We start from the raw sequence: 41,781 nt of genomic DNA, 5'->3' as shown, positions 1-41,781 counted from the left end.
AGGTGTGTGGTTGTACGCCGAAACGGTACGGAAGATCCACGAACTGAACCCCGGCACCGGGGTGGAGTTGCTGATCCCGGACTTCTCCGGCAAGCCCGAGCACATCGCGGCGATCTGCGATTCCAAGCCCGAGGTGTTCGCGCACAACGTCGAGACCGTGCCCAGGATCTTCAAGCGGATCCGGCCGGCGTTCCGGTACGAGCGGTCCCTGGATGTCATCACCCAGGGCCGGGACCTGGGCATGGTGACCAAGTCCAACCTGATCCTGGGCATGGGCGAGACCCGTGAGGAGATTTCCGAGGCCCTGCGTGACCTGCACGCGGCCGGGTGTGACCTGATCACGATCACCCAGTACCTGCGCCCTTCCGAACGGCACCTTCCGGTGGACCGGTGGGTCAAGCCGCAGGAGTTCGTGGACCTGCAGCACGAGGCCGAGGAGATCGGATTCCTCGGCGTCATGTCCGGCCCGCTGGTCCGCTCCTCCTACCGTGCCGGGCGTCTGTGGGCCACCGCGATGCGCAAGAAAGGCTGGGAAATCCCCGCCGCCCTGGCCCACATCGAGTCCTCCGGCACCACCCGCCAGGAAGCCTCCACCATCCTCGCAGCCCACAGCTAACCCCCTGCCGCACTGCACGGATAGTGCGGTGCGGCAGAATCGGGCTAACCGAGGTAGAAGCGGTTCTTGCCTTCCAACTGGTCCAGTTGGGTGCTTTCAGCGGCAACGGCTCGCGAAGTTCAAGTGCAGGACGCCGCAGAATCATGACGTGGAATTCGAAAATCGGTGGGCCCGAACGGCGTGGGTACACCCCCGCTCACCAGTACAGGGGTTGATTGATCACCTGAGCCTGGCTGCTAAGTTTCGGTGTAACGTCCTGGGCCTTACCGGATATCACGTAGAATTGAGGCACTATGGCGAACTCCCCTGATTCCAGCAAATCGACCCCATCGGCCGACGCACCCAAGCGTGGGCTGTTCCAGCGCAAGCCCAAGGAAACCAAGGCCAAGAAGCCGAGCCAGCTGAAGCAGATCGCTGAAGTCTTCAAAATGACCCGGCGGAATGATCCCCAGGTTGTTTGGATCATGCTGCTGGCTTTCCTTGCAGTCGTCGCGGTTGCCTTCCTCATCGGCTACCTGCTGGAAAACTGGGTTACCGGCCTTATCATCGGCATTCCTCTGGGGCTGCTCGCCGCCGTCTTCATCCTTTCGCGCCGAGCCGAGAAGGCAGCATTTGCGCAGATCGAGAACCAGCCTGGTGCCTCCGGCGCTGCTTTGGGGACGCTCCGGCGAGGCTGGATCACGCAGGATCAGCCGGTTGCAGTGAACCCGCGCACCCAGGATGCTGTCTTCATGGCCATCGGCCGGCCCGGTATCGTCCTGGTCAGTGAAGGACCGAGCCACCGTGTCAAGCCGCTGGTGGACGCCGAACGCAAGCGCCTTGCACGTATTCTCCCCAACGTCACCATCCGTGTCCTGGAGTCGGGTCGCGGCGAGGGCCAGGTGCCGCTGAACCAGCTGGCCAAGACCATGGGGAAGATGAAGAACGAGCTCACCAAGGTTGAAGTCAACGCCGTCAGCAAGCGGATCAACTCCCTTGGCAACCGTCTGCCCATCCCCAAGGGCATCGACCCCTACAAGGCCCGCCCGGATCGCAAAGCCGCCCGCGGCCGCTGACCCGGCAGGACCCAGCAGAACGAAAAAGCGCGCTTTCCCATTGCGGGGAAGCGCGCTTTTCTTTATGTGTTGTCAAGGTCGGCGGCCGACTCGTCTACCTTCTGATGAGGATAGTGTTCATGGCCTTATCGTGGAGTCCACGCTGGTCCGGGTCGAAGACGACAGCTGGGATAACCAGACAAAGCAGCAGGGTCCTCACCACAGCGGCCAGTGGACCTGCAGGCCCTCCCCCAAGGCGTACGACGTGGATACCCATGATCCTGTGACCGATGCTGTATCCCAGCGTGCCGATCAGAAGGATCTGTTCGATGGCGAAGATGGCGAGAGTCGCCCACTGGTTACCGCCGAACGCGAAATTGCTGATCACCAACGCTATGGTCCAGTCGATTACGATGCCGAAGATGCGGCGCCCGGCACGGGCAATGGAGCCAGGGCCGGACTCGGGCAGGCCGAGCCTTTCGCCTGGATATTTGGAGATGCCGGATGTGTCCGGGCCTGTCAACCACGAACCAATGTCTTTTCGATCTACCACCTATCAAGCCTAACGTCTGGTGTAGGTTGTGCCCGACCGGGACGGGCAGCAAGAACACCTTCCATGTTCGCCCAATGGACCCGCTTGGACCGAACACCCGCAAGCCGACTACCGTTTACACAACAGACGATTCTGTAACCTGCCGGAAACAATACTGACACCCCCGGGAAATCCCATCTCCCTAAGGTGGTATGAGTTGCCAGCCACCATGGCAAGGGGACACTTTTGTGCCGCCTGCCGTCGGTTTGGCTGCACCACGCGGCCTTCCGGGCCTGTTACTTGATATGCATAAGGAGCATAGATGTTCAAGACTGCGGACGAAGTCCTCAAGTTCATCAAAGAAGAAGATGTCAAGTTCGTCGATATCCGCTTCACAGACCTTCCTGGCGTCCAGCAGCACTTCAATGTGCCGGCCAAGAGCGTTGACCTCGACTTCTTCGTCAACGGTCAGCTCTTCGACGGATCTTCCATCCGCGGCTTCCAGGGCATCGCTGAGTCCGACATGCAGCTCATCCCGGATGTAACGTCTGCCTTCGTCGACACCTTCCGCATCGAGAAGACCCTCGCGTTGAACTTCTCCATCGTGAACCCCCGCACCGGCGACCCATACCACCGCGACCCTCGTGGCGTTGCTGAGAAGGCCGAAGCCTACTTGGCATCCACCGGCATCGCCGACACCGCATTCTTCGCTCCCGAAGCCGAGTTCTTCGTCTTCGACAACATCCAGTACGAGTCCTCCCCCCAGGGCAGCTTCTACAAGATCGACTCCGAGGAAGCACACTGGAACACCGGCCGTAAGGAAGAGGGCGGAAACCTCGGCTACAAGACCCCCGTCAAGGGCGGCTACTTCCCCGTTTCCCCCACTGACAAGCAGGCGGACCTCCGCGACGCCATGTGCGTTGAGCTGGACAAGGCCGGCCTTGAGGTTGAGCGCTCCCACCACGAAGTCGGTTCTGCCGGCCAGGCTGAGATCAACTACAAGTTCACCACGCTGACCGCCGCTGCCGATGACCTGCAGAAGTTCAAGTACGTCATCAAGAACACCGCTGACGCTTGGGGCAAGTCCGTCACGTTCATGCCGAAGCCTGTTTTCGGTGACAACGGCTCGGGCATGCACTGCCACCAGTCGCTGTGGAGCAACGGCGATCCGCTGTTCTACGACGAGAAGGGCTACGCAGGCCTCTCCGACACCGCGCGTTGGTACATCGGCGGCCTGCTGAAGCACTCTTCCGCCGTCCTCGCCTTCACCAACCCGACGGTTAACTCCTACCGCCGCCTGGTCAAGGGCTTCGAGGCTCCCGTGAACATGGTTTACTCGCAGGGCAACCGCTCCGCAGGTATCCGTATCCCGATCACGGGCACCAACCCCAAGGCCAAGCGCATCGAGTTCCGCGCTCCGGATCCCTCGTCCAATCCGTACCTGGCATTCGCTGCCCAGCTGATGGCCGGCATCGACGGCATCCGCAACCGCATTGAACCCCCGGCTCCCATCGACAAGGACCTCTACGAGCTCCCTGCCGAGGAAGCCAAGGACATCCCCAAGGCTCCGGGCTCCCTGGAAGAGGCTCTCGAGGCTCTTCGCGAGGACAACGAGTTCCTGCAGGCCGGCGGTGTCTTCACCCAGGACCTCATCGACACGTGGATCGACTACAAGTACGAAAATGAGATCCGCCCGCTGTCGCTGCGCCCGAACCCGTACGAGTTCGAGCTCTACTACGGCGTCTAACTGGATCGCGCGGCAGAAGCGACCCTAGTCCTCAGACCGCCCGCACGAATCAAGACACACGAAAGGCCGGCCCCAAGTTTCACTACTTGAGGCCGGCCTTTTTGGCGGGATCCTTCTACTGACGGGCGTTCCAGCTTTATTCTCGGATGGGCGGGTCCTTTCGAACCACGACGCCTTCGTCCCCGGGGAGTACCTTCCCCTGATCCCGCTCGGTTTGATCCTCAACGTTGAGCTCCCAAGCGTCTCCCGGCGAGCAGGGAGCAGTAGCACCAACGCCGTCCGACTTGTCAGATGCATCAGTATCGAACTCAGCCCGGAGGACCGACAAGAAGGACTGCGGAGCCTTCCCACCTTAGACAGCTACGCGCCGCCGCCAGCCGAGAAAATATCCTGCGAAATCTTCTGCAACTGACCCCGCAACTGCTCCAGCTCTTCCTTGGCCTTATCCAACGCAGCCTTCGTCTCCGGCCACGTCGAACCACGGAACTCAGCAGCCAACGGACCATCCCACACATTCGGATCCGACAACACACGACCCTGCGCATCCAACGCCGAAATCTGATCCGTAAAACCACCAGTAATAATCGACTGCACCTGACCAATAGCAGCCTTGGCCTGCTCAGTAGACAACACACGCGACATAGAAACCCCCAAAGTGAAAATATGAACCGGCGGCGCAACACCACCGGGCTGGACATGCCCGACACTATCAATACCGAACCATTAAATCCAACAACTGGGGAAATTGCTCGCCGCTGGTGTACGCATGCCACAGGAGAAGGCCAGGGCCAGTCTGAAAGGACTGGCCCTGGCCTTCTCCGTATATGCAAGTGCTACTCGGACTTCTCGTGCTCACGTTCGCGGATGTTCCGGGTGATTTCATCGAGTTTGTCCTTAACGAAACTGGCGGCGTCCGTCAAACCCTTTTCAGCGCTGCCGAGCGGGTCCAGCTGCAGGTAGACCTGCTTGTCGATGGGCAGGTCGTATTCGTCCTTCAGATGAGTCCCGCCACCAACCCCGTTGAGGGACAGGTAGACCAGCGCCTCGGTCCGGGCGATGCCTGCGATCGCCCCGAAGACAACAGTGAAGTCGTTGGGCTGAAAGCTCACGGACTGACCGACGTGGCGCCGGTCCAGCTCTCCGGCGGTGATCGCTTTTTCGGTAGGACTTCCGTTGTATTCCATGTACTTCCCCTATGCATCGAGATCAGTGACAGAAGAAGTCTATAAGGTTACTTAGCGTCAGGCATCCTACGTCAGTGCTTGGTGGTAGGGGCTTCTCCTGGTTGCTCTGGGGCTGCGCAGTCTGCACAGAACACCCGGTCTGTTTCTTCACCGCAGCACTGGCAGCGATGGAGCAGGGCCGCTGATTCAATCACATAGGCTGTCATAGGGACCATGCTGCCCGCCTGCGCCCCTTCGGGACACGAGTAGTGTGTACTCGTTTTTTCGTCACGGCTGGCCGCAACTACTTGGATTCGAACAACCGGAGCCCCTGGCCTCCCGGCACACCGCCGGCGTTCGGCCCCTCGCCACCAGTGCTTGCTTCGGCGTCAGCAAAGGTTGCAAAGCACCGCCGGCAGGCAAATGTCCCGCCCGGACCGTGGCGCGACGCCCAGTGCGGCCCCGCCTGCTTGCAGCGAAAGCAGCACGAGTCGGAGAAGGCAGCCCCCTCAGCATCCAGCATCACCGTCACGGGAGAAGTCTAGGTGACACGACGGGTCCAGGGACAGGCTACGGAAGCCCGCCTACTGCTTTCCGTACTTCTTGTGCACAGCCTGCTTGCTGACGCCCAGGCAAAGGGCTATCGCTTCCCATGACAACCCCGCTTGCCGGGCGGAACGAACCAACGAGGCTTCGGTACGGCCCACTTCCTTCTGCAACTCCGCCACGGCATAGAGTGCCTCCGCCGGCCCCATTCCGTCCATCGATCCCACAAGCGTTTTCATGCGGTCCACCTCCATGCCGTCAACCATAGTTGACGGTGGTGCGTTTCGTCAACCATTGTTGACGCGAAGTTAGCCCAGTTCCCTGTACATGGTCCGCTGCGGACCGGCGGAGCCCCCGAGGTATTGCCCGGTGTCCACGAAGCCCGCCTTGGCATACGCGGCCAGCCCCGCCGGGTTGCGTTCGTTGACGGAAAGTACGACGCCGGCCTGGCCGCCACCCAGCCTTGCCGTCAGCTTTCGCGCCTCCTCCACCGCAGCGCGGGCGGCCAGGGAGCCCAGGCCGCGCCCTTGGCTCCGCGAGTCGATAAGGAAGCCCCTCAATAACCACGCAGACTCATCGCGTGCCCAGCCAGCGAGGCTCGCCGCCCCGGATTGAAGCGTCAGCACGCCCACTGCCGCTCCCCCGGATTCGATCACGTATGGAAACCGGGAATCTTCTTCCAGGCCAATCAGCATCATGCGCAGCGGATCGCCCACGAAGCTGCGCTGGGAGTCGTCGACCGACATCCCAGCCACCGCGCCCAACTGAATGGCCCGGGAGTCGTCGTCGAGCATTTTGAGGGGAATCAACCACACATCACCCAGCCACTCCTGATCGCTGCCGATTGAAACCTGTTCCTTGGAGTCATCTTCGAGCATTTTGTCTTTTCTCCCCGTAGGGTTATCCCAACAGTGTCCAGCACCGGAGGCATCGCGTCGTGAACCAACCCAACGTCATCCTGATCTGCGTCGACGAGTGGCGGGGCGACTGCCTGTCCTCGGACGGGCACCCCTTCGTGGAAACTCCCCACCTGGACGAATTGGCCAGGCAGGGCGTTCGCTTCGCCAAAGGCTATTCTGCTACCCCGTCGTGCGTTCCCGCACGCGCAGCCCTCTTCACGGGGCAGTCACAGGAACGGCATGGCCGGGTTGGCTACAACGACGGCGTACCTTTCCATGCAGTCCACCCGGTGACGGTACAGGATGAGTTCCGGAAAGGCGGCTACCACACGCAGGCCATAGGCAAGATGCACGTGTGGCCCGAACGTTCCAGACTCGGTTTCGACGACGTCATCCTGCATGACGGATACCTTCACCACGCCCGTCAGGAACACCGACAACAGTTCGGCATGTTCGACGACTACGTCCCCTGGCTCCGAAGGCAACCCGGCATGGGCCCCGACGCCGAGTACTTCGACCACGGCGTCAACTGCAATTCGATTGTCGCCCGGCCGTGGGACAAGCCGGAGAATCTGCATCCCACCCACTGGATCGGCACGCAGGCCATCGAATGGATGCACAGGCGGGACCCCGTCAAGCCCTTCTTCCTCTACCTTTCGTTCCACCGCCCGCATCCCCCGTACGACCCGCCGTCGTGGGCCTTTGATCAGTACCTCAACCTTCCGGCCTATGAAGCGATCGAGGGCAACTGGGAACATCATTGGGACGAGCACCGCCAGGATGGCGACTATCAGGCCAGCTACGGCAAGGTCCCGAACCACGTCGTGCACCGTGCACGGGCAGGATATTACGGGCTGATGGCCCAGATCGACCTGCAAATCAATCGGATCAAGGAGTCGCTGGCTGACTTCGGGTTGCTGGAGAACACCGTCATTGCATTCACCAGCGATCACGGCGAAATGATGGGAGACCACCACATGTTCCGTAAGGCAGTTCCGTACGAGGGTTCCGCCCGGGTGCCTTTCATCATCGCCGAATCCCCTGCTGCGGAAACCGCTGCACGTGGGATAGTCGTGGAGCACGTGGTGGAACTCCGGGACATCATGCCCACCCTCCTGGACCTCGCCGGGCTGCCGATCCCGGACTCCGTCGATGGCAAGTCACTGGCGTCGATCGTCCGAGGCGAAAGCAGCCACGCTGTCCGTGACATCCTCCACGGCGAGCACGTGTATTGGGGACAGAACCTGCACTGGCTGACGGACGGGCACCATAAATACATTTGGGGTTCCGGCCAGGGAACGGAAGAACTTTTCAACCTCGACGCCGATCCCCAGGAGCGCACCAACCTCACCGAAGACACTGCCAGCCAAGGCGAACTGCAGCTGTGGCGTGAACGCATGGTGGAGACGCTGCGTGACCGCGAAGAGGGCTACGTCGTTAATGGCAAGCTGACGCCAGGAGCCCCGGTGGTGACCATGTTGCGGCATGCAAGGGAGAAGGCAGCAGCGTGCCGGTGAAAAAGCCGGCAGAGCTAGTTGCCGTAGAACCGTCTTTCGAACACTCCCCTGGCACGACGACTGAGCCGTAGGTAATCCTCCTCGAACTGCCCCGCGTTCCCGGGTGCATACCCACACCAGCGTGCTGCCGCTTCCAGATCCTTACGCGAGGACGGAAGGAGGTCCGAAGCCCGGCCTGTCACGATGACGTTCGCGGAACGGATTCGGCTGGCAAGCTGCCATGCCTCCCGCAAAAGCGCGGCGTCGTCCCCGTCGATGAGGTCAAGTTTTTCGGCGGCCGCAAGTGCCTCCACGGTTGAACTGGTCCGGAGCTCCGGGTGCTTTCCGGCATGCTGGAGCTGAATCAGCTGGACCAACCACTCAACGTCGCTCAGCCCACCGCGGCCCAGCTTCACATGCCGCGCCGGATCAGCACCGCGAGGCAACCGTTCGGACTCCACACGTGCCTTGACACGGCGAATCTCCCGAACATCTTGCTCGGCAAGTTCCTCCGGGTAACGGATGGGATCGATGAGCTTGACGAAATCTGCGGCGAGCTCATCCGAGCCTGCCATGGGGCGGGCCCGCAACAGCGCCTGGGCCTCCCAGATCAGCGACCACCGGCGATAGTACTCCGCATACGAGTCCAGCGAACGCACCATGGCACCGTTCTTGCCTTCGGGCCGGAGATCGGCGTCCACCATCAGGACCCGCTCCGCCATGATGGCCGGCTTGAGCGGCTGGGTGAGGAAACTGGAGATCTTGGCGACAATCGTCGTCGCCTGTTCCTGGGCTTCCGCATCACTGAACCCGGGGCGGGCACGGTGAACGTACATAACATCCGCGTCTGAGCCGTAACCGATCTCGCGTCCGCCTTGCCGACCCATCGCGACCACCAGGACATCAGTCTTCAACGGACCCTCCGCCGCCACCACCGATTCCGCAACATGCAAAGCACCAAGGACGGCTGCCCGGTCCGTCTCGGCCAGAGCGAGCCCGACGGCGTCCTGATCCAGCAACCCGGCACTGTCCGCAATGGCGGTCCGCAGGATTTCCCGACGCCGGATCAACCGGATGAGCCTCATGGCGCTTTCAGGGTCGGGGTGGCGGGACAGCTTGGACTGGATTTCCTGCCATTGCGCCTCAAACCGGATTGGCGCAAGTTCCTTGTCGCTGCCGAGCCACGCCACGGACTCCGGTGACACCTCCAACAGGTCCGAAATCAGCCGGGAGTTAGCCAGGACCTGGCACAGCCGCTCGGCGGCCGCCTGGGAATCGCGAAGCAACCCCAAATACCAGTGCGTGGTTCCAAGGGCCTCGCTGACACGACGAAAGGCGAGTAGTCCGGCGTCGGGATCCACTCCTTCGGCCAGCCATCCGAGAAGGATGGGAAGCAGCTGGCGCTGCAGCGCCGCGCGCCTGCTGACTCCTGCGGTAAGCGCCTCGATGTGCCGCATCGCCCCTTGGGGATCCAGGTAACCGAGTGCGGCGAGGCGGCCCTGGGCTGCCTCAGGACTGAGCCTGGCGTCCTCGCTGCTCAGCTTCGCCGCGGTATTGAGCAGCGGCCGGTAGAAGATCCTTTCGTGCAACTCGCGGACCGATTTCTTGGTCTTCTGCCACGTCCCCATCAACTGGTCGGGATGCGGGCGCTCAAGCGAGAATGGCCCCAAGACGGCCTTGGCAAGGAAACGCTGGGCGTCTTCAGTGGCCGGCATCAGGTGGGTCCTGCGCAACTGGAACAACTGGATGCGGTGTTCGAGCAGGCGGAGGTACCGGTAGGCGTTGTCGAAGGCAGCGGCGTCGGCCCGGCCGATGTAGCCTCCGGCGGACAGTGCGGCGATGGCGGAGGTGGTGTCCCTGCAGCGCAGGGATTCATCGGACTTTCCGTGGACCAGCTGCAACAATTGCACGGTGAATTCGACATCCCGGAGTCCGCCGCGTCCCAGTTTGATCTGGCGTTGTTCCTCTGCCGCTGGAATGTAGTCGGTCACTCGGCGGCGCATAGCCTGCACGGATTCAACAAAGCCGTCACGCCCCGCGGAGGACCACACCAGTGGCTCTACGGCTTTCTCGTAACGCTGGCCAAGTTCACGGTCCCCGGCGATGGTACGGGCCTTGAGGAGTGCTTGGAATTCCCAGCTTTCGGCCCACCGCGCGTAGTAGCTCAAGTGCGATGGCAGCGTGCGGACCAGGGGCCCTGACTTGCCTTCCGGCCGCAGGTTGGCATCGACTTCCCACAGCCCGGGCTCGGGAGCGGACGATGAGATGGCCCGGGAGATCCCTGACGCCAGGGCCGTACCGATGGTTGAGGCCCGCGCGTCGTCGAGCTCTCCTGATTCAACGACGTAAATGACGTCGACGTCGGAAATATAGTTCAGCTCGCGGGCACCGCATTTGCCCATCCCAATGACCGCAAGTCCGACGTCGGCAATCTCCGCCGGGTCATACTGGCCTGCCGCTTCGGCCCGGGATACAGCCAGCGCCGCCTCGATCGCGGCACCAGCGAGATCCGCCAGCTCGGCACCGGCCGATGGCATGAAATCCTGTGGCGAGGCAGCACAGAGGTCCTTGATGGCAAGCTCTGTCAGCCCCCGCCGATACGCTGTGCGCAAAGCTGCGTAAGCCGGCATCCCGGTGATTCCAGCAATCGGACGCTGGGCACCGGGTTCGGCTTTGACCGAGCGCAGAAGCATTGTCCGGAGATTTTCGCTGGAGGCCTGAAGGGGCTCCGGGCTGATGCGGACATCAAACACATCCAAGTGCTCAGGGTGCCGGATGAGGAACTCCCCCAGAGCTTCCGAGGCGCCCAGAAGCCGGTACATGGGCTCACTGGCATCCTGGTGTGCTGCGGCCAGCTTTTTCAGTCCGGGATTCTTCTCAATGAGCCTGACCAGCGATTGGAGTGCCGTGTCCGGGCTGGCCGCCATGGCAAGCCCGACAAACAGCGCGTCCTCGTCAATCCCTTCAAGTTCCGGGGCAGCGAGGAAGCGTTCGCCCTTTTCGAGATCACTGAATCCGGCTGAGATGAGCCGACGTGCGAGGCTCATTGGCCCCGCCTACAGAATGCCGAGGTTGCGCTGCAACTCGTACGGCGTGACCTGGAGGCGGTAGTCCTGCCATTCCGCACGCTTGTTGCGCAGGAAGTGCTCAAACACCTGCTCGCCAAGGATCTCGGCCACCAGCTCGGACTCTTCCATGGCGCGGATGGCATCGTGGAGGCTGGCCGGCAGCGGTGCGTGGCCCATGGCTTTGCGCTCGGCCGTGGTCAGCGACCAGATGTCATCTTCGGCCGCGGCGGGAAGCTCATAGCCTTCCTCGATCCCCTTCAGGCCGGCGCCCAACAGGACGGCGTAGGCCAGGTAAGGGTTGGTGGCTGAATCGATGCCGCGGTACTCGATGCGTGCAGACTGGCCCTTGCCGGGCTTGTAGAGCGGCACGCGTACCAGGGCAGAACGGTTGTTGTGGCCCCAGCTCAGGTAGCTTGGTGCCTCGCCGCCGCCCCAAAGGCGCTTGTAGGAGTTCACGAACTGGTTGGTCACAGCCGTGAATTCGGGGGCGTGCTTGAGGATGCCGGCAATGAACTGGCGCGCCGTCTTGGACAGCTGGAACTCCGCCCCGGCCTCGAAGAAGGCGTTGGTGTCGCCTTCGAACAAGGAGAAGTGCGTGTGCATGCCGGAGCCCGGGTGGTCGGTAAACGGCTTGGGCATGAAGGTGGCGTATGTCCCCTGCTGCAGGGCGACCTCTTTGATCACGGTGCGGAACGTCATGATGTTATCCGCGGTTTGAAGCGCATCCGCATAGCGGAGGTCGATTTCATTCTGTCCCGGTCCGCCTTCGTGGTGGCTGAACTCCACTGAGATGCCAACCGACTCGAGCATGGTGACCGCAGTGCGTCGGAAGTCCTGCGCTACGCCGCCGGGAACGTGGTCGAAGTACCCGCCTTCGTCCACGGGGACCGGCGATCCGTCAGGACCGAGGTCCTTGGACTTCAGCAGGTAAAACTCAATTTCCGGATGGGTGTAGCAGGTGAAACCCATGTCCGCGGCTTTGGCCAGGGTCCTCTTGAGGACGTTGCGGGGATCGGCAGCCGAGGGCTCGCCGTCCGGCGTCAGGATGTCGCAGAACATCCTGGACGTCTGCTCGGTTTCACCGCGCCATGGAAGAATCTGGAAAGTCGACGGGTCAGGCTGCGCGAGCATGTCGGACTCGAACACGCGGGCCAGGCCCTCGATGGCTGAACCATCAAAGCCAAGGCCCTCCTCGAAGGCACCTTCCACTTCAGCCGGCGCCAGCGCAACAGACTTAAGCGAACCTACGACGTCGGTGAACCACAAGCGTACGAAGCGCACGTCACGCTCTTCGATTGTCCGCAGAACGAACTCTTGCTGGCGGTCCATAGGGCCTCTTTTCCGATTCGGTGTCCATGCCGCTGGTTTCACTTGGAGTGAAGCCACGGCAGCTCAGCCTTCACTCTACTAAGAGTTCCGTGCTAATGCCGCAGCAGTAGCTGCGCGTAACACAGCGTTTACACAAGGTGACGCCGGGCACAGTGGTGGCAGGCGTCGTCGGCACGGCTTAGGCTCTATCCATGGCCCCGAGCAACCTTCCTGAGTCCAACACGCCCGCCGAAGTTCCCGCCCCCTACGGCAACGGCCCCTCGGCAGCGGCACAGCAGCCGTCGGCAGCCGGGAGGAAGCCCGCGGGCAGGGTCCGGATCCACCACCTTCAGCAGGCCAAGGGCAACGGCGAGCACTTCGCCATGCTCACCGCCTATGAGCAGTACACCGCCGAGATTTTTGACCAGGCCGGCATCGAGGTCCTCCTGGTGGGCGACTCTGCATCCAACAACGTCTTCGGCAACGAGACCAGCCTTCCTGTCACCGTCGATGAACTCCTGCCGTTGTGCCGTGCCGTTGCCAGGTCGGCCAAGCGCGCTCTGGTCGTCGCTGACCTTCCGTTCGGAAGCTACGAGGTTTCAGCTGAGCAGGCGGTCGCCACAGGTGTCAGGTTCCTCAAGGAAGGCCTCGCGCACGCCGTCAAGATCGAGGGCACTGCCTACTACGCGGACACCGTGAAGGCAATGGTCCAGGCGGGCATCCCCGTCATGGCCCACATCGGGTTCACACCCCAAAGCGAGCACTCCCTGGGTGGTTACCGGGTCCAGGGCCGCGGGGACGACGCCCAGCGCCTGGTCGATGACGCCGTGGCCCTCCAGGACGCGGGCGCCTTCAGCGTCCTCATGGAGATGGTCCCGGCGGACACCGCGGCAACCGTGGACGCTGCCCTTCGGGTTCCCACTGTCGGCATCGGAGCGGGCAAGAGCACAACAGGCCAAGTACTCGTCTGGCAGGACATGGCAGGCCTGCGGGGCGGAAAGATGGCCAAGTTCGTCAAGCAGTACGCGGACCTTCGCACCACATTGAGCGATGCCGCAGCAGCGTACGCGGAGGACGTCCGGTCCGGGCAGTTCCCCGGACCGGAACACTCCTTCTAGTCCTCGTCCTGGGCGTCCCAGGCGTCATTGCGCGCTTTGACCTTCTCCAGGGCGTGCTCGGCTTCTTCCCTGGTCTTATAGGGGCCAATCAGCTGGGTCCAGTCGGACATTGCGTCCTCTTCGATCTCGTGCGTCTTGACGTTGTACCAGTACTCCGTCACGTCTCCTCCTCGGTCCTCGGGCTATTGGACGCGTAACGTTGGCGGGGTCACAGGAACCCAATCACATTTTGTTACTTGCGTCTCTTGCGTGCCTTATATGATCAATCTATGCCTTCTCTAGCTTCGACTGCACCCATTGGCGCCCTCACCCCGGGAACCATCAGCCCTGAACGACCCGTCCCGGCGTCGATCCCCCGGCCCGAGTATGTCGGCAAGAAGGCACCTGCCAAGTTCACGGGCTCCGAAGTGAAGTCTGCCGAGACCATCGAGAAGATCCGGATTGCCGGCAAGATCGCGGCACAGGCGATTGTGGAAGTTGGCAAGCACATCCAACCCGGAGTGACCACCGACCACTTGGACAAGGTCGGGCATGAGTTCCTGCTGGACCACAATGCCTACCCCTCAACCCTCGGCTACCGGGGCTTCCCCAAGTCACTGTGTTCCTCACTCAATGAGGTCATCTGCCACGGCATCCCGGATTCCACGGTGGTGCAGGACGGCGACATCCTGAATATCGACATCACGGCCTTCATAGGCGGAGTCCATGGTGACACCAATTACACATTCCTGGTTGGCGACGTGGACGAAGAATCCCGCCTGCTGGTTGAGCGCACGCAGGAGTCGCTCAACCGTGCCATCAAAGCTGTGGCCCCGGGCCGCGAGATCAACGTCATCGGCAGGGCCATCCAGTCCTACGCAAAACGCTTCGGCTATGGCGTTGTACGCGACTTCACTGGCCACGGCGTGGGTGAGGCGTTCCATACCGGCCTCATCATCCCCCACTACGACGCAGCCCCGGCGTACAACACCGTGATCGAGGCAGGCATGGTCTTCACCATCGAACCCATGCTGACCCTTGGCACCATCGAATGGGATATGTGGGCCGACGACTGGACGGTCGTCACCAAGGACCACAAGCGCACGGCCCAATTCGAACACACCCTGCTGGTCACAGAGACCGGCGCGGAAATCCTGACCCTTCCCTGAGCCCTCCGGAAGGTCCCAGCAGCCCGGGAGGCTGCGCCATGCCCATCCCCTCCTGCCACGATCGGAAATGCATTGTCCAAGAAGGATGAGAAGACCCACAAGAACGCCCCGCTGATCGGAATCGACATCGGCGGCACCGGCATCAAGGGCGGCATCGTCGACCTGAAGAAAGGCAAGCTGATAGGTGACCGATTCCGGGTCCCCACTCCGCAGCCCGCAACGCCCGAGGCCGTCGCCGACGTCGTCGCCCAGATCGTTGAAGAACTGTCCAGCCGTCCCGACGCACCTGCAGCCGAATCCCCGGTGGGCGTGACATTCCCGGGCATCATCCAGCATGGCGTGGTCCACTCAGCGGCCAATGTCGACAAGACCTGGCTCAATACCGACATCGATGCCGCTTTCACCAAGCGCCTGGGACGCCCCGTCGAGGTGATCAACGACGCCGACGCCGCCGGCCTTGCCGAGGCCCGCTACGGCGCAGGTGAAGGCGTGGATGGAACAGTCCTGGTGATCACCCTGGGCACTGGGATCGGATCTGCTTTCATCTTCAACGGCCAGCTGGTCCCCAACGCCGAACTGGGTCACCTCGAGGTGGACGGGTTCGACGCCGAAACCAAGGCATCGGCTGTTGCACGCGAACGCGACGGCCTGAGCTGGGACGAATACGGTGTCCTGCTGAACCGCTACCTGCAGCACGTGGAGTTCCTGTTCTCCCCTGAGCTCTTCATCGTGGGTGGCGGCATCTCAAAGCGCTCCGACGAATACTTCCCGCACCTGCAGTTGCGCACCAAGATCGTGACTGCCAAATTGAAAAACGACGCCGGCATTGTTGGCGCTGCGCTTGAGGTGGCTTTGCACCACAAACTCGCCAAGTAGGGTCGAATGCCCGAAAAGTCAGGGAACGGCGTCGCGATTGTCAGCGGTGCCAGCCGTGGCATCGGCGCAGCAGTCGCCCATGCCGCGGCAACGGCCGGTTATGGCGTTGTGGTCAATTACTCAGCTGATGCCGACGGCGCCCACGCTGTTGTCCGTCGCATCATTTCCCAAGGCGGCCGCGCACTGGCCGTACAAGCCGACGTCAGCCAACCGGCCGACGTCGTTCGCTTGTTTGACCAAGCCGCGAGCTGGGGCACGGTGACCGCGGTAATCAACAACGCTGCCATCACCGGCGACCAGATCGGCACCCTGGTGGAGGTGCCTGCCGAGAAGGTACAGCGGGTTGTCGACGTCAACGTCACGGGAATGATTTTCATGTGCCAGGAGGCTGTGCGGAGGCTGTCCACGGATCATGGCGGCAGCGGTGGGAACATCGTCAACATCTCCTCAACAGCCACTAAAGCCGGCTCGCCCGGCACCTGGGTGCACTACGCCGCGACCAAAGGGGCGGTGGATGTCCTGACGGTGGGTTTGGCATCCGAAGTGGCCAAGGAGGGAATCCGGGTCAACGCAGTGGCTCCCGGCAGCACCAACACTGGGCTCCATGCGGCAGCAGGTATGCCGGACCGTGTGGAGAGGCTGAATCCAACCATTCCCATGGGTCGCGGTGCCGAACCCGAGGAAGTCGCTGCCGCAGTGATGTGGCTGATGTCCAGCGAAGCCGGCTACATCACGGGGGCCGTTCTTCCGGTTTCGGGCGGGCGATAGACCGGCCCTTTGCCCCGCGACGATCGCTGCTTGGTGCCGGTGGCGGCTGCGGCTTCCCCTCCGCTGCCGCCACCGGAGCTAGAGTTGGCTCTTCTCGGAGCCTTTGGCTTGCTTGGTGCCCGCCTTGGCGTGGGCCTCGGCCTCGTGGCGGAGCAAGGAAATGGCAGATTCGAAGTCCTCCAAGGACTCGAATGCCTGGTAAACGCTGGCAAAGCGCAGGTACGCTACTTCGTCCAGATTCCGCAGCGGTCCGAGAATCGCCAGGCCAACCTCGTGGGCATCGATCTCGGCTGCGCCCGACGAACGGATGTTCTCTTCGACTTCCTGTGCCAGCATGGCGAGATCATCCTCAGTGACCGGACGCCCTTGGCATGCCTTGCGGACGCCACTGATGACCTTGATGCGGCTGAAGGGCTCGCCCACGCCGGATCGCTTGATGACGGAGAGGCTGGTAGTTTCCACGGTCGTGAAACGGCGGCCGCATTCCGGGCACTGGCGTCGCCTGCGAATGGAAGATCCGTCGTCAGCCATTCGACTGTCAACAACACGGGAGTCAGGATTCCGGCAGAACGGACAATACACGCTGGGCCTCCCCTGACAGCTCCGGCACGGGACTTGCCGGCAGGCCGCCGGATACGCAAAGGTGCCGGAAGATAACTTCCGGCACCAGTTTACGGTCCATCACACGGTAATGACAAGCGTGTAACTACTACATGTAGTGGTAGGGACCCTTATATGTAGTGGTTTAGGGTCAGGCGAACCGGATTCGTACGGCCTCGCCGTGGCCCGGCAGGTCCTCCGCGCCCGACAAGCTGACGATGTGGGTGCTGACCTGCTGCAGGGCGTCGCGGTCATAGTTGATGACCTGGACTGCGCGCAGGAAGGTGGTGACGTTCAATCCGGACGAGAAAGCGGCGGTGCCGCTGGTGGGCAGAACATGGTTGGAGCCGGCACAGTAGTCACCCAGGCTGACTGGGCTGTACTCACCGACGAAAATGGCCCCGGCGTTCCGTATCCGGGACGCGACCGAAGCCGCGTCCGCAGTCATGATTTCCAGGTGCTCGGCCGCGTAGGCGTTGCATACGGCGATCCCCTGCTCCAGGTCATCGACCAAGACCACCCCGGACTGCGGTCCGGACAGCGCCTCAAGAACCCGGGCACTGTGCTTAGTGGCAGCAGCCTGCCGTGCAAGCTCACGCACGACGGCGTCGGCCAGGTCCGCGGAGTCCGTCACCAATACAGAAGCTGCTTTGGGATCGTGCTCGGCCTGGCTGATCAGATCGGCAGCTACAAGGGGTGCCTGTGCCGTGGCATCGGCAAGGACCGCAATCTCAGTGGTCCCGGCTTCAGAGTCGATGCCCACAACGCCCTTAACCAGCCGCTTGGCGGTGGCCACGAAAATATTGCCGGGGCCGGTCACAACATCGACAGGTTCGATCGGCTGTTCTTCACCGGTTCCCGGAATGCCATAGGCAAACGACACAATTGCCTGCGCGCCACCAATGGCATAGACCTCATCAATGCCCAGGAGCTTGGCTGCCGCCAGGATGGTGGGGTGCGGCAGGCCACCAAAGTCCTTCTGCGGAGGCGAAGCCAAAGCGATGGACCCGACGCCGGCAGCCACAGCCGGTACCACATTCATGATCACGGATGACGCCAAAGGAGCCAGGCCGCCAGGGACATACAGCCCAACACGGCCCACGGGAATCCAGTTCTGGCTGACCACTGCACCGTCGCCCAACGAAACGTCCACATTGGCGGGCCGCTGCCGGTCGGCAAACTGGCGCGCCCGACTGATCGATTCTTCCAAGGCCGCACGGACCTCGGGGTCGAGCTCTTCCAGCGCCCGCGTCAGTGCTTCGGCCGGCACCCGGGGGTGGGACTGTTCCACGCCGTCGAACGTCCTGGCCAGCTCGCCCAGGGCAGCGAAGCCCTTGCTGCGTACGGCAGAGATGATGTCCTGGACCTTTTGCTCGGCGTCGGCCATCGTCTGATGGCCTGCCCTGGGAACGGCTTCACGCAGTTCGGCAAGCGAAAGGTGGCGGCCCCGGAAGTCGATCGTGCGGAAATCGAGGGCAGCTGCTGGGGCGGAAGTATCCGGGGAAGTGGTCACCCGGCTATTTTACGGGCTTCTTCGAAAGAACCCCGAACAGCGCCAGGACAAACGTCATGAAGGCCAAAGCTCCTGGCCACAAGACCAGTACTGCATAGGAGCGCAGCGTGAAACCGTACCCTGCACCGAGGGCCGGGTCCGGGGCCTGGCTCCACAAATGACCGGCCAGCAGGCCAACCAGCCAGGCGATCACTGCGCCCACCGCCCCGCCGAGCAGCGCGAAAGCCAGCCGACGCGGCGCATCGGTGCCCTGCAGCTTTCCGTCCAGGGCAAGCCCGGTTGCACACCCTGCGAGGAGCACCAGGGCGGCGAGCACCAAGTCCCGCGGAAGCCACGACTCCGGGTCCGCGGGATTGGACAGGTCCGGGTTGCCCGAAAGGAGGTTGAGCCCACCCGGGGCCAAGAGCCACCAGAGCAGGCCCAGGACCACGCCCAAGGCTGCGGGAAAGGCCACCCAAAAAAGTACGTCCTTCAACTGCCGCGGACTTCTGGCCGGAGCCGGTTCGGAAACGGAAGGAAGGCTCACACTGGGCTCGGTCATGCAACCCACATTAACAAAGGTTCACGCTGGCCCCGCAAAAGACGGGGGTGGCGCACCCGGGGAATACCCTGAGAGAAAGAAACACAACCAGTCCAGGAGAACAACAACGTGGCAAGCGAAGAACCCGGCTTCGAGCAGACCTTCAGGGAGATGTTCCGCCGGCATGCAGCAGGGGTGGCCATTATTACCGCCAACCTCAACGGCAATCCGTTCGGTTTCACCGCCACCTCAGTGGCATCCCTGTCCGCCGAACCGCCGCGCTTCACTTTCAACATGGCCCGGAGTTCCAGTTCCTGGCCGGCAGTGGCCAACGCGGAATACATCGGCGTGCACATGCTCGGGCTTGAAAACCAAGCCTTGGCCAATCGCTTCGCCCGGACCCGCGACCGTTTCGAAGGCGACCACTGGGAGCCCGGCCCACACGACGTGCCGATCCTCAAGGACGTCAGCGGCTGGCTGGTTGGAAAGATCCAAATGCGCTTGTCGTTCGAAAACAACGCGGTGGTGGTGGTTGAGGTCGTCGACGGCCAGGTAGGCGACGACGGCACTCCCCTGCTGTATCACAGCGGCACGTACAGCAAGCCGGCGCCGCTCGATTACGAGATCTGAGCCCTCCCGGGCCCGCCCTCCTAGTTATCCAGGCAGGCAGGGCCCAGGAGGACCTTGAGATCTCCGAACAGTGACGGGCTGGGGTTCACCCGCATGTGGACCGGCAGCCCCATGACCTCCACCTTGGTGTCGCCCATCAACTTCAGCCGGACTTCCGAGTTTCCCCGATGTGTCCGCAGCACATCACGGAGGTCAGTCACTACCGCTTCCGTCGCCTTAAACGTGGGGATGGTGATCACCACGGGCCCGTTCACGCTTTCGCTGAGGTCCGGCACGGAGAGTTCCATGCAGTTCAGCGTCACAGCTCCGTCATCACGCCGTTGCAAGCGTCCCTTGACCACCACGATCAGGTCTTCCGCCAGCACGGAGGCGATCGGGCCATAGACCTGCCCGAAGAACATGACCTCCATCGAGGCGCCCAGGTCCTCGATTTCCGCCCGGGCATAGGCATTGCCGCTGGCCTTCGCGATTCTTCGGCTCAACGAGGTGATCATCCCCGCAATGGTGACAATCGCGCCGTCGTGCGGTCCGTCCTCGGCGATGATCGATGTGATGGATTGTTCGGCGTGCTGGCTGAGGACGCCCTCCAGCCCCTGGAGCGGATGGTCTGAGACGTAGAGGCCCAGCATGTCGCGCTCGAAGGAGAGCTTGTCCTTCTTCTCCCACTCCGGAAGATCCGGAATCTCGGTGGTCAGCGATGCTTCGGGTTCCTGATCCTCGAAGCCCGCGAAGAGGTCGAACTGGCCAATCGCTTCATTCCTCTTCAGGGTGATGACCGAGTCGATGGCTTCTTCGTGGATCACTGCCAGCGCGCGCCGGTGGTGGCCCAGGGAGTCGAACGCGCCGGCCTTGATCAGGGATTCAATGGTCCTCTTGTTGCAGACGACGGCGGGAACCTTGAGCAGGAAATCCTTGAACGAGGTGTACTTGCCTTCGGATGTCCTGGCCGCAACCATGGCATCCACCACGTTCACGCCAACGTTGCGGATGGCACCCATGCCGAAGCGGATGTCCGTTCCCACAGGCGTGAAGTTCAACGAGGACTCATTGACATCCGGCGGCAGCACCGTAATGCCCATGCGGCGGCACTCATTGAGGTAGATGGCGGACTTGTCCTTGTCATCGCCCACCGACGTCAGCAGCGCCGCCATGTACTCGGGCGCGTAGTGCGCCTTCAGGTAGGCAGTCCAGTAGGAAATCACGCCATACGCAGCGGAGTGGGCCTTGTTGAAGGCATAGTCGGAGAACGGGAGCAGGATGTCCCAGAGCGTTTTCACGGCAGCCACGGAATAGCCGTTGTCCTGCATACCTTGCGAGAAGCCGGCGAACTGCTTGTCCAGCTCGGACTTCTTCTTCTTGCCCATCGCGCGGCGGAGGATATCGGCTTGGCCGAGTGAGTAGCCGGCCAGCTTCTGCGCCACGGCCATAACCTGCTCCTGATACACGATCAGGCCGAAGGTGCCGCCGAGAATCTCCTTCAAGGGTTCTTCCAGCTCCGGGTGGATAGGAATGACCTCTTGGATCCCGTTCTTGCGCAGGGCATAGTCGGTGTGGGCGTTGGCACCCATGGGACCCGGGCGGTACAGCGCCAGGACTGCGGAGATGTCTTCGAAGTTGTCAGGCTTCATCAGCTTGAGCAGGGACCGCATGGGTCCGCCGTCAAGCTGGAACACGCCCAGGGTGTCGCCGCGGGCCAGGAGTTCGTAGGATGCGGCGTCGTCTAGTTCCAGGTTTTCCAGGTCCAGTTCGACGCCACGGTTCATCTTGATGTTTTCCAGCGCATCCGAAATGATCGTCAGGTTTCGGAGGCCCAGGAAGTCCATCTTGATCAGCCCGAGGCCTTCAGATGTCGGATAGTCGAACTGCGTGATGACCTGGCCGTCCTGGAAACGGCGCATGATGGGAATGACGTCAATGATGGGGTCCGAGGACATGATCACGCCTGCAGCGTGCACGCCCCACTGGCGCTTCAGCCCCTCAATACCCAACGCCGTCTCGAAGACCTTCGCGGCTTCGGGATCGGTGGCGATGAGCTGCCTGAAGTCCCCTGCTTCGCTGTAGCGCTTCGACTCGGGGTTTTGGATATCGGCGAGCGGGATGTCCTTGGCCATGACTGCCGGCGGCAGGGCCTTGGTGAGTGTCTCGCCCATGCTGAACGGGTAGCCAAGCACACGCGAGGAGTCCTTGAGCGCCTGCTTGGTCTTGATGGTTCCGTAGGTGACGATCATGGCCACTCGCTCGTCGCCGTACTTCTTGGTGACGTAATCGATCACCTCGGAGCGGCGGCGATCATCGAAGTCGACATCGAAGTCAGGCATGGAAACGCGGTCCGGGTTGAGGAAGCGTTCGAAGATCAATCCGTGCTGCAGCGGGTCGAGGTCGGTGATGCGCATGGCGTAAGCCACCATGGAACCTGCACCCGAGCCACGGCCCGGACCCACCCTGATGCCATTGTTCTTGGCCCAGTTGATGAAGTCGGCAACCACCAGGAAGTAACCGGGGAAACCCATGGAGGTGATGACGCCAAGCTCGTAGTCGGCCTGAGCGCGTACCTTGTCCGGAATGCCCTGGGGGTAACGGTATTTGAGTCCGGCATCGACTTCCTTGACCAGCCAGGACGTCTCGTCCTCCCCGGGCGGGCAGGGGAAGCGCGGCATGTAGTTGGCACCGGTGTTGAACGATACTTCGCACCGCTCGGCGATGAGCAGGGTGTTGTCGCAGGCCTCGGGGTGGTCGCGGAACAGTTCACGCATTTCCTGCGGCGACTTCAGGTAGTACCCGCTGCCGGAGAACGCGAACCTCGAACCGCCGTTGTCGTACGTCGGTTCCAGGAGGGTTGAACCCGATTGGATGGCCAGGAGGGCCTCGTGCGCCTTGGCGTCGTGCTCGTGCGTGTAGTGGAGGTCGTTGGTGGCTACAAGCGGAAGGTTCAGCTCCTTGGCCAGGCGCAGCAGGTCGCCAGTGACGCGTCGCTCGATGTCCAGGCCGTGGTCCATCAACTCGCAGAAGTAGTTCTCCGCGCCGAAGATGTCCCGGAACTCCGCGGCGGCCTCCACCGCCTCGCGGTAGAGCCCCAGCCGCAGCTTGGTCTGGACTTCCCCGGATGGGCAGCCGGTGGTGGCAATCAGGCCCTCGGAGTAGGTGTTGAGCAGTTCACGGTCCAGCCTCGGCCATTTGCCGAACACGGAGTCCAGGGAGGCAATCGAGGAGGCCCTGAAGAGGTTCCGCATGCCCACGTTGTTGTAGCTCAGCAGCGTCATGTGGGTGTAGGAGCCACCACCGGAGACGTCGTCTTTGCGCTGGCTTTCGTCGCCCCAGCGGACGCGTTCCTTATCGCCGCGGGCCGTACCCGGGGTTACATAGGCTTCAACGCCAATGATGGGCTTGATGCCTTTGTCCGTGGCCTTGCGCCAGAAGTCGAACGCACCGAACAGGTAGCCGTGGTCCGTGGTGGCCAGGGCGGGCATGCCCAGCCGTTCGGTTTCGTCAAACAACTCACCCAGCCTGGCGGCTCCATCCAGCATGGAGTATTCGGTGTGGGTGTGCAGGTGGACGAACGAATCATTGCTGGAAGTCACCACGACAGTCTACCGTCCCCGGTCCGACAGAACGTGGACCCGGGGACGGTGAGGCAATCTAGGCGGATCCGCTGGCAAGCAGGTCCAGCGCGTATTGGAGGTCCGCGGGATAGTCGCTGCTGACCTCCACCCACTCCCCCGTGCGGGGGTGGTTGAATCCCAGCTGGCGGGCATGCAGCCATTGCCGGGTGAGGCCCAAGGTGGCGGCCAGGCGGGGGTCCGCGCCGTAAGTGAGATCACCGGCACAGGGATGCCGGAGCGCCGAGAAGTGGACGCGGATCTGGTGGGTACGTCCCGTTTCCAGGTGCACCTCAACCAACGTCGCCTTGCCGAAGGCTTCCAGTACCTCGTAATGGGTGACCGACGGACGACCATCCTCAATGACAGCGAACCGCCAGTCGTGGCCGGGGTGACGTCCAATGGGGGCATCGATGGTCCCCTCAAGTGGATCAGGGAGGCCCTGGACCACTGCATGGTAGACCTTGTCCACGGTGCGTTCCTTGAACGCCCGCTTCAATACCGTGTAGGCATGCTCTGTTTTTGCCACCACCATGACACCGGACGTGCCGACGTCGAGCCGGTGCACGATCCCTGCACGCTCAGGTGCCCCGGACGTTGAGATCCTGTATCCCGCCCCGGCGAGGCCGCCCACCACAGTGGGGCCCACCCATCCGGGAGACGGGTGGGCGGCGACTCCCACCGGCTTGTCGATGACAACGAATTCATCGTCGTCCAGCAGGATTTTCAGGCCTTCCACAACTTCCTCCACGACTTCCAAAGGGTCAGGCCGTTCCGGAACGTTGACGTCCAGAACTGTGCCGGCTGCCAGCTTCGCCGATTTGCCGAGGGGCACGCCCCCGACAGTGACGTTGCCTTCGGCGATCAGCAGTGCCGCGGCAGACCGTGAGATGTCCAGCAATTTCGCCAACCCGGCGTCCGCACGTGCTCCAGCCAGGTCCTCGGGTACCACCACGGAGTCACTCACTGGTGGAATCCCCTGTGGAACCGCCGGCCGGCTTGGCCTCACCGCTTGGCTTCGGCGTTTGGACATGGCGGGACCCGTCCATGCCAACGCCGCAGAGGGTCAGCAGGCAGATGATGGCCACCCCGGACACCACAGCCGAGTCGGCGATGTTGAAAATGGCAAAATTCGGCAACTGAATGAAGTCCACAACATGTCCCATGGCAAAGGACGGCTCACGGAACAAGCGGTCTGTCAGGTTGCCCAATGCGCCGCCGAGCAGCAGGCCCAGCGACAATGCCCACCAGGCCGAGCCCAGCCGGCGCAGCTGGAAAAGGATCGCAATGGAAACAGCCGCCATGACGATCGTGAAAATCCATGTGACATTCTCACCGATGGAGAACGCCGCCCCGGAGTTCCGGATGTAATACCAATGAAGCAACGGTGGGAGCACGGGTATCCGCTCGCCCTCGGTCATGGTGCTGGTTACCCAGAGCTTGGTGAGTTGGTCGAAGGCGTAGGCGAACACGGCGAAGCCGGCAAAAAGCCAGAGTACGGCCGGACGCCGCTTTCGGCGTGAGCCGGGCTCCGGCTGTGAAGCGTCATCGGTGAAGTCGTCGGTCATTATGGCTTTCATTCGGTAAGCGTGGTGGCCTGCTGCGGTGGGTTAACAGCAAAAGCCGGTGGCCGAGGAGTCCTCAGCCACCGGCTTTTAGAATACTTGCTATACGTCTGCGGTTGCTTCGCCGACCTCAGGGGCAGCGACGGAACCACGGGCGTCGAGGTCACGCAGCTGGCCTTCGATGTAGGCCTTCAGGCGTGAGCGGTAATCGCGCTCGAAGCCACGGAGCTGCTCAACCTTGCGTTCAAGGACGGAGCGCTGCTGCTCGAGGGCACCGAGGATCTTGCGGGACTTCTCCTGGGCGTCGTTGACGAGGCTGGAGGCCTCGATCTGCGCCTCGGCGATGATCTTTTCTTTCTGCTGCGCACCGTCGGAGACGTGCTTGTCGTGCATCTGCTGTGCCATGGCAAGCAGTCCTGCAGCCGACTCGGCAGAGGGGGTGAGGCTGTTGTTCGCAGCAGGAGCCTTGGCGGCGGCAGCGGCGGCCTGGTCAGCTTCCTTCTTCTTGGCAGCCTCAGCGGCAGCCTTGGCTTCAGCTTCTGCCTTGGCCTCGGCTTCCTTGTCGACCTTGACCGGAGCCGGCACCTTCTCGACGACCGGAGCCGCAGTGGTTGCAGCAGGCACAGCCGAACCGGCCTCGGCGAGCTTCTTGCGAAGCTCGTCATTCTCCTGGTTCAAGCGGCGAAGTTCCACCACGATCTCGTCGAGGAAGTCATCGACCTCGTCCTGGTCGTAGCCTTCGCGGAACTTGGTCGGCTGAAAGCGCTTGTTGACAACGTCTTCTGGCGTCAAAGCCATCTGGTCACCTCGTTGGTCTAGTTAGTCAGTAGGCCTTCCGGCCGTTCAAAACTACGGTACCTAAATATCATCTGGTTCCTCCAATTCAACACCATCGTGTTGAATTGGAGAGAATTTGCGGCCTGTGGACCATCGGTGGTCCGGGGTTCCGCGGTGCAGCTAGGCCAGGCTGCTGGTCACGGCCATCGCAATGCTGACCGCAATGATCAGGATCAAAAAGCCCAAATCCAGCGAAATTCCGCCCATTTGCAGGGGCGGGATCAGCCGCCGAAGCCTCCTCAGGGGCGGGTCGGTTACGGAGTACACCACATGGGCTGTAACCAACGCCACACCCCGGGGCCGCCATTGTCGGGCGAACATCTGCACCCACTCGAAGATGAGCCGGATGATCAGGGCAATGAAGAACAGCAACAACACTATGTAGATAAGGCCGAAAACAATGCCCACGAGTTAGCTCAGATCTCCCACTTGTTCCGGAATGCCGATCGGTCCATAGTATGCAACGCCGATCGGTCCTTACTATTGCAACACAGATGCCAGGCAGGTAGACCCGCCTGGCATCCTTGAAAGACTCTTGTCAGCTTTGGTTGAAGAAGCTGGCCTGCGTTTCGCTGGCCTTCTTGTCATCTCCTATGACTTCGACATACGACGGCGACAGCAGGAAGACCTTGTTGGTCACCCGCTCAATGCTGCCATGCAGGCCAAAGACCAGTCCTGCGGAGAAGTCCACAAGGCGCTTCGCGTCCGCTTCGCCCATGTCGGTCACGTTCATGATGACGGGGATGCCATCCCTGAAACTTTCACCGATGACTTTGGCGTCGTTGTACGAGCGGGGATGGACGGTGGTGATCTGCCTCAGGCCCGAGGCATCTTCGCGGCTGGACGCCGCACGCTTAATGGGTGTCACAGGGGCGCGGTATTCCTCTTCGGCGTCAACAGTGGGCATTTCACGGACAACTTCCCGGACGGGAGCAGGCGCGCGGCGCTCTTCCCGTTCCTGTGCCTGGGGGCGTTCTTCGTCGGGGTGCGAGGCGGCTGCCTGCTCAGATTCGTAGTGTTCATCGCCGTCGGCGAGCCCAAGATAGATCATTGTCTTGCGCAGAGCGCCAGCCATGGTGCACTCCTATCGTTTCTGCAGTAGGCGGGCCGCCATGACTTGACACATCGGAACCCCGGCCCGTCATTCCAATACTTTGACGCTACCCCACGGCCGGACGGGAACCGAGAATATCGGAGCCAATTCTCAGGTGTGTCGCCCCGAACTTAATTGCGGCTTCCAAGTCCTGGCTCATGCCCGCGGACATGGCCGTCGCTTCGGGGTGGATCAAGGTGAGGGCGGCCGAAATCCCTGCGAGCTTTTCGAAGGCCGCCTCGGGATCGGCACCCAAGGGTGCTACGGCCATCAGGCCGGAGAGCTGCAGGCCGCCGGCTGATTGGATCTTTTCGGCGAGAACCTCGACGTCGGCCGGGCCGGCACCGCCACGGTGAGCACCGGCGTCGTCCTCCAGACTGACCTGGATGAAACAGTCGAGGTCCGCGCGGCCCGTACCATCCTGTTCGCGCGCCATGGCTTTGGCCAGCGCATCAACGAGTTGGACGCGGTCGATTGATTGGACGGACGACGCGTACTTGACAACCGACTTGGCCTTGTTGCTTTGGAGCTGCCCGATAAAGTGCCATCGGACATCAACGCCAGCCAGCTCACTTGATTTGGCAGCGGCTTCCTGGTCACGGTTTTCGCCGACATCCGCGACTCCCAGGGATGCCAGGCGCCGGACGTCCGCGGCGGGATGGAACTTGGTGACCACGATCAACCGCGGCGGATCGGTCCGATGGGCGGCCGCGGTTGCCGTTTCGATCCTGCCCGCCACGGCGGCCAGGCGTTCGGCCAGTTCCGCGGTACGAGGATCGTTATCAGAGCTAGTCATGCGTCCACACCAAACCTGCGAATCGACCGGTACGGTTGTCCCTCCGGTACGAGAAAAGATTGTCGTTTTCCAACGTGCACTCCCCCGAATACTCGACAGCCACGTTCGCCGCGGCCAATTGGGAGCGCACTCCTGCTGGAAGATCCAGGGCCGGGGTTCCCCATGACGTGGATGCCCACGCCGCTGGCACGTCAGCGGCCACGGTGGCCCGCAATTCTGCCGGCACCTCATAGCAGGAACCGCAGATGGACGGGCCCAGCCAGGCCCTGATGCTCGCAGCTCCCCGCCGGCGCATCTCCGCGACGGTCGCGGGGATAACGCCCGAGGCGACACCTGGACGCCCCGCGTGGGCTGCGGCAATGATGGGCTGGTTCCCGGAATCCACACCCACCAGGACCACAGGGACGCAGTCCGCAACCATCACCGCCAACGGTTGCGGTGCCGGGAGGGCGTAAGTCCCTCGGGAGACCATGGCATCCGCGGTGGGGCCCTGGCCATGGACCTCGATGAACTCCACGGTGTTTCCGTGGACCTGATCCATGTATTGGAAGCGCCCGGCCCCCAAGCCAACGGCTTGGTCGAGGCGGGCCCGCCGGTCCAGGACCTCACCGGAGTCATCCCCGACGTGGAGGGCCAGGTTCCCGGCGTCCCTGTCCGTAAAGGCTACGGAGACGCCGGGCAGGACTTCATTACGCCACCAAAACACCAGGTACTGACTCTCCGGACGCGGCTTTACTTCAGGAAGTCGGGAACGTCGAGGTCATCCGAGCGGCTGCCGGTGAGATCCGGTTCCACCACGGCAGGAAGGTCGACGTCGAAACCTGAGTCTGCGGGCAGGGCGGCGGGACGCTGCTGGCCCCAGTTGCCCAATCCTGCGGCACCGATGCCGGCCGTCGCGTGCTGCGGTGCAGCTGCGCTGGAGGGAGCGCTGTTCGGAGCAGCGGGACGCTCGGCGGGGACGGGGTTCTGGGCCGGGCGCGACTGGTCCATCGAAGGAGACGTTGCCTTGACGTCGTCGAAGCCTGCAGCAATGACAGTGACGCGGGCTTCGTCGCCCAGGGCGTCGTCAATGACGGCACCGAAGATGATGTTGGCCTCGGGGTGGGCCACTTCCTGGACCAGGCGGGCGGCCTCGTTGATTTCGAACAGGCCGAGGTCCGAGCCGCCCTGGATGGAGAGCAGGACGCCGTGGGCGCCGTCGATGGAAGCCTCCAGCAGCGGGGAAGCAATGGCCAGTTCCGCGGCCTTGACAGCACGGTCTTCGCCACGGGCGGAGCCGATACCCATGAGGGCTGAACCTGCGCCCTGCATCACGGACTTCACGTCGGCGAAGTCAAGGTTGATCAGGCCGGGCGTGGTGATGAGGTCGGTGATGCCCTGGACACCGGACAGCAGCACCTGGTCCGCGGAACGGAAAGCGTCCAGGACGGAGACGTTGCGATCGCTGATGGACAGGAGGCGATCGTTGGGGATCACGATCAGGGTGTCGACTTCATCGCGGAGGGCGTCGATGCCGGCCTCTGCAGAGCCCGCGCGACGACGGCCTTCGAAGGTGAACGGCCTGGTCACCACGCCAATGGTCAGCGCACCCAGGGAGCGGGCGATGCGCGCGACGACAGGGGCGCCACCGGTTCCGGTACCGCCGCCTTCGCCAGCGGTGACGAAGACCATGTCTGCACCCCGGAGAACTTCTTCGATCTCGTCGGCGTGGTCTTCTGCGGCCTGCTTGCCGACCTCAGGGTTTGCTCCGGCGCCGAGGCCACGGGTGAGTTCGCGTCCGACGTCAAGCTTGACGTCGGCGTCGCTCATGAGCAGCGCCTGCGCGTCGGTGTTGATGGCGATGAACTCGACGCCCCGAAGGCCCACCTCGATCATGCGGTTGACTGCGTTCACGCCACCGCCGCCGATGCCGACGACCTTGATGACGGCCAAGTAATTCTGCGGTGCTGCCACGTTTCGTGCCCCTTGCTTGTGTCCTATAGCGAAACTGATCGAGTCCAACTTGAATACTTGGACCTTAACCCTCTAGTTGAAGGTTATAGTTATGTCAAGTAACTCTACAGCGACGGTATTTCCTCTGGTTCCCACATGCAATGACCGCTTGCGCGTGTCGTGTCATTGCCGTGAAATAAGGCTGCCGCCGGCGCGAGTCTACTTTCCCTGTGCTGCTCTATTTGGTGAACGGATGCCGCGGGACACTGACGTCGTAAACGCTCACGGGTACCTTCGGGTCCGCAGGCATCTTCAACAGCGCTTCAAGTGCCTTCGCCTTCAGTTCCCTGTCCTCGGCATTGCCCCACACTACCGTCTTTCCGTCCACGAGTTTCAGTTCAACCGCATCCGGGGACGCGGCTGATGCTGTGGACATCCGGGCCAGGACGTCGGGAGGCAGTGTGTCCAAGACGGCGGCTATCGCCTTGAACAACTCCGTGTTGGTTGCGCCGGCGCCAGCGTCGATCAAGGGCAAAGCCACAGCGGCCTGGTCCTTGGTGGCACCCAGCTGCACGCCATCGACGTCGACCATCACATAGCTGTCACCCTGTTTCAACAAGGCCACAGGTACCCGTTCGTTGACGTGCACCAACAACTCCGACGGCGGCCGCGCCTCGATGGTGGCCGACCGGACCTGGATCAACGGCTTCAGGAGCTCGTTGACTTCCTGCTCGCTGACTTGCGGAAGCGGTTTGCCGTCCAGGCCTGACAGTGCTTTCCGGACGGCATCAGGTGTCAGGAGCGTGGTGCCGTCCACGGTGATGGTCCGAACGGCAAGGGCCGGGGAAAAGACCGCCGCCGCCATGAGCACGGCAACGAAGGCCACGACAAGCGAGACCGTCCACAGCACGAGTCTTCGCTTGCGTTTCCCCTTTGGTTCCGGAAACGCGATGACGTTATCCGACGTCTTTTGTTCAGGCTCGACGGACCGTTGGGCACTGATGACCCCGCCCGGGCCCTCGCTGCGCGGACCGCCGGCCTTGCCCACGGGCGAGTCCGCCCCGGGCTTGAACGTCGGTTTGCGGGTGCTAGCCACCCAGGGCTCCAACGATCGCTGGCCCGTAAGCCGTGACGTCGCCCGCCCCTACCGTCAGGACCACGTCGCCCTCAGCTGCCGCAGCAACCACTGCTTCCACGGCCTCGTTGGCCCCCACAAGGCGGCCGTTGGTCAAATGATCGGCGATCAATGCGCTGGTGACGCCCGGAACAGGGTCTTCGCGGGCTGGATAGATATCCAGGACCAGGGCTGTGTCAGCTGCGGCCAGTGCCTCTGCGAACTCGGTGGCGAATTCACGCGTCCGGGAAAACAGGTGCGGCTGGAAGAGGACGTGGACTTTGCTGCCTCCGGCTACGGAACGCGCGGCCGACAGGGCAGCGCGGACTTCCGTGGGGTGGTGCGCGTAGTCGTCATAGACCCGCACTCCCCTGCCTTCTCCTTTGAGCTCGAACCTTCGCGAGGCTCCTGTGAAATGCCCCAGCGCCGCTGCGGCAGTTTCGGGGCCCACGCCAAGTTCGACGGCGACCGCGAACGCGGCTGCCGCGTTCAGCGCGTTGTGCCGCCCCGGTACCTGGAGGTCCAGCGAGTGGGTATCGGCGCCGACCGCTACCGTCACGGCGCCCGGACCGTCGTCGTGAAGCCTGATGTCGGCGTCGTCCGCTGTTCCATATGTCAGCACGCGGGTCGCCCCCTTCGCGGCCGTGCGCTCCGCCAGGGCACGGGCACCGGCGTCATCGGCGCAAGCCAGCAGCACTCCATCGGCCGGCAGGAGCGCGGCAAAATTATCGAAGGAAGCGAACACGGCCTCGGGCGTGCCGTAATGGTCCAGATGGTCGGCTTCGACGTTGGTGACGACAGCAATGAGCGGGCGGTAATTCAGGAAGGAGCCATCCGACTCGTCGGCCTCCGCCACGAAGATATCCGAGGCTCCATGGGCGGCATTGACGCCCAGGGCCGGGACATTGGCGCCGATGGCGAATGAGGGGTCCATCCCCGCTTCCTTGAGAAGGACCGCGATCATGGAGGTGGTGGTGGACTTGCCATGCGTGCCGGCCACCGTGACCACGCGGTGCCCGGCCATGGTGGCTGCCAACGCCTCGGACCGGTGCAGGACAGGCAGTCCCGCGGCCCTCGCGGCGGCCAGTTCAGGGTTATCCGCGCGGATTGCCGAACCGGCCACGATGGTTTGGGCATCGCCCAGGTTCCCGGCGTCATAGCCCACTGCAATGCGGGCGCCCCCAGCGGAGAGGTCATGCATGACGGGCAGGTCCTTGGCGTCCGTGCCGCTGACGGGCACACCCCGCGCCACCATGATCCGGGCCACGGCGGACATACCCACGCCGCCGATGCCAATGAAGTGGACACGGCCAAGGGACTCGAGGGGGGCGATGCTGGTGGTCATGCGGATACCGCTTCCAAGACAAGATCAGCCATGCGCTGATCGGCGTTTCTGATACCAAGGGCCTCGGACTTGCGGGCCATGACGCTGAGCCGTGCTGGGTCCGACAGAAGCGGAATGAGTTCCGCTTCCAGCCACGCCGGACTCAGGTCCTTGTCGTCAACCAGGAGGGCTCCCCCGGCGTCCACCAAGGGAGCAGCATTCAAGGCCTGCTCTCCGTTCCCGATGGGCAATGGCACGAACACCGCGGGAACGCCCACGGCAGCCACTTCGCTCACCGTCCCGGCGCCCGCGCGGGCCAACAGGACATCGGCAGCGGCATAGACGTTCTCCATCCCGTCGACGTACTCCACTTGCCGGTAGCCGGGAGCGGCGAGGAGACCGCCGTCGTCGTCCAATACCGACTTGCCGTTGCCGGTGATGTGCAATGTCTGGATCCCGGCCGCAGCCAGTGCCGGCAAGGAGGCGGCGATGGAACCGTTGATGCTTTGGGCGCCGGATGATCCACCGGTAACAATCAACGTCGGTTGCACCGGGTCCAGACCCAACGACGCCTTGGCCGCAGGAGCTGCCTCGGCCCGGTTGAGTCCGGAGATGGCACGGCGCATGGGCATGCCTACGTGCCGTGCGCCCCGGAGGCGGGTCCCGGCGAAAGCGACAGCCACATGTTTGGTGAACCTCGCGCCCACCTTGTTGGCCAAGCCGGCCTTCATGTTGGCCTCGTGGATGACTATGGGGATCCCGAGTTTCCGGGCTGCCAGGTACATGGGTGTGCAAACGTAGCCGCCCACTCCCACCAGGACATCCGCGTCCGCATCAGTCAGGATGCGCCGGGCCTGCTTGATCGCGGCACCCATGCGCCCGGGAAGCCTCAGCAGGTCGGCGGAAGGACGCCGCGGAAACGGAACCCGGTCGATCGTTGACAGCTCGTAGCCGGCGGCCGGCACGAGCCGGGTTTCCATGCCCGACGGCGTACCGACAGTCATGATGGCGGCGTCGGGTCGCCTGTCCCTCAAGGCATCAGCGATAGCCAGCAGGGGGCTGATGTGCCCTGCCGTTCCGCCGCCGGCCAGGACAACGGACAGGGGCTTGCGGGCAGTAAGGGATTCAGAAGTCATGAAGTGCTAGGTACGCTTTCGTGCGGTTTTCGGAGAACGGCGCGGGAGGAAACGGGGCCGCTGCTGCGGCGGCAACTGGCTTCGGGCCAAGGACAAGACTACGCCCACGCCACATAGGGACATCACCAGCGCAGAACCACCGTACGAGATGAACGGCAATGGAACCCCGACGACGGGAAGCAGCTGGGTGACGACCGCCATGTTCATGCTTGCCTGGCCCAGGAGCCACACCATGATCCCGCCGGCCAGCGTGCGCTGGAACGGATCCGTCTGCCGGACCACGACGCGGAAGATGGCGATGCCAAGGATCGCGAAAAGGACCAGGACCACAATGGTGCCCACCAGGCCCAGTTCCTCGCCGATGATGGCGAAGATGAAGTCATTGTGTGCTTCGGGGAGCCAGTTGTACTTCTGCCGGCTTTGGCCGAGGCCCAGGCCGGTCCAACTTCCCTGTGCCAGGCCGTACATGCCGTTGGTGGATTGGAAGTCGAAATCGAAATCGGCCTTGCATGAGGCGGAGGCAGTACCAAGCCAGGAGGTGATACGACAGATCCGGTTCGCGCTGCTGACGGTCCCCAGGATGGCGCCCGCGACCCCGACTGCGCCGGCAATGGCAAGCATCTTGCCAGGGACGCCGGCGAAAAAGAGCCCCGCCGCGGTGATGGCAGCAATGACGATGACCGTACCAAGGTCATTTCCGAGCATCACCAGGGCGATCACCAGCCCTGCACCTGGAACGACTGGAATGATGACGTGCCACCAGCGGTGGAGGAGCTTCTGCTTGCGGGCCAGTACGGCGGCGATCCAGACGCAGAGCACCAGCTTGGCCGTCTCGGAGGGCTGGAGCGTCACGCCGCCGATATCGATCCAGTTCTTATTGCCGTTGACGCTGTTGCCCATGACCTGGACGAGCGCAAGGAGAACCACCACGGCGCCGAGTGCCCACCATGACAACCGTTTCATCCAGTTCACGTTTGTTCGCGAGATGACGTACATGGCCAAAGCACCCAGGACTCCGAACATGGCCTGCTTCAGGGCGTCCGCGTAGGGTGACTTGCCTTCGGAAATTGCCTCGACACTGGACGCGGAGAGGACCATCATGACGCCGATGGCCGTCAGTGCCAGGGCGCAACCAAGGATCAGGTAATAGGTGGAGCTGTTCGGGGCCCTGTCCTTGCCCTCGAGGCTGTCCCAAAAGTTGCGCAGGAGCCGGCGGAGCCCGGAAGGCTTCTTCGCCGACGCGGGCGACGCCTCGGGTTTCCCGTCCCGTGGCGCTCTGCCGCGGGTGCGGGTGGGCGTGCTGACCATTGTTACTCCTCGGTGGTCGGTGCCTGCCCTTCCACAAGCTCGCGAACTGCTTGGACGAAAGCGTCGCCACGGTGAGCGTAGGAAGAGAACTGATCCATGGATGCTGCCGCCGGTGCCATGAGCACGGTGTCGCCTGGCGCTGCAACAGCGGCAGCAGCAGCGACGGCTTGGGCCATGACAGCCTCGCCGTAGATAGGCGACGCGGCATTACCGGCTGCGGTCTCCACCCTTTCAGTGTCGCCCTTGGGCTGCACGATCACGGGGACATCCGCTGCGTGTCGCTGCAGGGAGCCTTCCAGTGCTTCAGTATCGGTACCTATCAGCACCACTGCCTTCAGGCGGCGTGCATGCTCTTTGACCAGGTCGTCATAGTTGACGCCCTTGGAGAGGCCGCCGGCAATCCACACGACGTTCTGGAAGGCCGAAAGTGCCGCAGAGGCAGCGTGCGGATTGGTGGCCTTTGAATCGTTGATCCAGAGGATGTCGTTGTGTTTGGCCACCAGCTGGATGCGGTGGGCGCCGGGCAGGTAGTTGGCCAGGCCCTGCTTCACGGCTGCGGGCTCAACCCCGTACGCGCGGACCAGCGCGGCGGCGGCCAAGGCGTTGGCCACCATGTGGCGCGGAGCCACCGGACCGAGATCGGACATGGCGGCGAGCTCGGCGGCGGAGTCCTTGCGTTCGGCAATGAAGGCACGGTCCACCAAGAGGCCGTCCACCACGCCCAGCATGCTGATCGACGGGGTGTTGGTGGTGAACCCGATGGCACGGCAGCCTTCTACGACATCCGCGTTCTCCACCATCCGCTCGGTTTCAATCTGGTCCGCGTTGTAGACGGCAGCTTTCTGGGTGTTCTCGTACACCTTCCCCTTATCAGCGAGGTACGAGGCATACGAACCATGCCAGTCCACGTGGTCTTCGGCCACGTTGAGGCAAACGCTCGCCACCGGTGACAGTGAGTGGCTCCAGTGCAGCTGGAAACTGGAGAGCTCGACTGCGAAGGCATCGTAGTCCACGGGATCCCTGAGGGCATCGAGGATCGGGGTGCCTACATTGCCGACGGCGATGGCCTTCAGTCCGGCTGCTTGAAGCATGGATTCCGTCATGCCAACAGTGGTCGTCTTGCCGTTGGTGCCGGTGATGGCGAGCCAATCGGCTGTTTTGTGACCCGCCCGGACCCGCAGGCGCCAGGCAAGCTCAACATCGCCCCACACGGCGATGTGCTTGCGCTTGGCCGCGGCCAGGAGGGCCTGGTCCGGCCGCCAGCCGGGCGACGTCACAACAAGCTCGGGAAGTGCTCCCTCGATCAGGGGAAGGGTGTTGACGGCTTCCTCGCCCAACAGCACGTCAACGGCACCCACGATTTTCAGGGTGTCGGCCTGGGCTTTTGCACGGCTTGTAGTGGCAGCATCAACCACCACCACTTTCGCGCCCAGCTCGATCAGGGTGTCGGCGGCTGAGAAGCCTGACACGCCAATCCCCGTGACCACTACGCGCAGGCCGCTCCAGTCGGCGTCCCAGCTGGTGAGTTCGGCCAGCCTGTCAGCGATTGAACCTTCGACTGACGCGATTGATTCCGGGCTTTCATTCACAGCAGTACCACCCATTCAGCGTAAAAAACTCCCAGGCCTGCGGCCACGAAGAGCCCGGCAAGGATCCAGAACCGGACCACTACGGTGACTTCAGCCCAGCCCTTCAATTCAAAGTGGTGCTGCAAGGGCGCCATCTTGAAGACACGCTTGCCGCCGCTGAGCTTGAAGAAGCCCACCTGGATGATCACGGACAAGGTGATCAGCACGAAGAGGCCGCCGATGAAGGCCAGCAGGAGCTCGGTACGGGAGAGAATGGCGAAGGCTGCAACGGCTCCGCCAATGGCCAGGGAGCCCGTGTCTCCCATGAAGATCTTTGCCGGTGACGTGTTCCACCAGAGGAAACCCACCAGCGCCGCGCTGAGAATGGCAGCCAGCAGGGCCAGGTCCATGGGGTCGCGGACCTGGTAACAGCCGCTTCCTGCCTCGCGCGGGGATCCACAAGCCTGGTTGCTTTGCCAGATTCCCATGATGGTGTAGGCGCCAAAGACCATGATGGATGCGCCCGCCGCCAGCCCGTCGAGGCCGTCGGTGAGGTTCACGCCGTTGGTGGCAGCGGTGATGATCAGGTTGGACCAGAGCACGAACAGGATGGCGCCAACCACGGTTCCACCGAAGGCAAGGTCCAGCCAGGGAATGTCACGCACCAGGGAGATCTGGGTCGAGGCAGGGCGGAGCCCGTTTTCGTTGGGGAACTGCAGGACCAGGATAGCGAAGATGATGCCGACGGCTGCCTGCAGGATCAGCTTGGCCCGGGCATTGAGTCCCAGGCTCCGCTTGTTGGAAATCTTTATGTAGTCATCGAGGAAGCCAACAAAGCCCATGCCGACCATCAGGAACAGCAGAAGCAGCCCGGAGGCGGACGGTCCGGGAGAGCGGGGATTCATCATCCACATGACCAGGTGGGTAGCAAAGTAACTGATGAGGACAGCAGCCACCACCACGGTCCCGCCCATGGTGGGTGTGCCGCGCTTGGTGTGGTGCGATGTCGGTCCGTCGTCGCGGATGAACTGGCCGTAGCTCTTGGCCACAAGGAACTTGATGAACAAGGGCGTCCCGATGAGGGCGACCAGGAGGGCGACGCCGGCGCCGATCAAAAGTGCAATCACAGCAGCTCGTTCCCTTCGCTTGCGGAAGCTTCGTCCGCGGTGTCTCCGGTGGGCTCGGCCCGTGGAGGTAATGCTATCCGATCACCCAAATGCCGCAGGCCCACCCCATTGGAGGACTTGAAGAGGACCAAGTCACCGGGTTTCAACTCGTTGCGCAGGAGCTCGTAGGCCTCCTCCACGGTTTCGGTGAATGAGCACTCGTCCCCCCAGGACCCTTCCTGGATCGCGGAGACGTAGAGGGCCCGGGCTTCCCGACCCACTACGACAAGCCTGGAAATGTTCAGGCGCACCACCTGGGTGCCCACGGCCGTATGCTCACGGATGGAGGCCTCCCCCAGCTCGAGCATGGCGCCCAGGACAGCCCAGGTTCTCCTGCCCTGTCCAAGGTCGGCGAGCGTCCGCAGGGCCGCGCGCATGGATTCGGGGTTGGCGTTATACGCGTCGTTGATGATGGTGACGCCGTCTTCGCGCTCTGTCCGTTCCATGCGCCAGCGGCTGGCCGCGGACTGCGAGCTGAGCGAGGAAGCGATGTCAGCGGCCGAAATTCCGGCCGCGAAAGCTGCGGCGGCTGCCGCCAACAAGTTGGTCACGTGATGGCCACCGATCAGCCGGCTGCGCACCTGAACGGCTGGGCCGCCGTCGGGAAGTATGAGGTCGAAGTCCGGGTAGCCCTGGTCATTGACAACCACGTTCCTGGCCTCCACCTCTTCGGTGGTGGCCGGTGAGGCAGTGAAACCCAGGACCTTGGCTTTCGTCCGTGAGCGCATGGCGGCGACGCGGCCGTCGTCGAGATTGATCACCGCGGTGCCATTCTCGCTGAGGGCCTCCACCATCTCGCCCTTGGCTTTGGCAATGTTTTCCACGCCGCCGAATTCACCAGCGTGAGCAGTGCCGACCACCAGGACAACGCCAATGTCAGGCTTGACCATGTCTGCCAAATACTTGATGTGGCCAATACCGGTGGCGCCCATTTCGATGACCAGGAATCGGGTGTTCTCATCAGCGGAGAAGACGGTCAGCGGTACCCCGACCTCGCCGTTGTAGGAACCCTGCGGCGCAACCGTGGGTCCCGCGGTGGACAGCACGCCCGCCAAGAGGTCCTTGGTGGTGGTCTTGCCCGCGGACCCGGTGATGCCGATGACCGTGGTTTCCTCTCCGCGCTGCTGCCTCGCTGCGCGAATCCGGCGGACGGCTTCAGCCGCCAAAGCGCCCATCGCAAGGACTGCGTCCTCGACCACGACGGCGGGAATCGGGTTCCCGTCCGGGCCGGCGACTTCGCGTTCGGCAAGGACAAGGACGGCGCCACGTTCGAAGGCAGCATCGACGAAGTCGTGGCCATCGGCGTGCTCGCCGGGCTTGGCAACGTACAGCGAACCCGGGGTTGCTTCCCGTGAATCAGTGACGACGGAGGTGGGCACGATGTCCGGAGCTCCGGTCAAGCGGCCATGGGTGATGTCGGCGATTTCCGCCGCAGTAAGTGCAATCATCTCGGTTTAGGACTCTATCCGCTGGTCTGTTGAAACGCTGAATCCCTTGGATGTCAAGGCGGCGCGCAACTCCACCCTGTCGTCCAGCGCCAGGTTCACTCCCTTGACTTCCTGCCAGACCTCGTGGCCCCGGCCGGCGATGAGGATCGTGTCTTCCGCTGTTGCCTTGTCGACGGCCAACCGGATGGCAGCATCCCTTGGGTAGGACTCGATGATTTCGCACGCCAGGCCCTCAGCGTCACGCGCCGCTACAGCGCCCTGCATGACGTCGGCGCGGATTGTCGCCGCATCTTCGTCGTGGGGATCGTCATCGCTGACAATCACTACATCGGCCAGGCGCGCCGCAATGGCGCCCATGGTGGGCCGCTTGCCTTGGTCCCGCTGGCCTGTGGCACCGAATACCACGATCACGCGCGATCCCTCCTTGGGCGAGCGAACCGCTTCCAAGGCCCGGGCAAGGGCATCAGGATTGTGGGCAAAATCAACAACGGAGGCCGGTGCGGTGGAGACGAGCTGCATGCGGCCGGGAACGTCCACGGTGAAAGGATCGTGCGAATCCAGGGCAGACTGAAGCTCCTTCACGTCGACGCCAGACTCCAGGACCATGATGGTGGCCAGTGCGGCGTTGGCCACATTGAAGCCGCCGGGCAGGCCGGTGTGGACGCGCAGGGCACGTCCGTCGGTGTGCCTGAGTTCGAATTCCGAGCCGAGTCCGCGTGCGGTGCTGGACGCTACGCTCCAGTCGGCGTCGGCGCCCTTGGCCGAGAGAGTGGTCACCGGAATATCGGCGGTGTCGGCCAGCTTGCGTCCCCAGGCGTCGTCAACCGTGACCACCGCGCGTCGGGCCCTGCCGCTGGTGAACAACTCGGCCTTGGTGCGGAAGTACTCTTCCATGCTTCCGTGCAGGTCCAAATGGTCCTGGGTGAGGTTGGTGAAGCCAGCTACTTCGAACATCACTCCGTCTACCCGGTGGTAGGCGATGGCATGCGATGAAACTTCCATTGAGGCGGCATCGAGCCCGCGTTCGCGCATCAGTGCAAGCAGCGCATGGACGTCCGTGGATTCGGGCGTGGTCAGGAGACTGGGGATGGGCTCTGCGCCGGCGACGATCTCGATGGTGCCAATAAGCCCGGGCTTCTTCCCGAGGGCACGCAACAGCGAATTAATGAAGTAGGTGGTGGTGGTTTTCCCGTTGGTTCCGGTGACACCGTACAGGGAGGGGAAACCACCCTCGGCGGGCTGGCTACGGTAGATCAGTGCGGCCAAGCGTCCGACGACGGTACGCGGCTGGTCGACGACCAGTACGGGCACTGGCTGCTCGCCGGCCAGGGCAAGCTGGCGCGCCCCGGCGTCGTCCGTCACCACAGCGACGGCGCCGCCGTCGATCGCCTGCGCCACGAAGTCGGCGCCGTGCCGCGAGGCACCCGGCAAGGCAACGTAGAGGTCCCCGGCCTCGACGGTCTTCGAATTGAGGGAAATACCGGTCACGCCGGCCTCACGGCTGGCGTCCGGGGCCGCAAGCCCGAGCGACTCAGCAATGGTGGCCAAGGATACCGCAGCAACGGACCCGGGCCGGAAGCCCGATCTGCCGGAATCCGGAGTGCTGGCTTGGACATCTGCCTGATTGTGCTCTGACACGTGGTTCTCCGTTGGTGCTCGTGGAACGACCGGCCGGGGGCCAGCGGCGCCCGGGCCGTTAGTGGTGGATCGATATTTGGCCGAAACAGACGCCCAAAAAGCTTACTTGACGAACTGGGGCAGCCGCGCGGGGGTGCCCGTTGACGGCGGCACGTTGTACGTCCGGAGGACCTGTGCCATGACGGAACGGAACACCGGCCCGTTGGTGATGCCGTAGATGCTTCCCTTAGGGCGCTGGAGCACCACTTCCACGATGAAACGGGGATCCTCCATGGGAGCCATACCCACCATGGAGGCCGTGTAACCATCGAAGCCGGGCAAACCGTCCTCACGGGGCGCCTGGGACGTTCCGGTCTTGGCACCGACGCGGTAACCGTCGATGGCCGCATCTTTGATCTGGCCCTCAGTCACGGCACTTTCCAGGATGTCCTGAACCTGTTTCGCCGTCTCTTTGGAAACGACCTGGCGGGGGTCCTTGGCGGGAACCTTGTGCTCTTCCCCACCGGGGGCAATGTAGCTGTCAATGAGCCTGGGCTGGAGCATGACGCCGTTGTTGGCGATGCTCTGGTATGCACGGACGGTCTGCAGCGTCGATTGCGACACGCCCTGCCCAAAGAGCACTGTGTACTGCTGGCGGTCATCCCACTGCTCCGGCTTGGCGAGGATGCCGGTCGCCTCGGCAGGGAGGCCAATGTCGGTCTGCTCCCCTACCCCGAACTTCTTGAGCCAGTCATAACGCTGCTCTTTGGTCAGGCGGCTGCCTGCCATCACGGTTCCGGTATTCATGGACCAGCCCAGGATGCCGGCCAATGTCCGCTCCTCGGTGCCGTGCTCGAACGCGTCAGTGAAGGTCTGGCCATCTATGGTGTACGACGGCGGAATAGTGAAATGGTCCAGCGGGTTGGACTTGCCCTCCTCGATCACAGCCGCGGCGGTGATCATTTTCTCCACAGAACCCGGCTCGTATGCGGCTGTCACAGAGCGCACGCCGCGGTCCTTGGCATCGACCTTGCCCGGATCATTCGGGTCGGGTGCATTGGTGTCGGCCAATGCGATGAGGTTGCCGGTCTTGGTGTCCATGACGATGATCACGCCCCACTCGGCGCTGAGCTTGTCGACCTGGTTCTGGATCGCTTGCTGGGCAAAGTACTGGATGTCGGTGTTGAGGGTCAGTTTGACGTCACTGCCATCCACGGCAGGGGTCAGCTCGTCAGTTGCCACCGGAATCCGGAGGCCATCTGCACCAATTTCAAAGACGCGCTTTCCCTCGGTGCCGCGCAGCACATCATCCTGTGTCTGTTCGATGCCGGCCTGACCGCTGGTGCCATCCTGCAGGAACCCTATGACTCCGCCGGCCACGCTGCCATTGGGATAAACCCGCTTGCTGACACCTTCTGCCACGATTCCAGGAATCAGGAGTTTGGAGATCCGGTCCTCGAGCTCCGGTTTGACGTCCTTGGCCACCACCGCATACTTTTTGTCGCCGGTCAGGGCATCACGGACTTTGCCCTCGTCGGCTCCCAGCAGGGCAGCCAGTTCGGAGATTCCCTGGTCCCGGGTGACGACGTCGAGTTCTTCGGTCTTCTCGTTATAGCGCTTGAACGAAGCCGTGTTGGTGTTCTGGACCTGGTCCACCACGATGTTGTAGCGAATCACGCTGCTGGCCAGGACCGTGCCT

At 62.9% G+C, this 41,781-nt stretch carries 38 protein-coding genes (1 of these 38 running past the window's edge); 9 read left to right on the top strand and 29 right to left on the bottom strand.

What is annotated here, in order from left to right; all coding sequences use genetic code 11:
* Both NEK97_RS19380 and NEK97_RS19375 read left to right on the top strand, forming a co-directional pair.
* Window positions 1–616 (top strand): lipoyl synthase (locus tag NEK97_RS19380; RefSeq protein WP_257371340.1); only part of this gene is annotated, 616 nt, incomplete at its 5' end.
* A gap of 293 nt (window positions 617–909) precedes the next feature.
* Window positions 910–1,671 carry a DUF4191 domain-containing protein gene (locus tag NEK97_RS19375; protein WP_235520462.1) on the top strand — a complete coding sequence of 254 codons (762 nt, stop codon included), beginning with the start codon at window positions 910–912 and terminating at the stop codon, window positions 1,669–1,671.
* Window positions 1,672–1,765: 94 nt separating this feature from the next.
* On the opposite strand, the gene NEK97_RS19370 is transcribed toward NEK97_RS19375, so the two are convergent.
* Complete coding sequence (locus NEK97_RS19370; RefSeq protein ID WP_235520461.1) at window positions 1,766–2,203, bottom strand: RDD family protein; 438 nt, start codon at window positions 2,201–2,203, stop codon at window positions 1,766–1,768.
* Between the two features lie 301 nt (window positions 2,204–2,504).
* Here NEK97_RS19370 and glnA (NEK97_RS19365) point away from each other — a divergent pair, with 301 nt between their 5' ends.
* Complete coding sequence (glnA, locus tag NEK97_RS19365) at window positions 2,505–3,929, top strand: type I glutamate--ammonia ligase (protein ID WP_211711292.1); 1,425 nt, start codon at window positions 2,505–2,507, stop codon at window positions 3,927–3,929.
* A gap of 360 nt (window positions 3,930–4,289) precedes the next feature.
* Here glnA (NEK97_RS19365) and NEK97_RS19360 read toward each other — a convergent pair whose 3' ends face one another.
* The 4 genes from NEK97_RS19360 to NEK97_RS19345 form a co-directional block, all read right to left on the bottom strand.
* Complete coding sequence (locus NEK97_RS19360; RefSeq protein ID WP_257371339.1) at window positions 4,290–4,562, bottom strand: pyrophosphorylase; 273 nt, start codon at window positions 4,560–4,562, stop codon at window positions 4,290–4,292.
* Between the two features lie 200 nt (window positions 4,563–4,762).
* A complete protein-coding gene (locus NEK97_RS19355) occupies window positions 4,763–5,113 on the bottom strand; it encodes a hypothetical protein (protein WP_257371338.1) in 351 nt (116 codons plus the stop codon).
* Window positions 5,114–5,676: 563 nt separating this feature from the next.
* A complete protein-coding gene (locus tag NEK97_RS19350; protein ID WP_235520458.1) occupies window positions 5,677–5,892 on the bottom strand; it encodes an AsnC family protein in 216 nt (71 codons plus the stop codon).
* Window positions 5,893–5,946: 54 nt separating this feature from the next.
* Complete coding sequence (locus NEK97_RS19345; RefSeq protein ID WP_257371337.1) at window positions 5,947–6,516, bottom strand: GNAT family N-acetyltransferase; 570 nt, start codon at window positions 6,514–6,516, stop codon at window positions 5,947–5,949.
* A 59-nt stretch (window positions 6,517–6,575) separates the two neighbouring features.
* On the opposite strand from NEK97_RS19345, the gene NEK97_RS19340 reads away from it, so the two are divergent.
* The gene (locus tag NEK97_RS19340) at window positions 6,576–8,054 is read left to right on the top strand and encodes an arylsulfatase (RefSeq protein WP_257371336.1); all 1,479 of its coding nucleotides are present in this window, start codon (window positions 6,576–6,578) and stop codon (window positions 8,052–8,054) included.
* A gap of 14 nt (window positions 8,055–8,068) precedes the next feature.
* On the opposite strand, the gene NEK97_RS19335 is transcribed toward NEK97_RS19340, so the two are convergent.
* Together NEK97_RS19335 and glnA (NEK97_RS19330) are read right to left on the bottom strand one after the other, a co-directional pair.
* Window positions 8,069–11,080 carry a bifunctional [glutamine synthetase] adenylyltransferase/[glutamine synthetase]-adenylyl-L-tyrosine phosphorylase gene (locus tag NEK97_RS19335; RefSeq protein ID WP_257371335.1) on the bottom strand — a complete coding sequence of 1,004 codons (3,012 nt, stop codon included), beginning with the start codon at window positions 11,078–11,080 and terminating at the stop codon, window positions 8,069–8,071.
* 9 nt (window positions 11,081–11,089) lie between these two features.
* Window positions 11,090–12,430 (bottom strand): type I glutamate--ammonia ligase, encoded by a 1,341-nt coding sequence (gene glnA, locus NEK97_RS19330; protein ID WP_090825698.1) that lies wholly within the window; start codon window positions 12,428–12,430, stop codon window positions 11,090–11,092.
* 191 nt (window positions 12,431–12,621) lie between these two features.
* Here glnA (NEK97_RS19330) and panB point away from each other — a divergent pair, with 191 nt between their 5' ends.
* On the top strand, window positions 12,622–13,527 hold the full coding sequence (panB, locus tag NEK97_RS19325; RefSeq protein WP_257371334.1) for a 3-methyl-2-oxobutanoate hydroxymethyltransferase: 906 nt from the start codon (window positions 12,622–12,624) through the stop codon (window positions 13,525–13,527).
* On the opposite strand, the gene NEK97_RS19320 is transcribed toward panB, so the two are convergent.
* Window positions 13,524–13,688 (bottom strand): SPOR domain-containing protein, encoded by a 165-nt coding sequence (locus tag NEK97_RS19320; RefSeq protein ID WP_235520453.1) that lies wholly within the window; start codon window positions 13,686–13,688, stop codon window positions 13,524–13,526. The two genes, panB and NEK97_RS19320, sit on opposite strands and share 4 nt — an antisense overlap.
* 108 nt (window positions 13,689–13,796) lie before the next feature.
* Here NEK97_RS19320 and map point away from each other — a divergent pair, with 108 nt between their 5' ends.
* The 3 genes from map to NEK97_RS19305 all read left to right on the top strand — a co-directional run bounded on the left by map (window position 13,797) and on the right by NEK97_RS19305 (window position 16,319).
* Window positions 13,797–14,675: a type I methionyl aminopeptidase gene (gene map, locus NEK97_RS19315; protein WP_235520452.1), complete on the top strand. Its 879-nt coding sequence runs from the start codon at window positions 13,797–13,799 to the stop codon at window positions 14,673–14,675.
* Window positions 14,676–14,747: 72 nt separating this feature from the next.
* Window positions 14,748–15,551, top strand: coding sequence for a polyphosphate--glucose phosphotransferase (gene ppgK, locus NEK97_RS19310; protein WP_257371333.1), 804 nt, complete (start codon window positions 14,748–14,750; stop codon window positions 15,549–15,551).
* 6 nt (window positions 15,552–15,557) lie between these two features.
* Window positions 15,558–16,319 carry an SDR family oxidoreductase gene (locus NEK97_RS19305; protein ID WP_257371332.1) on the top strand — a complete coding sequence of 254 codons (762 nt, stop codon included), beginning with the start codon at window positions 15,558–15,560 and terminating at the stop codon, window positions 16,317–16,319.
* Between the two features lie 78 nt (window positions 16,320–16,397).
* Here NEK97_RS19305 and nrdR read toward each other — a convergent pair whose 3' ends face one another.
* The 3 genes from nrdR to NEK97_RS19290 form a co-directional block, all read right to left on the bottom strand.
* Window positions 16,398–16,901, bottom strand: coding sequence for a transcriptional regulator NrdR (nrdR, locus tag NEK97_RS19300; RefSeq protein ID WP_235520449.1), 504 nt, complete (start codon window positions 16,899–16,901; stop codon window positions 16,398–16,400).
* Between the two features lie 169 nt (window positions 16,902–17,070).
* Window positions 17,071–18,432, bottom strand: a complete 1,362-nt coding sequence (hisD, locus tag NEK97_RS19295) for a histidinol dehydrogenase (RefSeq protein ID WP_257371331.1) — start codon at window positions 18,430–18,432, stop codon at window positions 17,071–17,073.
* Between the two features lie 4 nt (window positions 18,433–18,436).
* Window positions 18,437–18,973 carry a hypothetical protein gene (locus tag NEK97_RS19290; RefSeq protein WP_257371330.1) on the bottom strand — a complete coding sequence of 179 codons (537 nt, stop codon included), beginning with the start codon at window positions 18,971–18,973 and terminating at the stop codon, window positions 18,437–18,439.
* A gap of 108 nt (window positions 18,974–19,081) precedes the next feature.
* On the opposite strand from NEK97_RS19290, the gene NEK97_RS19285 reads away from it, so the two are divergent.
* On the top strand, window positions 19,082–19,582 hold the full coding sequence (locus NEK97_RS19285) for a flavin reductase family protein (RefSeq protein WP_257371329.1): 501 nt from the start codon (window positions 19,082–19,084) through the stop codon (window positions 19,580–19,582).
* 20 nt (window positions 19,583–19,602) lie between these two features.
* Here the strand turns inward: NEK97_RS19285 and dnaE are convergent, their stop codons facing one another.
* The 18 genes from dnaE to NEK97_RS19195 all read right to left on the bottom strand — a co-directional run.
* Window positions 19,603–23,160 carry a DNA polymerase III subunit alpha gene (gene dnaE / locus NEK97_RS19280; RefSeq protein WP_257371328.1) on the bottom strand — a complete coding sequence of 1,186 codons (3,558 nt, stop codon included), beginning with the start codon at window positions 23,158–23,160 and terminating at the stop codon, window positions 19,603–19,605.
* Window positions 23,161–23,218: 58 nt separating this feature from the next.
* Window positions 23,219–24,145, bottom strand: a complete 927-nt coding sequence (locus tag NEK97_RS19275; protein ID WP_257371327.1) for an RluA family pseudouridine synthase — start codon at window positions 24,143–24,145, stop codon at window positions 23,219–23,221.
* Window positions 24,138–24,746, bottom strand: coding sequence for a signal peptidase II (gene lspA / locus NEK97_RS19270; RefSeq protein WP_257371342.1), 609 nt, complete (start codon window positions 24,744–24,746; stop codon window positions 24,138–24,140). The genes NEK97_RS19275 and lspA overlap by 8 nt, the downstream gene beginning before the upstream one ends.
* Before the next feature lie 99 nt (window positions 24,747–24,845).
* Window positions 24,846–25,541 (bottom strand): DivIVA domain-containing protein, encoded by a 696-nt coding sequence (locus NEK97_RS19265; RefSeq protein WP_235520443.1) that lies wholly within the window; start codon window positions 25,539–25,541, stop codon window positions 24,846–24,848.
* Between the two features lie 159 nt (window positions 25,542–25,700).
* Window positions 25,701–25,988, bottom strand: a complete 288-nt coding sequence (locus NEK97_RS19260) for a YggT family protein (RefSeq protein WP_235520442.1) — start codon at window positions 25,986–25,988, stop codon at window positions 25,701–25,703.
* A gap of 130 nt (window positions 25,989–26,118) precedes the next feature.
* Complete coding sequence (locus NEK97_RS19255) at window positions 26,119–26,655, bottom strand: cell division protein SepF (RefSeq protein WP_235520441.1); 537 nt, start codon at window positions 26,653–26,655, stop codon at window positions 26,119–26,121.
* An 85-nt stretch (window positions 26,656–26,740) separates the two neighbouring features.
* Window positions 26,741–27,469: a YggS family pyridoxal phosphate-dependent enzyme gene (locus tag NEK97_RS19250; protein ID WP_257371326.1), complete on the bottom strand. Its 729-nt coding sequence runs from the start codon at window positions 27,467–27,469 to the stop codon at window positions 26,741–26,743.
* Window positions 27,462–28,175: a polyphenol oxidase family protein gene (locus tag NEK97_RS19245; protein WP_257371325.1), complete on the bottom strand. Its 714-nt coding sequence runs from the start codon at window positions 28,173–28,175 to the stop codon at window positions 27,462–27,464. The genes NEK97_RS19250 and NEK97_RS19245 overlap by 8 nt, the downstream gene beginning before the upstream one ends.
* A 26-nt stretch (window positions 28,176–28,201) precedes the next feature.
* The gene (gene ftsZ, locus NEK97_RS19240; RefSeq protein ID WP_235520438.1) at window positions 28,202–29,422 is read right to left on the bottom strand and encodes a cell division protein FtsZ; all 1,221 of its coding nucleotides are present in this window, start codon (window positions 29,420–29,422) and stop codon (window positions 28,202–28,204) included.
* Between the two features lie 217 nt (window positions 29,423–29,639).
* Window positions 29,640–30,497 (bottom strand): FtsQ-type POTRA domain-containing protein, encoded by an 858-nt coding sequence (locus NEK97_RS19235; RefSeq protein ID WP_257371324.1) that lies wholly within the window; start codon window positions 30,495–30,497, stop codon window positions 29,640–29,642.
* Entirely contained in the window at window positions 30,490–31,860 is a 1,371-nt protein-coding gene (murC, locus tag NEK97_RS19230; protein WP_257371323.1) for a UDP-N-acetylmuramate--L-alanine ligase, read from the bottom strand. Before murC ends, NEK97_RS19235 begins: the two co-directional genes overlap by 8 nt.
* Window positions 31,857–32,975: an undecaprenyldiphospho-muramoylpentapeptide beta-N-acetylglucosaminyltransferase gene (gene murG, locus NEK97_RS19225; protein ID WP_257371322.1), complete on the bottom strand. Its 1,119-nt coding sequence runs from the start codon at window positions 32,973–32,975 to the stop codon at window positions 31,857–31,859. Before murG ends, murC begins: the two co-directional genes overlap by 4 nt.
* Window positions 32,976–32,981: 6 nt before the next feature.
* Window positions 32,982–34,283: a putative lipid II flippase FtsW gene (gene ftsW, locus NEK97_RS19220; RefSeq protein WP_257371321.1), complete on the bottom strand. Its 1,302-nt coding sequence runs from the start codon at window positions 34,281–34,283 to the stop codon at window positions 32,982–32,984.
* A 2-nt stretch (window positions 34,284–34,285) separates the two neighbouring features.
* Window positions 34,286–35,887, bottom strand: coding sequence for a UDP-N-acetylmuramoyl-L-alanine--D-glutamate ligase (gene murD, locus NEK97_RS19215; protein WP_257371320.1), 1,602 nt, complete (start codon window positions 35,885–35,887; stop codon window positions 34,286–34,288).
* Window positions 35,869–36,978 (bottom strand): phospho-N-acetylmuramoyl-pentapeptide-transferase, encoded by a 1,110-nt coding sequence (mraY, locus tag NEK97_RS19210; RefSeq protein ID WP_211711319.1) that lies wholly within the window; start codon window positions 36,976–36,978, stop codon window positions 35,869–35,871. Before mraY ends, murD begins: the two co-directional genes overlap by 19 nt.
* The gene (murF, locus tag NEK97_RS19205) at window positions 36,975–38,465 is read right to left on the bottom strand and encodes a UDP-N-acetylmuramoyl-tripeptide--D-alanyl-D-alanine ligase (protein ID WP_257371319.1); all 1,491 of its coding nucleotides are present in this window, start codon (window positions 38,463–38,465) and stop codon (window positions 36,975–36,977) included. The genes mraY and murF overlap by 4 nt, the downstream gene beginning before the upstream one ends.
* A gap of 6 nt (window positions 38,466–38,471) precedes the next feature.
* Entirely contained in the window at window positions 38,472–40,103 is a 1,632-nt protein-coding gene (locus tag NEK97_RS19200) for a UDP-N-acetylmuramoyl-L-alanyl-D-glutamate--2,6-diaminopimelate ligase (RefSeq protein ID WP_257371318.1), read from the bottom strand.
* Between the two features lie 102 nt (window positions 40,104–40,205).
* Window positions 40,206–41,781: the 3' portion of a penicillin-binding protein 2 gene (locus NEK97_RS19195; RefSeq protein WP_235520429.1), read on the bottom strand. The gene runs 221 nt beyond the window's last position; only the last 1,576 of its 1,797 coding nucleotides appear in the window; the start codon falls outside the window, past its right edge; its stop codon occupies window positions 40,206–40,208.

The organism is Paenarthrobacter sp. UW852, from assembly GCF_024608385.1.
Lineage (GTDB): Bacteria > Actinomycetota > Actinomycetes > Actinomycetales > Micrococcaceae > Arthrobacter.
Note: the sequence above shows the minus strand (reverse complement) of the source record. Positions and strands in the feature narration are given on the sequence as shown.

Coding starts and splice junctions, on each gene's coding strand:
- NEK97_RS19335 (WP_257371335.1), bottom strand. CDS start 11,080: ATGAGCCTCGCACGTCGGCTCATCTCAGCCGGATTCAGTGATCTCGAA.
- NEK97_RS19305 (WP_257371332.1), top strand. CDS start 15,558: ATGCCCGAAAAGTCAGGGAACGGCGTCGCGATTGTCAGCGGTGCCAGC.
- glnA (WP_090825698.1), bottom strand. CDS start 12,430: ATGGACCGCCAGCAAGAGTTCGTTCTGCGGACAATCGAAGAGCGTGAC.
- NEK97_RS19265 (WP_235520443.1), bottom strand. CDS start 25,541: ATGGCTTTGACGCCAGAAGACGTTGTCAACAAGCGCTTTCAGCCGACC.
- murC (WP_257371323.1), bottom strand. CDS start 31,860: ATGACCACCAGCATCGCCCCCCTCGAGTCCCTTGGCCGTGTCCACTTC.
- NEK97_RS19345 (WP_257371337.1), bottom strand. CDS start 6,516: ATGCTCGAAGATGACTCCAAGGAACAGGTTTCAATCGGCAGCGATCAG.
- murF (WP_257371319.1), bottom strand. CDS start 38,465: ATGATTGCACTTACTGCGGCGGAAATCGCCGACATCACCCATGGCCGC.
- murG (WP_257371322.1), bottom strand. CDS start 32,975: ATGACTTCTGAATCCCTTACTGCCCGCAAGCCCCTGTCCGTTGTCCTG.
- glnA (WP_211711292.1), top strand. CDS start 2,505: ATGTTCAAGACTGCGGACGAAGTCCTCAAGTTCATCAAAGAAGAAGAT.
- ftsW (WP_257371321.1), bottom strand. CDS start 34,283: ATGGTCAGCACGCCCACCCGCACCCGCGGCAGAGCGCCACGGGACGGG.
- murD (WP_257371320.1), bottom strand. CDS start 35,887: ATGGGTGGTACTGCTGTGAATGAAAGCCCGGAATCAATCGCGTCAGTC.
- lspA (WP_257371342.1), bottom strand. CDS start 24,746: ATGACCGACGACTTCACCGATGACGCTTCACAGCCGGAGCCCGGCTCA.
- map (WP_235520452.1), top strand. CDS start 13,797: ATGCCTTCTCTAGCTTCGACTGCACCCATTGGCGCCCTCACCCCGGGA.
- NEK97_RS19250 (WP_257371326.1), bottom strand. CDS start 27,469: ATGACTAGCTCTGATAACGATCCTCGTACCGCGGAACTGGCCGAACGC.
- NEK97_RS19255 (WP_235520441.1), bottom strand. CDS start 26,655: ATGGCTGGCGCTCTGCGCAAGACAATGATCTATCTTGGGCTCGCCGAC.
- panB (WP_257371334.1), top strand. CDS start 12,622: ATGGCCCCGAGCAACCTTCCTGAGTCCAACACGCCCGCCGAAGTTCCC.
- NEK97_RS19350 (WP_235520458.1), bottom strand. CDS start 5,892: ATGGAGGTGGACCGCATGAAAACGCTTGTGGGATCGATGGACGGAATG.
- NEK97_RS19290 (WP_257371330.1), bottom strand. CDS start 18,973: ATGACCGAGCCCAGTGTGAGCCTTCCTTCCGTTTCCGAACCGGCTCCG.
- NEK97_RS19355 (WP_257371338.1), bottom strand. CDS start 5,113: ATGGAATACAACGGAAGTCCTACCGAAAAAGCGATCACCGCCGGAGAG.
- NEK97_RS19375 (WP_235520462.1), top strand. CDS start 910: ATGGCGAACTCCCCTGATTCCAGCAAATCGACCCCATCGGCCGACGCA.